Annotated in this window: 58 protein-coding genes and 1 pseudogene (1 of these 59 only partly in view); 33 read left to right on the forward strand and 26 right to left on the reverse strand. The window is 63.7% G+C overall.

Translation table 11 applies throughout. The features are described from left to right. The 5 genes from AC2FNA_RS17315 to AC2FNA_RS17335 all read right to left on the reverse strand — a co-directional run. Positions 1 to 159, reverse strand: a 159-nt coding sequence (locus AC2FNA_RS17315; RefSeq protein ID WP_496828846.1) for a 2Fe-2S iron-sulfur cluster-binding protein, incomplete at its 3' end; no start/stop codon positions are given. 78 nt (positions 160 to 237) lie between these two features. Continuing rightward, complete coding sequence (locus AC2FNA_RS17320; protein ID WP_496828660.1) at positions 238 to 1,239, reverse strand: molybdopterin-binding protein; 1,002 nt, start codon at positions 1,237 to 1,239, stop codon at positions 238 to 240. Next, positions 1,236 to 2,204 (reverse strand): XdhC family protein, encoded by a 969-nt coding sequence (locus tag AC2FNA_RS17325; RefSeq protein WP_496828662.1) that lies wholly within the window; start codon positions 2,202 to 2,204, stop codon positions 1,236 to 1,238. Before AC2FNA_RS17325 ends, AC2FNA_RS17320 begins: the two co-directional genes overlap by 4 nt. A 178-nt stretch (positions 2,205 to 2,382) precedes the next feature. Beyond that, positions 2,383 to 2,976 (reverse strand): YeeE/YedE thiosulfate transporter family protein, encoded by a 594-nt coding sequence (locus AC2FNA_RS17330; protein WP_496828664.1) that lies wholly within the window; start codon positions 2,974 to 2,976, stop codon positions 2,383 to 2,385. Between the two features lie 3 nt (positions 2,977 to 2,979). Next, on the reverse strand, positions 2,980 to 3,531 hold the full coding sequence (locus tag AC2FNA_RS17335; RefSeq protein ID WP_496828666.1) for a YeeE/YedE thiosulfate transporter family protein: 552 nt from the start codon (positions 3,529 to 3,531) through the stop codon (positions 2,980 to 2,982). Positions 3,532 to 3,783: 252 nt separating this feature from the next. On the opposite strand from AC2FNA_RS17335, the gene AC2FNA_RS17340 reads away from it, so the two are divergent. After that, positions 3,784 to 4,290: a hypothetical protein gene (locus AC2FNA_RS17340; protein ID WP_496828668.1), complete on the forward strand. Its 507-nt coding sequence runs from the start codon at positions 3,784 to 3,786 to the stop codon at positions 4,288 to 4,290. 214 nt (positions 4,291 to 4,504) lie between these two features. On the opposite strand, the gene AC2FNA_RS17345 is transcribed toward AC2FNA_RS17340, so the two are convergent. After that, positions 4,505 to 5,425: a class I SAM-dependent methyltransferase gene (locus AC2FNA_RS17345; protein WP_496828670.1), complete on the reverse strand. Its 921-nt coding sequence runs from the start codon at positions 5,423 to 5,425 to the stop codon at positions 4,505 to 4,507. A 27-nt stretch (positions 5,426 to 5,452) separates the two neighbouring features. Beyond that, positions 5,453 to 6,718, reverse strand: coding sequence for a vWA domain-containing protein (locus AC2FNA_RS17350; protein ID WP_496828672.1), 1,266 nt, complete (start codon positions 6,716 to 6,718; stop codon positions 5,453 to 5,455). 103 nt (positions 6,719 to 6,821) lie between these two features. Between AC2FNA_RS17350 and AC2FNA_RS17355 the strand changes: the two genes are divergently transcribed. Then, entirely contained in the window at positions 6,822 to 7,739 is a 918-nt protein-coding gene (locus AC2FNA_RS17355) for a trypsin-like serine peptidase (RefSeq protein WP_496828674.1), read from the forward strand. Between the two features lie 93 nt (positions 7,740 to 7,832). On the opposite strand, the gene AC2FNA_RS17360 is transcribed toward AC2FNA_RS17355, so the two are convergent. After that, positions 7,833 to 8,741, reverse strand: coding sequence for an AAA family ATPase (locus AC2FNA_RS17360; RefSeq protein ID WP_496828676.1), 909 nt, complete (start codon positions 8,739 to 8,741; stop codon positions 7,833 to 7,835). A gap of 231 nt (positions 8,742 to 8,972) precedes the next feature. On the opposite strand from AC2FNA_RS17360, the gene AC2FNA_RS17365 reads away from it, so the two are divergent. The 6 genes from AC2FNA_RS17365 (at position 8,973) to AC2FNA_RS17390 (ending at position 15,919) form a co-directional block, all read left to right on the forward strand. Next, positions 8,973 to 10,025 (forward strand): glycosyltransferase family 2 protein, encoded by a 1,053-nt coding sequence (locus tag AC2FNA_RS17365; RefSeq protein ID WP_496828848.1) that lies wholly within the window; start codon positions 8,973 to 8,975, stop codon positions 10,023 to 10,025. Continuing rightward, on the forward strand, positions 10,025 to 10,711 hold the full coding sequence (locus tag AC2FNA_RS17370) for a sulfotransferase (RefSeq protein ID WP_496828678.1): 687 nt from the start codon (positions 10,025 to 10,027) through the stop codon (positions 10,709 to 10,711). The genes AC2FNA_RS17365 and AC2FNA_RS17370 overlap by 1 nt, the downstream gene beginning before the upstream one ends. After that, complete coding sequence (locus AC2FNA_RS17375; RefSeq protein ID WP_496828680.1) at positions 10,711 to 13,086, forward strand: glycosyltransferase family 2 protein; 2,376 nt, start codon at positions 10,711 to 10,713, stop codon at positions 13,084 to 13,086. The genes AC2FNA_RS17370 and AC2FNA_RS17375 overlap by 1 nt, the downstream gene beginning before the upstream one ends. Positions 13,087 to 13,089: 3 nt before the next feature. Then, positions 13,090 to 13,788, forward strand: coding sequence for an FkbM family methyltransferase (locus AC2FNA_RS17380; RefSeq protein WP_496828682.1), 699 nt, complete (start codon positions 13,090 to 13,092; stop codon positions 13,786 to 13,788). 6 nt (positions 13,789 to 13,794) lie between these two features. Then, a complete protein-coding gene (locus AC2FNA_RS17385) occupies positions 13,795 to 14,874 on the forward strand; it encodes a glycosyltransferase family 2 protein (protein ID WP_496828684.1) in 1,080 nt (359 codons plus the stop codon). An 85-nt stretch (positions 14,875 to 14,959) separates the two neighbouring features. Then, positions 14,960 to 15,919 (forward strand): phosphoadenosine phosphosulfate reductase, encoded by a 960-nt coding sequence (locus AC2FNA_RS17390; protein ID WP_496828686.1) that lies wholly within the window; start codon positions 14,960 to 14,962, stop codon positions 15,917 to 15,919. Here AC2FNA_RS17390 and AC2FNA_RS17395 read toward each other — a convergent pair. After that, positions 15,910 to 16,350, reverse strand: coding sequence for an Rv1443c family protein (locus AC2FNA_RS17395; RefSeq protein ID WP_496828688.1), 441 nt, complete (start codon positions 16,348 to 16,350; stop codon positions 15,910 to 15,912). The two genes, AC2FNA_RS17390 and AC2FNA_RS17395, sit on opposite strands and share 10 nt — an antisense overlap. Before the next feature lie 105 nt (positions 16,351 to 16,455). On the opposite strand from AC2FNA_RS17395, the gene pyrC reads away from it, so the two are divergent. The 4 genes from pyrC (at position 16,456) to AC2FNA_RS17415 (ending at position 21,384) form a co-directional block, all read left to right on the forward strand. Further along, entirely contained in the window at positions 16,456 to 17,496 is a 1,041-nt protein-coding gene (gene pyrC / locus AC2FNA_RS17400) for a dihydroorotase (RefSeq protein WP_496828689.1), read from the forward strand. 77 nt (positions 17,497 to 17,573) lie between these two features. Then, the gene (locus tag AC2FNA_RS17405; RefSeq protein WP_496828691.1) at positions 17,574 to 18,251 is read left to right on the forward strand and encodes an orotate phosphoribosyltransferase; all 678 of its coding nucleotides are present in this window, start codon (positions 17,574 to 17,576) and stop codon (positions 18,249 to 18,251) included. Between the two features lie 195 nt (positions 18,252 to 18,446). After that, positions 18,447 to 19,937, forward strand: a complete 1,491-nt coding sequence (locus AC2FNA_RS17410) for a replicative DNA helicase (protein ID WP_496828693.1) — start codon at positions 18,447 to 18,449, stop codon at positions 19,935 to 19,937. A 193-nt stretch (positions 19,938 to 20,130) separates the two neighbouring features. Beyond that, positions 20,131 to 21,384, forward strand: a complete 1,254-nt coding sequence (locus AC2FNA_RS17415) for a tetratricopeptide repeat protein (protein ID WP_496828694.1) — start codon at positions 20,131 to 20,133, stop codon at positions 21,382 to 21,384. A gap of 16 nt (positions 21,385 to 21,400) precedes the next feature. Here AC2FNA_RS17415 and AC2FNA_RS17420 read toward each other — a convergent pair whose 3' ends face one another. Continuing rightward, positions 21,401 to 22,153 (reverse strand): sulfite exporter TauE/SafE family protein, encoded by a 753-nt coding sequence (locus AC2FNA_RS17420; RefSeq protein ID WP_496828696.1) that lies wholly within the window; start codon positions 22,151 to 22,153, stop codon positions 21,401 to 21,403. Between the two features lie 209 nt (positions 22,154 to 22,362). Between AC2FNA_RS17420 and AC2FNA_RS17425 the strand changes: the two genes are divergently transcribed. The 11 genes from AC2FNA_RS17425 to AC2FNA_RS17475 all read left to right on the forward strand — a co-directional run bounded on the left by AC2FNA_RS17425 (position 22,363) and on the right by AC2FNA_RS17475 (position 32,127). Continuing rightward, positions 22,363 to 23,316: an isopenicillin N synthase family dioxygenase gene (locus AC2FNA_RS17425; RefSeq protein ID WP_496828698.1), complete on the forward strand. Its 954-nt coding sequence runs from the start codon at positions 22,363 to 22,365 to the stop codon at positions 23,314 to 23,316. Between the two features lie 30 nt (positions 23,317 to 23,346). Continuing rightward, positions 23,347 to 24,468 carry an alanine racemase gene (alr, locus tag AC2FNA_RS17430; RefSeq protein WP_496828700.1) on the forward strand — a complete coding sequence of 374 codons (1,122 nt, stop codon included), beginning with the start codon at positions 23,347 to 23,349 and terminating at the stop codon, positions 24,466 to 24,468. Then, entirely contained in the window at positions 24,465 to 25,247 is a 783-nt protein-coding gene (locus tag AC2FNA_RS17435; protein ID WP_496828702.1) for an MlaE family ABC transporter permease, read from the forward strand. Before alr ends, AC2FNA_RS17435 begins: the two co-directional genes overlap by 4 nt. Beyond that, entirely contained in the window at positions 25,244 to 25,993 is a 750-nt protein-coding gene (locus tag AC2FNA_RS17440) for an ABC transporter ATP-binding protein (RefSeq protein ID WP_234143577.1), read from the forward strand. The genes AC2FNA_RS17435 and AC2FNA_RS17440 overlap by 4 nt, the downstream gene beginning before the upstream one ends. Positions 25,994 to 26,046: 53 nt before the next feature. After that, positions 26,047 to 26,490 carry a paraquat-inducible protein A gene (locus tag AC2FNA_RS17445; RefSeq protein WP_496828704.1) on the forward strand — a complete coding sequence of 148 codons (444 nt, stop codon included), beginning with the start codon at positions 26,047 to 26,049 and terminating at the stop codon, positions 26,488 to 26,490. Between the two features lie 169 nt (positions 26,491 to 26,659). Beyond that, complete coding sequence (radA, locus tag AC2FNA_RS17450; protein WP_496828706.1) at positions 26,660 to 28,021, forward strand: DNA repair protein RadA; 1,362 nt, start codon at positions 26,660 to 26,662, stop codon at positions 28,019 to 28,021. A gap of 42 nt (positions 28,022 to 28,063) precedes the next feature. Further along, positions 28,064 to 28,618, forward strand: a complete 555-nt coding sequence (locus tag AC2FNA_RS17455) for a CvpA family protein (protein WP_234136195.1) — start codon at positions 28,064 to 28,066, stop codon at positions 28,616 to 28,618. A gap of 246 nt (positions 28,619 to 28,864) precedes the next feature. Further along, a complete protein-coding gene (locus AC2FNA_RS17460; RefSeq protein ID WP_496828708.1) occupies positions 28,865 to 29,437 on the forward strand; it encodes a Hint domain-containing protein in 573 nt (190 codons plus the stop codon). Between the two features lie 142 nt (positions 29,438 to 29,579). Continuing rightward, positions 29,580 to 31,049 carry an amidophosphoribosyltransferase gene (gene purF / locus AC2FNA_RS17465; protein ID WP_496828710.1) on the forward strand — a complete coding sequence of 490 codons (1,470 nt, stop codon included), beginning with the start codon at positions 29,580 to 29,582 and terminating at the stop codon, positions 31,047 to 31,049. Positions 31,050 to 31,192: 143 nt separating this feature from the next. Further along, positions 31,193 to 31,441 carry a hypothetical protein gene (locus tag AC2FNA_RS17470; protein WP_496828712.1) on the forward strand — a complete coding sequence of 83 codons (249 nt, stop codon included), beginning with the start codon at positions 31,193 to 31,195 and terminating at the stop codon, positions 31,439 to 31,441. 41 nt (positions 31,442 to 31,482) lie between these two features. Beyond that, a complete protein-coding gene (locus tag AC2FNA_RS17475; protein ID WP_496828714.1) occupies positions 31,483 to 32,127 on the forward strand; it encodes an SDR family NAD(P)-dependent oxidoreductase in 645 nt (214 codons plus the stop codon). A 54-nt stretch (positions 32,128 to 32,181) separates the two neighbouring features. On the opposite strand, the gene AC2FNA_RS17480 is transcribed toward AC2FNA_RS17475, so the two are convergent. Then, positions 32,182 to 33,024, reverse strand: coding sequence for an ATP-binding protein (locus tag AC2FNA_RS17480; RefSeq protein WP_496828716.1), 843 nt, complete (start codon positions 33,022 to 33,024; stop codon positions 32,182 to 32,184). Positions 33,025 to 33,876: 852 nt separating this feature from the next. On the opposite strand from AC2FNA_RS17480, the pseudogene AC2FNA_RS17485 reads away from it, so the two are divergent. Together AC2FNA_RS17485 and AC2FNA_RS17490 are read left to right on the forward strand one after the other, a co-directional pair. Further along, a pseudogene (locus AC2FNA_RS17485) lies at positions 33,877 to 34,071 on the forward strand (HAMP domain-containing protein); the annotation flags it as partial. A gap of 214 nt (positions 34,072 to 34,285) precedes the next feature. Further along, positions 34,286 to 34,798, forward strand: a complete 513-nt coding sequence (locus AC2FNA_RS17490; RefSeq protein ID WP_496828718.1) for an adenylate/guanylate cyclase domain-containing protein — start codon at positions 34,286 to 34,288, stop codon at positions 34,796 to 34,798. Between the two features lie 63 nt (positions 34,799 to 34,861). Here the strand turns inward: AC2FNA_RS17490 and tatC are convergent, their stop codons facing one another. From tatC to AC2FNA_RS17505, 3 genes are read right to left on the reverse strand one after another with little or no spacing between them, the layout of a single operon-like run. Then, the gene (tatC, locus tag AC2FNA_RS17495) at positions 34,862 to 35,803 is read right to left on the reverse strand and encodes a twin-arginine translocase subunit TatC (RefSeq protein WP_496828720.1); all 942 of its coding nucleotides are present in this window, start codon (positions 35,801 to 35,803) and stop codon (positions 34,862 to 34,864) included. Then, a complete protein-coding gene (gene tatB, locus AC2FNA_RS17500; protein ID WP_496828722.1) occupies positions 35,800 to 36,258 on the reverse strand; it encodes a Sec-independent protein translocase protein TatB in 459 nt (152 codons plus the stop codon). The genes tatC and tatB overlap by 4 nt, the downstream gene beginning before the upstream one ends. A gap of 6 nt (positions 36,259 to 36,264) precedes the next feature. Continuing rightward, positions 36,265 to 36,480 (reverse strand): twin-arginine translocase TatA/TatE family subunit, encoded by a 216-nt coding sequence (locus AC2FNA_RS17505; RefSeq protein ID WP_496828724.1) that lies wholly within the window; start codon positions 36,478 to 36,480, stop codon positions 36,265 to 36,267. Positions 36,481 to 36,705: 225 nt separating this feature from the next. Here AC2FNA_RS17505 and AC2FNA_RS17510 point away from each other — a divergent pair, with 225 nt between their 5' ends. Together AC2FNA_RS17510 and AC2FNA_RS17515 are read left to right on the forward strand one after the other, a co-directional pair. After that, complete coding sequence (locus tag AC2FNA_RS17510) at positions 36,706 to 37,005, forward strand: hypothetical protein (protein WP_496828726.1); 300 nt, start codon at positions 36,706 to 36,708, stop codon at positions 37,003 to 37,005. A 65-nt stretch (positions 37,006 to 37,070) separates the two neighbouring features. Then, complete coding sequence (locus AC2FNA_RS17515; protein ID WP_496828728.1) at positions 37,071 to 37,736, forward strand: helix-turn-helix transcriptional regulator; 666 nt, start codon at positions 37,071 to 37,073, stop codon at positions 37,734 to 37,736. Between the two features lie 138 nt (positions 37,737 to 37,874). Here the strand turns inward: AC2FNA_RS17515 and AC2FNA_RS17520 are convergent, their stop codons facing one another. From AC2FNA_RS17520 to AC2FNA_RS17550, 7 genes are all read right to left on the reverse strand, one after another. Beyond that, positions 37,875 to 39,065 (reverse strand): peptidoglycan DD-metalloendopeptidase family protein, encoded by a 1,191-nt coding sequence (locus tag AC2FNA_RS17520; protein ID WP_496828730.1) that lies wholly within the window; start codon positions 39,063 to 39,065, stop codon positions 37,875 to 37,877. Between the two features lie 78 nt (positions 39,066 to 39,143). Next, the gene (locus AC2FNA_RS17525; protein ID WP_234136184.1) at positions 39,144 to 39,791 is read right to left on the reverse strand and encodes a protein-L-isoaspartate(D-aspartate) O-methyltransferase; all 648 of its coding nucleotides are present in this window, start codon (positions 39,789 to 39,791) and stop codon (positions 39,144 to 39,146) included. Next, a complete protein-coding gene (surE, locus tag AC2FNA_RS17530; protein ID WP_496828732.1) occupies positions 39,788 to 40,570 on the reverse strand; it encodes a 5'/3'-nucleotidase SurE in 783 nt (260 codons plus the stop codon). The genes AC2FNA_RS17525 and surE overlap by 4 nt, the downstream gene beginning before the upstream one ends. Positions 40,571 to 40,783: 213 nt before the next feature. Beyond that, the gene (locus AC2FNA_RS17535) at positions 40,784 to 41,881 is read right to left on the reverse strand and encodes an ABC transporter ATP-binding protein (RefSeq protein WP_496828734.1); all 1,098 of its coding nucleotides are present in this window, start codon (positions 41,879 to 41,881) and stop codon (positions 40,784 to 40,786) included. Between the two features lie 90 nt (positions 41,882 to 41,971). Then, positions 41,972 to 43,027, reverse strand: a complete 1,056-nt coding sequence (locus AC2FNA_RS17540) for a methyltransferase domain-containing protein (protein WP_496828736.1) — start codon at positions 43,025 to 43,027, stop codon at positions 41,972 to 41,974. A gap of 155 nt (positions 43,028 to 43,182) precedes the next feature. Then, positions 43,183 to 44,289, reverse strand: coding sequence for a YhaZ family DNA alkylation repair protein (locus AC2FNA_RS17545; protein ID WP_496828738.1), 1,107 nt, complete (start codon positions 44,287 to 44,289; stop codon positions 43,183 to 43,185). Between the two features lie 3 nt (positions 44,290 to 44,292). Next, positions 44,293 to 45,072 (reverse strand): SDR family oxidoreductase, encoded by a 780-nt coding sequence (locus tag AC2FNA_RS17550; RefSeq protein ID WP_496828740.1) that lies wholly within the window; start codon positions 45,070 to 45,072, stop codon positions 44,293 to 44,295. A 168-nt stretch (positions 45,073 to 45,240) separates the two neighbouring features. Here AC2FNA_RS17550 and AC2FNA_RS17555 point away from each other — a divergent pair, with 168 nt between their 5' ends. The 3 genes from AC2FNA_RS17555 to AC2FNA_RS17565 all read left to right on the forward strand — a co-directional run bounded on the left by AC2FNA_RS17555 (position 45,241) and on the right by AC2FNA_RS17565 (position 48,482). After that, positions 45,241 to 46,257, forward strand: a complete 1,017-nt coding sequence (locus AC2FNA_RS17555) for a Hint domain-containing protein (RefSeq protein ID WP_496828850.1) — start codon at positions 45,241 to 45,243, stop codon at positions 46,255 to 46,257. Positions 46,258 to 46,385: 128 nt separating this feature from the next. Further along, positions 46,386 to 46,829 carry a c-type cytochrome gene (locus tag AC2FNA_RS17560; RefSeq protein WP_496828742.1) on the forward strand — a complete coding sequence of 148 codons (444 nt, stop codon included), beginning with the start codon at positions 46,386 to 46,388 and terminating at the stop codon, positions 46,827 to 46,829. A 45-nt stretch (positions 46,830 to 46,874) separates the two neighbouring features. Continuing rightward, positions 46,875 to 48,482: a peptide chain release factor 3 gene (locus AC2FNA_RS17565; protein WP_496828744.1), complete on the forward strand. Its 1,608-nt coding sequence runs from the start codon at positions 46,875 to 46,877 to the stop codon at positions 48,480 to 48,482. Between the two features lie 12 nt (positions 48,483 to 48,494). Here AC2FNA_RS17565 and AC2FNA_RS17570 read toward each other — a convergent pair whose 3' ends face one another. Further along, on the reverse strand, positions 48,495 to 49,079 hold the full coding sequence (locus tag AC2FNA_RS17570; protein WP_496828746.1) for a carboxymuconolactone decarboxylase family protein: 585 nt from the start codon (positions 49,077 to 49,079) through the stop codon (positions 48,495 to 48,497). Positions 49,080 to 49,148: 69 nt separating this feature from the next. On the opposite strand from AC2FNA_RS17570, the gene AC2FNA_RS17575 reads away from it, so the two are divergent. Continuing rightward, positions 49,149 to 50,258: a hypothetical protein gene (locus AC2FNA_RS17575; protein WP_496828748.1), complete on the forward strand. Its 1,110-nt coding sequence runs from the start codon at positions 49,149 to 49,151 to the stop codon at positions 50,256 to 50,258. On the opposite strand, the gene AC2FNA_RS17580 is transcribed toward AC2FNA_RS17575, so the two are convergent. The 4 genes from AC2FNA_RS17580 to AC2FNA_RS17595 are packed head-to-tail and all read right to left on the reverse strand — an operon-like array spanning position 50,244 to position 53,111. Further along, the gene (locus AC2FNA_RS17580; RefSeq protein ID WP_496828750.1) at positions 50,244 to 51,278 is read right to left on the reverse strand and encodes an aromatic ring-hydroxylating dioxygenase subunit alpha; all 1,035 of its coding nucleotides are present in this window, start codon (positions 51,276 to 51,278) and stop codon (positions 50,244 to 50,246) included. The two genes, AC2FNA_RS17575 and AC2FNA_RS17580, sit on opposite strands and share 15 nt — an antisense overlap. Further along, positions 51,278 to 51,619 carry a carboxymuconolactone decarboxylase family protein gene (locus AC2FNA_RS17585; protein WP_496828752.1) on the reverse strand — a complete coding sequence of 114 codons (342 nt, stop codon included), beginning with the start codon at positions 51,617 to 51,619 and terminating at the stop codon, positions 51,278 to 51,280. The genes AC2FNA_RS17580 and AC2FNA_RS17585 overlap by 1 nt, the downstream gene beginning before the upstream one ends. Positions 51,620 to 51,621: 2 nt before the next feature. After that, positions 51,622 to 52,380 (reverse strand): amino acid ABC transporter permease, encoded by a 759-nt coding sequence (locus AC2FNA_RS17590; protein WP_234221509.1) that lies wholly within the window; start codon positions 52,378 to 52,380, stop codon positions 51,622 to 51,624. Further along, positions 52,380 to 53,111 (reverse strand): amino acid ABC transporter ATP-binding protein, encoded by a 732-nt coding sequence (locus AC2FNA_RS17595; RefSeq protein WP_496828754.1) that lies wholly within the window; start codon positions 53,109 to 53,111, stop codon positions 52,380 to 52,382. The genes AC2FNA_RS17590 and AC2FNA_RS17595 overlap by 1 nt, the downstream gene beginning before the upstream one ends. 117 nt (positions 53,112 to 53,228) lie before the next feature. Between AC2FNA_RS17595 and AC2FNA_RS17600 the strand changes: the two genes are divergently transcribed. Next, complete coding sequence (locus AC2FNA_RS17600) at positions 53,229 to 53,999, forward strand: transporter substrate-binding domain-containing protein (RefSeq protein ID WP_234136171.1); 771 nt, start codon at positions 53,229 to 53,231, stop codon at positions 53,997 to 53,999. An 81-nt stretch (positions 54,000 to 54,080) separates the two neighbouring features. After that, positions 54,081 to 54,759: the 5' portion of a creatininase family protein gene (locus tag AC2FNA_RS17605; protein ID WP_496828756.1), read on the forward strand. It continues 59 nt past the right edge of the window; the window shows 679 of its 738 coding nt (coding positions 1–679); the start codon lies at positions 54,081 to 54,083; its stop codon lies beyond the right edge, outside the window.

Below are 54,759 nucleotides of genomic sequence, written 5' to 3' on the forward strand. Positions count from 1 at the left end.
GTCAACATGCACCACGCACGCTCCGCACTGACCCGTGTCACACCCAACATGCGTCCCCGTCAGCGACAAACCCTCACGCAAAAAATCAACCAGCAAATCTCGGGACTCTACCGGCCCTGCAACCTCTCGGCCATTAACCTTCATCTTGAGCTCAGGCATGACATTCCTCCCCGTTAAAGCTTTCATTGTCGATGACTAAACCACGGGAGTCTCTGTTTGAGAACAGAAAATAGCCGCTCACCCCCGGCGCCCGGCGCGGGGTTGCGGGCGGGTCGGGATCTCCTTGAGAAGCCCTCCCACCCCCATCGCGGCAATGTCGCGGCCGGTAACCGTAAGCCCGCAGGCCACGCGCGACAGCACCCAGTCGGCCCCGTTCAGCGCGGGCGAGCGGGCGCAGCCCGGCAGGCCGATCACCGGACGCGCGCCGAGCGACCCCAGAAACAGCAGGTTGCCCGGATCGACCGGCATGCCGAACCGCTCGACCACGCCGCCCGCACGGCGCAGGGCGGTGGGGGCCACGTCCTCGGGGTCCGAAGTGGCCGAGCCGGTGAGGATCAAGACCATGTCGCCCCGAACCTCGGAGATCGCCGCCGCAAGCTCGGCACCGCGATGGGGCACCAGCCGCAGGTCGTCGAGCGTCAGGCCCAGCGCCTCGACCCGGCCCCGGATCGCAGCAATGCCCTTGTCATTGGGGGGACCGCCGGGAATGTCGGTGACCACCAGCCCAGCGCTGCGCAACACCGGCGCCGCCAGGCGGATCGCGCCACGCGCCGCATCTGCCGCGCGGTCTACATCGGCCTGCGGCACCGCATAGGAGATCACCTTGATCGTGGAGACCATGCCGCCCGGCCCCATCTGCTGATGTTGCGGCACCGTGGCCACGGTGATCATCGGGTGCACCATATTGAAACGCTCGATCGCGTCGACGTCGAGACAGACCACCCCTGGCCCGTCCGCCAGCAGGTTGACGCGGCCGGTAAAGGGCGCGGTCACCCGCAGCCCGGCGGCGCCCGGATCGGGCGCCAGCGCGGCGGCCAGTTGCCGGGCGGCGGCATCCTCGTGACAATCGCCGGGGTCGAGCCGCGCCACGATCACCTCGGCAATGCCCGCCTGAGACAACTGCTCCAGATGCTCAGGCTCCAGCCGCAGCCCCTTGCGCAGTTTCTTCGCCCCCACCTGCACCGAATGGGCCAGGATCGCGCCGTCGGCCCCGGCCACCGGGACGGGGCCGAACCTCATGCCCGCCCCCGCAGCACCGCCGTCATCTGCGCCAGGATCGCCACTGCGATCTCGGCCGGGCCCGCCGCCCCGATATCAAGGCCGACGGGCCCGTGAATGCGCCCGATCTGTGCCTCGGTGAACCCGGCCTCGTGCATGCGCGCAACCCGTTTCGCATGGGTCCGGGTCGAACCCAGCGCGCCGATATAGAACACATCCGCCGCCAAGGCGGCCTCAAGCGCGGGATCGTCCAGCTTGGGGTCATGGGTCAGCAGCACCAGCGCGGTGCGCGCATCAAGACCCAGTTTCGCCACAGCCTCGTCGGGCCAGTCATGCAGGATGGTCTCGCCGGGAAAGCGCGCGTCGCTGGCAAAGGCCTCGCGCGGGTCGATCAGCACCGGGTCATAGCCCGCAATGCGCGCCATCGGCACCAGCGCCTGGGCAATATGAACGGCGCCCACAACGATCAGCCGCAGGGGTGGGTTGTGCACGGCGACAAAAGTCCGCCCATCCTCTTCGAAGCCGGAGCGGTCCATCCGCATCCGCTCGGGATAGCCATCCCGTGCCAGCGCCCTTGTGCCGCGCGCAGTGTCGACCACATAGGCAAGCGCCCGACGGGAGGCACGGGCATCGACCAGCTCGGCCAGCATCGGCTCGGGCAGGACCTTGCCCACCGGCTCGACCAACACACGGATGGTACCGCCACAGGCCAGACCCACGGCAAAGGCGTCCTCGTCGCTGACCCCGAATTCCAGCAGCCGCGCCTGCCCCTCCTCCAGCGCCTCGAGCGCCTCGACGATCACCGCGCCCTCGACACAGCCGCCCGAAACCGAGCCCTCGATCCGGCCATCGCCGCCGATCGCCAGTTGCGCGCCCACCCGGCGCGGGGCGCTGCCCCAGGTTTCCACCACCGTGGCCAGCGCCGCGCCCAGCCCTTGGCGGTGCCAGGCCAGCGCAATCTCGGGCGCATTGTCAAAACGTTCCATGCATGCCTCCACCTGCGCAGTATGGCGTGCGACGCGGCCAATTCAATGGTGCGAAAGTAGGGGCGAAGCAATTGTGAGGACAAACGAAATGCGGCCCGGCGGGAACACGAACGCCGGGCCGCGGATGCATGGCCAGGGAATTTGCGCGAGAGCCATGCACCGGGATATGAAATCGCGCCTATTCTGCCGGAGCCGTGCGCAGCACGCCCGCCCCCATCAGCCGATCCGGCAGGGCAAACGCCAGCGCCACAAAGCCCAGCCCCAGCACCAGACCCAGAATGTCGCCCGGCAGCGCCGTCATGCCCTCGTATTTCGCCCCCGGTACGGTTCCCAGCGTCACCGCGCCCCCGGCGATCTTGTCAAGCAGGCCGCTGGCCTTCCAAGCCGGATAGGTCACCATATAGGCGGCGGCGCCCAGCAGACCGCCGGCAATGAAGAACAGCGCGTCCTTGCGCCCCGAAGCCGCCGCGACAACGCCGGTGCCGGGACAATAGCCCGCCGCAGCCCAGCCCGCGCCCAGCATCAGGCCCCCCAGAAAAACACCGACATAGGCCGTCTTGACCGACATATGGCCCACATCGACCAGGCCCAGCATCTGGCCGCCGAACATCAGCGCCGAACCGGTGCCGATCGCCAGCAGGATCGCCTTGGCCAGACGCAGGTCGGTCAGGTTCAGCATGCGGTTGATCACGTTCGGGTTGGCGGCGCCGACCCGGTCCAGCGCGGCGCCAAAGGCCGCCCCGATCACGATTGCGAGAATGATCGACGTCATAGCTCAGACCTCCTTGCGAAACATCAGGATGGAAACGGGAATGGCGGCGGCAAAGGCCCCGGCGGCAAAGATGTAACCGCTGAGCGCCGTCTGCATCATGCCAGACATCATGTGGCCCGAGGTGCACCCCCCGGCCAGACGCGCGCCATAGAGCACGATGAAACCGCCCAGAAAGGCCACCGCATAGCGCTTGACCGTGCTGTCGCCGAAATTGGCGCGCCAGAGCGCGGGGATTGCCCGCTCGGCCCGATCCAGTCCGCCGCGCGCCATCACCGACAGGAACCCGCCCAGCATCATCGCCAGCACGAAGACAAAGGAATAGTTAAGCGGATTTGCCACCGACTTGGCATATTTGCCGCCCGATTTGGCCAGATAGGCATTGGTTGAGGTATAGCCCTCTTCGGTCTTGGTCACGAGGTCCGGCATCACCGCGTCGGCAACGATCCCGTCGAGAATGACAAACTGGGTCGAGACCCCGATGGGCTTGACCAGCAGTACGGCGGCAAAGAAGACCAGCCCCAGAAGCAGCCCGCCGATTTTCCAGTTGAGTGTCATGGGTTTCCCCCCTTGCAGAATTCACATTCTACATCACGAATACATCACACATTCGAGTTCCGGCATGACATAGATCAAATTCATGACTTCGATCGGCCCCGATCAAAGGGGGCGCGGCCTGAACCGAGGGCTGAGCGCAGGTGAGAAACGATCCGGCGCTTGCGGGGCAGGCTCCGACGCCCTACTCTGAATCGCACACCGGGGCGCGTTGCGTCGGAGTGATCTAAATTTCTGTTCTCAAAGGAGAATATGATGCGAACGACATCCGCAACTGCCCTCGCCCTCGGCGGCATCACTCTTGCCGCCACGGCCGTTCTTGCCGACGAATTTCAACCCTATGGAAGTGTCGAGGGGTGGAACGTCTTTGTCGACACGACCAAGAAATCCTGCCTGATCGAAACCGTGGACGCCGCCGAGAACGTGGTGCAGATGGGCCTGACCAAGGACCGGGGCGTCGCCTATATCGGTGTGTTCACGAAGGCCGATACCGGCATCAAGAAGGGAGAAAAGGAAGCCGTCGCGATCCTGCTCGGCGAAAAGATCTTTATTGGTGAGGCGACCGGCATGCGGGGTAACATCACCAAGGGATATTCGGGCGGCTATGTGCTGACGGACGACCCGTCGGTGGTCGACGCCGTGGCCAAGGAATACGAGATGATCGTGTTTCCGGAAAAGGCCTATACCTTTGCCGTGAACCTCAAGGGTACCTACAAGGCCATCGAAATGGCGCGCGAGTGCAACGCCAAGCAACTGGAGTAAACGGGCGTGTTTTGACCGTTTTGTACTGGGTCCAGACGGGCGACTGACTGTTTTTACCGCTGCTGACACGCCCGTCTTTACCCGCCTCGGATACTCGGTTCCGGAACCCGAATCCGAGAACAGGGCCTCTTCGAGTGGAGAGGCCCAACTGGACCCTCCACCTACACCGGCCGAAATGACGGCCGGTTTGCGTGCATGCGAACTCGTCTCGAGCCTATTCGGATTTGCGGCAAATGATCTGAACCGGTTGGGTTCTTCGCTCCTCAATATTCCGCGCGGCGTTCTTCACGATCTGCGGCGCAAGTTCTCCCAAAAGAATATGCGTACCGAAAACCGGCGCTTCACCCTTGGCCGCGAGCGCCATGGCGGCCTTGTACCCTTGCAGGTATTTATCGCCGGTATCCGTGACGTCGATATTCACGAAACCGGTTTTGCGTAGGGCATCCACCGTGTCCGACGGGCGCATTAAATGGGCCCCGCGACCGTCTTCGGACCAAGGCACCGGATGGTGCGGTTCGCCCACTTCGCCCAGCCCGTGTTCGGTAAGTGCAAAGAAGGCTCCTGGCTTCAGGACCCGAAAGGCCTCGGCGAAAAAGACGGTCCGGTCCGGCACGTTCATCAGGACGTGCTGGCTGTATCCGCCATCGAAGGTCTCGTCCTTGTAAGGGAGGTTCTGACCATCGCCATGTTGGCATCTCACGGCGTCCTGCATCCCGACCAGTGCGCTCAGCTTGTTGGCAGCTTCGATGAAGGGGGCGGTGATGTCGATGCCCTCGACCCGACAGTCGAAACGCTTGGCCAGGTACCGGGCGGGGCCGCCAATACCGCAGCCGATGTCGACGAGCGTATCGCCCTGTTGGATCGGCAGCGCATCGGCAAGCTCGACAGTGGCCGGGAACCCCCGCGCATGGAAATGGTCCACTGGCGCGAGTTGTTCGATGGTCACAGTATTGGGATCAATCCCCGCCAGTTCCATCGTTGCGAGGATACGAGAATAGACGTCCCCCTTGCCCCAATGATCGGAAATCTCTTGTGTGTTGGTCATTTGCCCCCCTCTTTCCGACGTCACAATAGCACAGTTTATCGGGTCCTTGGAGTTCCGGGTCCGATCGGCTACCCGGTGGGAAAACGGCATCAACCCGGCGGTTTGTTGACTTCGGTGTCAACCCTCGCGGATTGCCGCCAGCAACCGCGCCTTTTCACCCATATCGTCGGGGCGCGAAATGACCTCGGCCAGTTCCTCGAGCGAAGCGATGGAGTGGCCCGCGCGGAAGCTGTCCACGTGGGGCAGCATCGCGCGGATGCCGCGCGCCTTGGGCGCGAACTCGGACCAGCGCAGGAGCGGGTTGAGCCAGATCAGCCGACGCGAGGACAAATGCAGGCGCTCCATCTCGGCGGCAAGCGCGTCCGGGTCGTCACGGTCGAGCCCGTCGGTGATCAACAGCACCACCGCGCCCTGCCCCATCACCCGGCGCGACCAGTCGCGATTGAAGGCGTGCAGGCAGGCGCCGATGCGGGTGCCGCCCTCCCAATCTTGGGCCTCGGCCCCGGCGGATTTCAGCGCGGCGTCGACATCGCGTTGGCGCAGATGCCGGGTGACATTGGTCAGCCGTGTGCCAAAGGTAAAGGCATGCACCTTGGCCCAGCCTTGCCCCTTGGCATTGGACACGGCATGGAGAAAATGCAGAACCATACGACTGTATTGACTCATCGAACCGGAAATATCGCAAAGCACGACGAGATTGGGCCAGCGTGGGCGCGGTTCGGCACGGGCGATATCGCGCAGTTCGCCGCCTTGGCGCATGGCGGCGCGCAGGGTGCGGGCGCGGTCGATACGGGGCCCCAGCACCGCCGCCTGTCTGCGTCGTGACGGGATCGGCTTTACCGGCAAGGTCAGCCGGGCCAGCATGCGTTTGGCGCGGGCGATCTCCTCGGTGCTCATCTGTTCGAAATCGAGCGTCTTGAGCTTTTCCTCGGCGGACATGGTGAGCGAGGCATCGACCTCGATCAGGGTTTCCTCGCCCTCCTTCTCGGGTTCGGGTTCCGGCAGCTCCGGCTGGTTCCCGTCGAGCAGAGCCTCGGCGGCGCGTTTCTCGGCGGCCTGCGCGCTGCGTTCCTCCTGCACGCCACGGATGGCGGGCAGCATCATCGACATCATGTGTTCCAGATAGCGCGGGTCACGCCAGTAGAGGCGGAAAACCTGGGCAAAGACGGCGCGGTGTTCGGGGCGGTTCACGAAACAGGCGTGAAGCGTCCAGTAGAAATCGCGTTTCTCGGTAAATCCGGCCGCCTCGACCGCGCGCACCGCGTCGATGACGCGGCCCGGCCCGATCGGCAATCCCGCCTTGCGCAGGGCGCGGGCGAAATGGGTGATGTTCTGGGCCAGACGCGGATTTTCCGGCAGGGCAAGCGGGGCGTATTCAGGCATGACACCCGCCTGCGCTGTTTCGAATAGCCGCTTTTCGTGCTATGATGGCACAATTCATCAAGACCAAATTTCTTTCTTTCACCCTGCATTCAAAGGACAGACCATGAGCGATCTCCTTACCACCCATGCGCTGCTGGCGCCCGAGGCGCAGCATCCCGGACACTCGGCCCTGTGTATCGAACGGTTCGGCGAAATCGCCGCGACCACCGGGTTCCGGCCCGGCCTTGAAAGCGCGGACAATCTGGCCGAAACCAGCGTCTCGGGCTTTGCCGAGGCCCGCGAGGCCAGTACCGCCGGAATGCCCGACGACGAGCTGGATGCGCTGATGCATGGCAGCGGCTTCCAGACCGAGGTGGTGATCGGCCTTGACGACCGTATCCGCATCAGCCCCGCCGATCTCTGGCCGTGGGCGGTGCATGGCCATATGGAGATGACCTTTCCCGATGGCCGCCGTTTCATCGGGTCTGGGACAATGGTGAACCGCCACCATGTGCTGACGGCGGGCCATTGCGTGTTTTCGCGCGACAGTGGCGGCTGGGCGACCGAGGTGATCTTTCAAGCCGCGCGCGACGATGGCGCGCTGCCCTTTGGCACCAGCCGCGCGGTGCGCCTGCTGTCGGTGGCGGGCTGGACCAATGGCGAGAACCCTGAATTCGACATGGGCATGCTGATCCTGGGCGACGAACTGGGCGACCGGACCGGCTGGCACGGCATCGTCACCGGACCCGAAGCGATGCTCTCGAACCACCGCGTCAACGTCTCGGGCTATCCCGGCGACAAGGGCGGGCGGACGCTGTGGACCCATAAGGACGTGATCAAGTCGGTAACCGACACCAAGGTGTTCTATGATATCGACACCGCCGGCGGCCAATCCGGTTCGGGCGTCTGGTCGGTCTGGGACGGGCACGCGGGCGAGAAGGTCTGCGCCATCCACACCACCGGGTCGCAATCCGGCAATGGCGCGGTGCGGATCAATCGCGACAAGTTCGACCGGATCACCGGCTGGATGGCGCGCCACTGACCGCGGCCCGGTCGCGGGGCCGCGCCTAGCCATGGGCGCCGCGTGGGGGCGCTGCCCCCACACCCCCGGAGTATTTCGAACCAGAAAGAAGCATCAGGCGGGTTCCAGCGAGGCCTTGGCCTGATCCAGGATGCGTTTGGCCTCGGACCCTTGCAGTTTCTGGATGTCGTCCTGGTATTTCAGGATCGCGCCCAGCGTGTCGGCGATCACCTCGGGGCTGAGGTCGATCACGTCGAGCGCCAGCAGGCACTTGGCCCAGTCGATGGTTTCCGCCACGCCCGGTTTCTTGAACAGATCCTCTGTGCGCAGGGTCTGGACAAAGGCCACCACCTGGCGGCTGAGGGTCTCGGCGGCCTCAGGCGCGCGGGCATGCAGGATTTCCATCTCGCGATCGAAATCGGGATAATCGACCCAGTGATACAGGCAGCGGCGTTTCAGCGCGTCATGCACCTCGCGCGTGCGGTTCGAGGTGAGGATGACGATGGGTGGCTCGGGCGCCTTGATGGTGCCAAGCTCGGGGATGGTGACCTGGAAATCCGAGAGCGCTTCGAGCAGGAACGCCTCGAACGGTTCGTCGGTGCGGTCGAGCTCGTCGATGAGCAATACCGGAGCGCCCGCCGGATCCGGCCGCATGGCTTGCAGAAGCGGGCGTTCGATTAGGAAGTCATCCGAAAAAAGTTCGGTCTGGAGCGCACCGCGGTCGGCGCCGCCAGCGGCCTCGGCGGTGCGGATGGCGACCATCTGAGCGGGGAAATTCCAGTCGTACACGGCCGAGGCGGCATCGAGCCCCTCGTAGCATTGCAGGCGGATCAGTCGGCGACCCAGAGCGGCGGCGATGGCCTTGGCGATCTCGGTCTTGCCCACCCCGGCCTCGCCCTCGAGAAAGAGCGGCCGCCCGAGACGCAGCGACAGGAACACGACCGTGGCCAGCGCCCGACCGCAGACATAGCCCTGTTCAGCCAGCATCTGTTGCACCGCGTCTATGGATGGCGCCTGTGTCATGTCTGTCTCCGCTTTCCGTGTTGCGCCCAATGGGGCATCACCGGCGCGCCCGCGTCAAGCGGCAGAGGGGCGGTTTTGCGACACAAAGACTGCGACGATAGTCTAACACTTAGGGGTCTGTTGACGCTTGTACGCGCAAATGTCATGACATTGGAAACAATCGGAGGGCGGGAAAACCGCCCGCAAACAGGCGATGACAGCAATCTATTCCAGGGCAACCGGGACAAGTACATGCGGATAACGGCGGTGACCTGCGTCAAGAACGAGGGGCCGTTCCTGTTGGAATGGATCGCGTTCAACCGGTTGATCGGGGTCACCGATTTCCTGTTCTATTCCAATGACTGTTCCGATGGCACCGACCGGCTGCTGGATGCGCTGGCCCTGGCTGGCCCCGATCTGGATGGCTTGTGTGGCAACGTCGTGCATCTACCCAACCCGGCAGAGGGCCGCAATTACCAGATGGAGGCGCTGAAGGATGCCGCCCATCGCACCGTGGTGCAGGCCGCCGACTGGGTCTGGATCGCCGATGTGGACGAGTTCCTGAACATCCATGTGGGCGACAACACAATCCCCGCGCTGATCGCTGCTTGCGGCGACCCGGCGGCGATCTCGGTGCATTTCCAGTTCTTCGCCAATGACGGCATCGACGGGTTCGAGGACCGGCCGGTGATCGCGCAGTTCACCCGCTCTCACAATCCCGACATCTGGTGCGGTGAGACCGCGATCGAGGTCAAATCGCTGACCCGGCGCGACTTTCCCTTGCAGTATTTCGGCGCACACCGGCCCTTTTTCAGCAAGAAGCAGGGCAAGAAGAAGGGGCTGGCCTGGGCCGATGGCTCGGGCCGTCAGGTGCCGCACAAGTTCCTGGTCGCGGCCAATCCGCGCCGCATCCGCAAGTTTCCGGCCAAGGGCGCGCGCGATTTTGCGACGCTGAACCATTACGCGCTGCGCTCGCTGGACAGCTACCTGGTCAAGAACGACCGGGGCGATGTGAACCGCGAGAACCGGGCCTTTGACGACAGTTATTGGCGCGAACGGAACGATCCGGCCTGGCAGGATACCAGCATCGCCCGCTACCTGCCGGCGCTGGAAGATGCGCTGGAGCAAATCAAGGCGCATGGCGAGATCGGCACCCTGCATGACGAGGCGGTGCGGCTGCATCGCGAAAAATGCGCCGCCCTGCTGGAACAGCCCGCCTATCGCGATATGCAGGCGCAGCTGCGCGCCGCCTCGACCCTGCCGCCGGGCGAGGAGGCCTTGTTGCAAGAATTGGGAATGATGTGATGGCACGGCTGAGAGTGGTCAATCTGGGCCTGCCCAAGTCGGGCACCACGACTTTAGGGGTGGCGTTGCGGGCATCTGGCCTGACGGTGGCGGACTGGAAGATCCGCCGCCATCAATCCACCAATCCGGCGGTGGCGCGCCATTTCGTGGGCGACCTGATGTATCGCGGCTATTTCGAAACCGGCGACCCGTTGCATCTGCTCGATGAATTCGATGCGATGACCGAGATCAACGTGGTGGGCGGCGATCTGAATCGCTGGCCGCAGACCGATTGGGGGCTGCTGTCGGCGATCATCGACCATCATCCCGACGTGAAATTCATCCTCAGCCATCGCGAACCAGAGGCGCATGCGGACAGCATGATCCGCTGGACCAATCTGGGGCGCAAGCGCCTGCGCATTTTCGACGTGCCGGGCCTGCCGGGCAAGTACGGCAGCGCGCCCGCCGATATCGTGCGCTGGATCGACGGGCACTCCCGGTTTTGCCGTCGGATTTTTGCCGGCGATCCGCGCTTTCTGGAATATGACATTCTCGACCCCGAGGCGCCGACCAAGATTGGCGCGTTTCTGGGCCTGCCGATCCAGTGGTGGGGTACCGTGAACGAGAACCCCGAAACCGGTGCCGAGACCATCACCGACGCGGTGACCGAATCTGAGACGACCCCGACCGAGGATCCGGCCAGCTGATGCGTATCGTTCTTCATATCGGGCCCGAGGCCACGGGTGCGGATCGCATCCAGTCGATCCTGTCGGACAAACGCGAAGGGCTGAAATCGCAGGGCGTACTGTTTGCCCGCAGCCCAGGCAACCGCAACCACATGCGGCTGTATATGGCGGTGACAGACCCCGACCATGTGGACCCGTTCCGCTATAATCGGGGCTATGCCGCCCCCGAGGCACAGGCGGGGCTGCGCGATGCGATGCTCGAAGGGCTACGCGCCGAGATCGCCGCCACCCGCCCTGACACGCTGATCCTGTCGGCGGCACAAATGGCCAGTTCGATCCACCGCTCGACCGAGGTGGCGCGGCTGCGCGACCTGCTTGCGCCTCTGTCCGATGACATCCAGGTGGTCGCCACGGTGAGCGACCCTGCGCATATGCTGCTTGATCACTATGCCGCGCAGGTCTCGGAAGGTCGCGCCGCGCCGCTGGAGCAGGAGCTGGAGCTGATCGGCACGCCCAGCTGGTGGCAGGCGGCCATCGCGGCGATGCCCGCCATCGACCCGATCCGGGGCATCTTCGAAGAGACCCAGGGACCGGCCTTCTGGCTCGATCTGGTCGGGCTGGTGGACCTGTGGGAGGAAGGTTTCGGCACCGGAGCGATGCGGCTGCTTTCGCACGACCCCGTCGACCTAGCCGGCCCCGGCGCAACCGAACTGGTGCGCGAGATGTTCGGTATCCCGCGCGGCATCGGGCGGGCAGAACCGGCCTTCGCCGCCCCCCTGCCCTCGGCTGCCACCCTGTCGCGCCAGCGCCGGTTCAATGAACTGCTGCTGCGCTATATGGCCAATGGCGACAAGGTTGTGACACGGCAACTGTGGCGCAGCCTGCTGGACGAGTTGGCCATAGACGGCCCGCCCCCGGCGCCGGATGGGCTGGCCGCGATCTCGGCCCGGTTCGAGGCCGCCAACAGCGCCCTGATGCTGGATCATCCGGGGCTGAACGAGGATCAGTTCACCCCGCCGCCCGCCGCCGATTGGGCCGAGGCCGATCCCGAGCGCGGCTTTCGCGCCTCGCAATACCTGCTGGCGGCGCGCTGGCGGATCGACAAGCTGAGCGCCGAACAGCTGGCCACCCGCGCCGAGCAGGTCACGGGCGAGACCGCCGGGACCACAGCCGCCATCGCCCCGCAGGTCGAGGCCGAAAGCGACAACAGCCTGAGCGAGACCGCCCGTCGGCTGATGCCGCCGCTGGCGGTGCAGAATTTCGAGAAGCTGCGCAAATCCTCCTACGCGCCGCATAACCGCATCGGCGCGGTCGACGAGGAACAGCTGGCCGCTGCCTTCTCTCCCGCCAAGCCGCGCAAGCTGGCCAAGGGCAAGACCGGCAATCTGATCGTCGGCTGCATGAAGAACGAGGCGCCTTATATCGTCGAATGGGTGGCCTATCATCGGGCCATCGGGGTCGATAATTTCCTGATCTACACCAACGATTGCTCTGACGGCACCAGCGAAATTCTCGACCGGTTGCAGGACCTTGGCGTGCTTCAGCACCGCAACAACGACAAGTGGAAAGGCAACTCTCCCCAGCAGCACGCGCTGAATCAGGCCTTGAAGGAACCGGTGCTGAAAAACAGCGACTGGATCATCCATATCGACGTCGACGAGTTCATCAATATCCGATGCGGCAACGGCACGCTGGACGATTTCTTTGCCGCCGTACCCGAGGCCACCAATGTCGCGATGACCTGGCGGCTGTTCGGACATAACGGCGTGACCGAACTGAAGGACGAGTTCGTCATCGACCAGTTCGACGCCTGCGCGCCTAAATACTGCCCCAAGCCGCATACGGTCTGGGGCTTCAAGACCATGTTCCGCAATATCGGCGCCTATGAGAAGATCAGCTGCCACCGCCCCAACAAACTGGACGAAGCCTTTGAAACCAAGGTGAAATGGGTCAATGGCTCGGGCCAGGACATGACCGGAGAGGCGCTGAAATCGGGGTGGCGCAATTCCAAGAAATCCATCGGCTACGACCTGCTCCAGCTCAATCATTACGCGCTGCGCAGCGCCGAAAGCTTCCTGGTCAAGCGTCAGCGCGGCCGGGCGCTGCATGTGGATCGCTCGATCGGGCTGAACTATTGGATCCGGATGGACTGGAACGACCACCGCGATGTCACGATCAAGCGCAACCTGCCCCGGATGCGCGCCGAATATGAACGGCTGATGCAGGATGACACCCTGCGCGACCTGCATGCGGCGGGGCTGGACTGGCACCGGGCCAAGGCCGCCGAACTGCACGGCATGCCCGAATTCGAAGACCTGTATCAGCAGGCGCTGGAGGTACAGCTGAGTGGGACCGAACGCGTCGCGTATGCGCTGGCGCTGGATATGGAGAGCTGAAGCATGGCGGACGGATCCCAGACCAATGACGGCAAGTTCCTGATCTCGCGCGGGATGCGGTTTCCGCTCGATCCCGACATCCTGCCGAAACGGGTGCGGGTGCTGTTGCGCACCGATGGTTACGAGGCCAAGGAGGCGCGTGCCGCCTATCGTCTGATCAAAGAAGGAGACGTGGTAATGGAGCTGGGCGCCGGCATCGGCTTTATGTCCACCCTGATTGCCACCAAGACCCGCGCCGCCGAGGTGCATTGTTTCGAGGCCAATCCGCGCCTGATCCCCTATATCGAGGCAGTGCATGCCGCCAATGACGTCACCAACGCCCATATCCACCACGCGCTGTTGGGGGACAAGCCCGGGCGGCGCACCTTCTACCAGCGCACCTCGATCCTGGACAGTTCGCTCGACCCGCTGCCCGAGGATGACGACACGGTGGAAAAAGTACAGGTGCCCGTGCGCGGCGGCGCCAAGGCGCTGGCCGATATCCGGCCCAGCGTGCTGGTCTGCGATATCGAGGGGGCCGAAGTGGAGCTGCTGCCGCAGCTTGACCTTTCCGGCCTGCGCGCAGTGCTGATCGAGCTGCATCCGCAGTGGGTCGGCAAGGAGGGTATCGCGCAGGTTTTCGAGGCAATGCGCCGCGCCGGTCTGGTCTTCTTCCCGCGCTGGTCCCAAGGTAAGGTTGCGGTGTTTCGCAGCGATTGGTGAGGGCGCATGCGCAGTCTGGCTGTTTTGACGGTTCGCAACGAAGCAGCGTTTCTGCTCGAATGGTTGGCCCATCACCAGGCGGTGGGGTTCACGGATTTCCTTGTCTTTTCAAATGACTGCCAGGATGGCACCGACCAGATGCTGGATCGGCTGGCCGAGATGGGCGTGCTGGTTCATCTGCGCAATGATGGCCCCTATGACAAGGGGGGCATCCAGTTCACGGCACTCAAGGCGGCCTCGAAACACCGGCTGGTGAAACAGGCCGACTGGATCCTGCCGCTGGACGTGGATGAATTCGTCAACATCCATGTGGGCGACGGCAGCCTGTCGGCCCTGTTCGAGGCCCTGCCGCGCGCCACTGCGATCACGCTGACCTGGCGGCTGTTCGGCAATTCCGACACGCCGCGCTATGTGGATGCGCCGGTAACCGGGCAGTTCACCCGCTGTGCGCCCGAGATCATGTTCTGGCCCTGGCGCGCCTCGATGTTCAAGACGCTCTACCGCAACGACGGCACCTATCGCAAACTGGGGGTGCACCGCCCGCGCAACCCGGTGCCCGAGCGGCTGGAAACCTCACACTGGTATGACGGGCATGGCCGTGCGCTGGACGAAATGTTCCGCGAGAACCGGATATTCTCCAGCTATGGCCGCCCCAATTACGGGCTGGCGCAGCTCAACCACTATCCGCTGGGCGCGATGGAAAGCTACGTGCTCAAGGCCGATCGCGGCCGCGCGGTGCATTCCGAGCACATGCTGGACGTCGATTACTGGGTCGAGCGCAATTTCAACACCGATACCGACGACTCGATCCTGCGATATGACAAGCGCAGCACTGCGTTGCGCCAGGCCCTGCTGGCCGATGCGAAACTGGCGCGGCTGCACAAGCGCGCGGTGGAATGGCGTCAGAAACGCTTTACCGACCTGATGAAGCAGGAACCCTATCGGGCGCTGTTCGCACGGTTGCTGATGACGCCACCCTCGCGCCTGATCAGCGCGGCCTCGGCCCGCACGCTAGTGGGGTTTGCCAATCTGGGCCGCATGGAAACCACTGCAGACGGTCCGGAAAACGACCCGAAACCGGCCTGAGTTTTGCCCAATTTGGCCTCAATTGCCATCTAGATCCTGTTCCCGAAACCTGCCCGCCACGAGGCCGGAGTATCGAGGACCAGTTATGCAGGACGCAAAGACGAGCATCGACGAATCCATCGCCGGGTTCCGTCGGGAGGTTTGGAAGCAGAAGCTTCTCGAACAGGCCGAGGCCGAGGGCATGGCCCAGGAACTGGGTCCGCGCCACTTTGCCACTTTCATCGACCGCGACCCCACTCTGATCGTGACCTTCGAAACCGCCGAGGGCATCCGCTCAATCTCGGAGACCCATCAACCCTTTGGCTTTGAACTGGTCAAATCCAAGGGCTGGTCGCATCTGTGCATCATTTCCGACGGCGACACATGGTTCCGCGATACCAAGGTCTATGGTTTCTTCGACCGGTTGATCGATGACGGCTTCTTTGAGGATTTCGACCGGGTCGTGTTCTATGGCGCCGGTCCTTGCGGCTATGCGGCGGCGGCGTTTTCGGTGGCCTCCCCCGGAGCGACGGTCGTGGCGGTACAGCCGCAGGCAACGCTGGATCCGCGCATGACCGAATGGGACGACCGGTTCACCGAAATGCGCCGGGTTTCGTTCAGCGACCGCTACGGCTATGCCCCCGACATGCTGGATGCGGCCGACCACGCCTTTGTTCTCTACGATCCCGCCGAATCGCTCGATGCGATGCATGCCACGCTATTTGTCCGCGACAATGTCACCCGCCTGCGCATGCGCTACATGGGGGCCGAGTTGCAGGCGCGGCTGCTGGACATGAACCTGCTTTATCGCATTGTGCTGATGGCCGGCACCGGCAAGCTGAATTCCAGGAGCTTCTTTCAGGTATATCGCGCGCGCCGGTCCTATCCGCGCTACCTCAAGGGGTTGGTGGCCGTGCTAGACCGGCAGAACCGGCCCTATCTGAACATGGTGCTTTGCCGCAACGTGATCGCCCGGATGCCCGCACGCCGCTTCCGCCGTCGGCTGGAAGAGCTGGAAGAGGACGCGCGTGCCGGAAAGTTCTCGCCGCCCCCCGGTCAGGCCTGAGCCCGCAACAGCCGCTTGCGCACATGGTGGCGCCAGGCATGGGTGATCCGGAGCCAGAACAGCAAAAAGGGCGCAGCCCAGCCCGCCTCGACCTCGATCCGGTCAACCAGCCGCGCCCCTGCACCGGCGGGCAGCACCTGCAACTCATGCACCAGCCGTCGCAACCCATGGCCCGATTCCTCGGACACCATGCGCCGGGTGGCGGCATCGAACAGCGTGACCTCCATTCTGTAGGGCTGTGAGGGCAACAGGCCCAGCATCGACAGGTCGACATCGATCACCTGGCCCTGATGCACCGGCCCCGACGGCAGATGATCCAGCCGCATCCATGGTTGAATAACCGCGTCCAGCGTATCCAGGTCGGTGACAAGCCCGAACAGCCGATCGGGGTCGGCATCGTAGATGTGATCGAGTAATAGAGTCCGGCGCATCCTGTCCCCCAGAGCCTCAAGACTGCCGCGCAGCCGGTCCCCTGAGAACCGCGCAAATTGCCTCGCCCCCTTTCCCGAATGCTGCACCTGTGCTAGCGGGTCGCCATGACCCAGAGCCTCACGATCCGCCGCCCCGACGACTGGCACCTGCATCTGCGCGACGGCGCCATGCTGGCCGCCGTCCTGCCCGAAACCGCGCGCCATTTCGCGCGCGCCATCATCATGCCGAACCTGGTGCCGCCGGTGGTGACCGGAGCACAGGCCGCCGCTTATCGCGACCGGATCCTGACGGCATTGCCTGAGGGCATGGTGTTCGAACCGCTGATGACGCTCTATCTGACCGAAGACACCGATCCCGACGATCTGGCTGCAGCACATGCAAGCAGGCTGATCACCTCGGTCAAGCTCTACCCCGCCGGCGCCACCACCAATTCCGCGAGCGGCGTGAAGGACTTTGACAAGGTGCGCCCGGTGCTCGAACGCATGGCCGAAATCGGCTGTCCGCTCTGCGTGCATGGCGAGGTTACCGATCGCGAGATCGACATATACGACCGCGAGGCGGTGTTCATCGACCGGGTGCTTGACCCGATCCGCTGCGCGACACCGGGGCTGCGCGTGATCATGGAGCATATCACCACAAAGGATGGGGCCGATTACGTAGCCGCCAATCCAGAAGATCTGGGGGCGACGATCACCGTTCAGCACCTGATGTTCGACCGCAATGACATGCTGGTGGGCGGCATGCGCCCGCATTACTACTGCCTGCCGATCCTCAAGCGCCGCCAACACCGCGAGGCGCTGGTCGCCGCCGCCACGTCGGGCGATGCGCGGTACTTCCTTGGCACCGACAGCGCGCCCCATCCGACCCACGCCAAGGAGGCCGAATGCTGCGCCGCGGGCTGTTTTACCGCGCCAATCGCGCTCTCCTGCCTTGCCCATGTATTCGAAGAAGCGGGCGCATTGGACAAGCTGGAAGGCTTCACCTCGCTGAACGGTCCCGCCTTTTATGGCCTGCCTTTCAATGCCGACATGATCACGCTCAGCAAGGCAGACCCGCTCGACATTCCCAAGACCCTGCCCGCCGGAGAGCATACCGTCACCGTGTTCGATCCCGGTGTCCCACTGCATTGGAGGGTGACGGGGTAACAAATTCTTCAACGAAGAATTTGTCCCAGAATTTTACTTAAAATTCTGGTCCCGCCCTTGAAAAACGGAACCTGACCATGATCCCTTCCGCCTACCCGACCCGCGAAGAAATCGCTCGCCTGACTGCCCGCATGCTGCTGGAAATCGGCGCGGTGAATTTCAACACCAAAGAGCCCTATATCCTGGCCTCGGGCCTGCCCTCGCCCAGCTATATCGACTGCCGCAAGCTGATCTCCTTCCCGCGTATCCGCTCCACCCTGATGGATTTCCTGACCGTCACCGTGATGCGCGACGCAGGTTTCGAGGCCTTCGACAATATCGCCGGTGGCGAGACGGCAGGCATTCCTTTTGCCGCGCTGGTGGCCGAGCGGATGGCGCTGCCGATGACCTATGTACGCAAGAAACCCAAGGGTTATGGTCGCAACGCCCGCATCGAGGGCGCCATGAGCGAGGGCCAACGGGTGCTGCTGGTCGAGGACCTGACCACCGATGGCGGCTCCAAGCTCTCTTTTGTCGACGCGATCCGCGAGACGGGCGCAAGCTGCGGCCATACGGCAGTGATCTTTTACTACGACATCTTCCCCGAGACGGAAAAGACTCTGGGCGATCACGGGGTTGCGCTGCATTACCTCTGCACCTGGTGGGACGTGCTGGCCGAGGCCCGCGCGCAAAAGGCCTTTGACGAGGTCACGCTGAGCGGGGTCGAGGCCTTCCTGAAGGATCCGCGCGCCTGGCAGGCCGCCAACAAGCGCTGACGCCCGACGCGACGGCACCCGGGCGGCTCTTGGCCGAAAGACCCTGCCGCCCCACCAGATATTGACGTACCCCCTGCTGATCCTTCAAGATACGGGGGTGCGGAGATATGCACAGCATATCCCCAGAAAACATACAACTTGGCCGACTCGCGACGCTCGGCTATGACCTCTGACCCAAGAGGCGGTAGAGCAGACATGAACGAGATCACCACAATCGGACAGGCAACTGCCGAAGTCCAAAACCCGGACACCATGCCGCATTCGGTCGAGGCCGAGCAGCAGCTGTTGGGCGCGATCCTGACCAATAACGACCTTTATGACCGGGTCGCCAATATCATCGGGTCCGAGCATTTCTATGATCCGGTGCATGCCCGGATCTGGGAGGTGGCCGCCGCCCGCATCGCCAAGAACGCGCTGGCCTCGCCCGTGACGCTGAAATCCTTCATGGCCGAGGATGCGGGCCTGGCCGAGCTGGGCGGGGCCGCCTATCTGGTCAATCTCGCCGGCGCCTCGATCAGCGCCTTTGCCGTGCGCGACTATGCGCAGATGATCTATGACCTGGCGATCCGGCGCGAGCTGATCCGGCTGGGCCGCGACATCTCGGACAAGGCGGCGCGCGTCGATGTGGCGAGCGAGCCCAAGGAGCAGATCGTCGAGGCCGAACAGAAGCTTTACAAGCTGTCCGAGCAGGGCCAGACCGACAGCGGATTCAAGAGCTTTCTCAAGGCCGTAACCGAGGCGGTCAATGTTACAAACCAGGCCTATCAGCGCGGCGGTGGCATGGCCGGCATCTCGACCGGGCTGGTCGATCTGGACAAGCAGCTGGGCGGGTTGCACCCGTCCGACCTGATCATCCTGGCCGGGCGTCCCTCGATGGGCAAGACATCTCTGGCGACCAATATCGCGTTCAACGTGGCCAAGGCCTATAAGCGCGGCCAGCGTCATGACGGCACCGAGGGCGCGGTGGATGGCGGTGTCGTGGGCTTCTTCAGCCTGGAAATGAGCGCCGAGCAGCTGGCGGGCCGGGTTCTGGCCGAGGCCTCGGAAATCTCCAGCCACAAGATCCGACAGGGTGACATGACCGAGGACGAGTTCCGTCGCTTCGTCAACGCCGCCAAGGATCTGGAAGCCTGCCCGCTGTTCATCGACGACACCCCCGCTCTGCCGATCAGCCAACTGGCGGCGCGGGCGCGGCGACTGAAGCGGACGCATGGGCTTGACCTGTTGGTGATCGATTATCTCCAGCTTTGCCGTGGCATGGCCGAGAACCGGGTGAACGAGATCGCCGAGATCTCGATGGGGATGAAGGCCATCGCCAAGGAGCTGAACATTCCGGTCATCGCGCTGTCCCAGCTTTCGCGTCAGGTGGAAAACCGCGACGACAAGCGGCCGCAGCTCAGCGACCTGCGGGAATCGGGCTCGATCGAGCAGGATGCCGACGTGGTGATGTTCGTGTTCCGCGAGGAATACTATAAGGAACGCGAAAAGCCCGGCGATCACGAGCTGGACCGGATGGAAGAGTGGAAGACCGCGATGGAGCGGCTGCATGGCAAGGCCGAGGTGATCGTTGGCAAGCAGCGCCACGGCCCGATTGGCACAGTCGAGCTGTCGTTCGAGGCGCAGTTCACCCGCTTTGGCAACCTGGTAAAGCCCTGGCAGCAGGGCGGCGAGATCGAAGGATACTGATCTGTCGCGCGTCGGCCGCTGTGGGGTGGGCAGTTCTGCACACCCTACGGACCTGCGACTGAACCCAACGCCCTGACGGTGGCCCAATTTGGTGATTGGACCAAAGGCGTTCAGCCAGACCAATACTGATTCATGTCAAAGCATCTATTCCTGGTCGCGGCCTAGCTTTCGTCGAGGAGGCAAGGAACGGCGAATGACTGCTTTGTTCGAGATATTTTTCGGCTTCGGGTGGATACCGTTGCTGATTGTGTCGCTCATCTCTTTCTTCCGCGTCATAAGGAACTGCAGTTGGCAGCGTGTGCTGGTCTCCCTGTTGTCCTATCCTTTGACCTTTTTTGTTTTTCTTGAGCCAAGTTTGGCATTCTACTGTTTTCTCATCGGCGCTTGCCATGATTGGGGTGACGTCTTTGGTGGGTACTTTGTACTGATTTGGACAACTTCGGGCCTGCCCCTCTTCGTAAACACGATCCTGTTGCCCCCGCGCATCAAAGATGGCCGCATCTCGAACAGGCCGGCCCTTTTGGTCTTTCTGATTGGCGTGGCGATCCCGATCGTTTTCTGGACGCTGGCAAGCGCCACCAGAAATCTTGAAGCCTGCTGGTCGGTTCACAAGAAGGATATGGCTGCCTGCGATCGCGTCATTGCCAGCCCATGGTCGAGCCGCAAGGAAAAGGCCTCGGCTCATGAAGGCAAGTCGTGGCTGTATCGCTGGCAATCGACCCCAAGCTACGAGAATACCACAGAAAGCCTGCTGGCTGCGCTTGCAAAGCTCCCCAAGTCTGAGCGTAGAGAGGCAAGCGGCCTGTTGATGCAACTCGCCGAGATCGAATTGAAGGAAAACGGCAATTACAAGGCCGCCATTGGCTATCTTGACCAGGCAATCGAGATACAGCCCGAAAACAGGTATTTTCGGTCCCTGCGGTCCGAAGCGCACATGTTGGCGGGAAACACTGCGGCGGCTATTGCTGACCGGGATGCTGCCAGTGCTCCTCCGGGTCAACGTGTGGCGGTTGCAGCAATGAGAGAGGCTTTCGAACTGGCGCGGGCCGGTCGGCAAGACGAAGCTATCGAGACAATCAACGAACCTCTGGTTCTGGAGTTTCTCAAGAAACACCCGGAACGAGCCTTCTTCGAAGGATGCCAGGTCTTTCGCATGGCTGGAAGAACGGAACAGGCAGTCTCAAACTTCCTCTCCTTCGTGGACACCATCAGCCCGAAGTTCGATCAATCATGGAGAGGGGATAAGCAACCCAATGCCAAGCTGAGAAAGGCTTTGGAGATGTTTGCCGAGACCGCTGATATATATGACGACGAGGGCAACCTGCGGGATGAGCCTGCGGACAGGCTGGAGCGCTGTTTTGTTGACGATCAGTGCTACGACCGAATGTTCGAGGCGTTGTCGAAGGCAGACCAGAAAGACCATCGCTCAAGGTACTTCGGGTCATAGGCGCGGAGTGGAACTCTCACCCGCGGAGCGCGTAGAACACAGTCAGGGCCACACCAAAGCCGATGACCCCGCCCCGCAACAGGGTCTGGGGAATATGCCGGGCCAGCGTGCCGCCGCCATAGCCGCCCAGCGTGGCGCCTGCCATCATCACCAGCGCCTCGGGCCAGGCAACGGCGGCGCTGAGGCCGTAGATCGCCACCGCCAGCACGCTGATCCAGCCGATGACCGCATTCTTGACCGCGTTGGCCAGGTGGAAATCCTCGTATCCGGCAAGGATCAGCGCGGCGAGCATGATCTGGCCCAGACCGGCGCCGAAATAGCCGCCATAGACGGCAAAAAGAAACAGCATCACCCAGACCGTCCCCTGTCCCAGCGATCGGGTCGCCAGCCAACGGCGCAAGCGCGGCGCAAAGGCGAAAAGCGCCGTTGCGCTCGCCATAAGCCAGGGCACCAGGCGCTCGAAGAGACCGCCACCCAGCCCCACCAGCAACAGCGCGCCCAGCACTCCGCCCGCGCCGCAGACCGCCATCAGCGGCCAGAGCGCACGGCCGATGGCGCGCAGTTCGGCCCGATAGGCAGGCAACGCGGCCAGATTTCCGGGCACCAGCGCCACGAAATTGGTGGCATTGGCGACCATCGGCGGCAGGCCCACCGCCATCAGGGCTGGAAAGGTGAAGAAGGTGGCGCCCCCCGCCACGGCATTCAACGCCCCGGCCAGCAGGGCCACGGCAAACAACACACCGGCGGTGATCGGGTCAGGCAGGGCCATCCGCCACATCTGAGCGCCAAGCCCGCGCGCTGGCAAGGGGCTTGACGCCAACCCGGCCGCTTGTCACTGATCGACATATGATGTCGCGTCTTTCCCCCTTGCCACTCCGGGTGATCCTGGCCCGGCATTTCGGCCACCGCCGCAAGCGGTTTGCAGGTTAGCGACGGGTCTCGCACGCCCGTTCCCCAGACCAGCAAAGAGAGAAAGACATGACCGAATTCACCGAAATCCCTGTCATCCGGCTGGGCCAGCGCCCAGATGCCGAAATCGCCGCCGAGTTCCGCGCCGCCTATGGCGCCACCGGCTTTGGCTATGTCACCGACCATGGCATCGACCCTGATCTGATCGAGGCGCTGTTCGAGGCATCCCGCCGGTTTCATGCTCTGCCGCTTGAGCAGAAGATGGCCATCGCGGTCGACCGCAGCCATCGCGGCTATATTCCGATCAACAGCTCGACCGACGTGAACTCGACCCTCGCCACCGTGACCAAGCCGAACCAGTCGGCCAGTTTCATGATGATGCGAGAAGACGCCGTGGCAGATCCGGACGAATATCTGTCAGGCCCAAATCGCTGGCCCAATCTGGACGGGTTCCGCGACACGCTGGAACAATACAGCGCCGCGATGAGTGCCCTAGGCAACCGATTGATGAGAATCGCACTACAAGCCGCTGGCATTACTGACACAAATATTATGAACGCGTTTGAGATCCCGACCCTGTGGCTGCGCCTGCTGCATTACCCACCGCAGCCCCCGGCCAGCCCGGACGATCTCTATGGCTCTGCTCCTCATACCGATTTCGGCTGCCTAACCCTGCTGGCGCAGGACAGTGTCGGCGGGCTTCAGGTGCGCACCCCGGCGGGCCAGTGGGTCGACGTGCCCCATCGCCCTGGCGCGCTGGTGGTCAATGTGGGTGACATGCTGCACCGGATGTCGAACGGACGGCTCAAATCAACCCCGCACCGGGTGATCAACCGTTCGGGACACGAACGGTTCAGTTGCCCGTTCTTCTACGATCCGCATGTGAATACGGTGATTGAACCGCTTCCGGGAACCGGCGCGCCGAAATTTCCGCCGCTGCTTTTTGGCGATTTCCTCAGATCCGAGCTTGAAGCCGCCTATGACGCCCACAAACCCGCGTGCGCGAACGCCAATTCCCCTTGACCCCCGCGCCCCCCATGGCATGAACGGGGCATGAGTACCGCACATCTGACCATCGACCTCGACGCGCTTGCCGACAACTGGCAGGCGCTGGATACCCGCACCGCCACCGAGACCGCCGCCGTGGTCAAGGCCGATGGCTATGGCCTTGGGGCTGGCCGTGTCGCCGCCCGCCTGGCCCGTGCCGGGGCCCGCAAGTTCTTTGTCGCCGCAGCCGAGGAAGGCGCCGCAGTGCGCAAGGCGGTCGGACCCGAACCGATGATCGGTGTCTTCTCGGGCCATATGGAAGGCGACGCCGGCATTCTTCGCGCCAACCGGCTGACCCCGATGATCAACTCGGTCGACCAGATGCTCCGCCACGTGGAGCAGTTGCCGGGCCACCGCTTTGGCATCCAGCTGGACACCGGTATGAACCGACTGGGACTGGAGCCTGAAGACTGGAGACACCTGCGCGAGATCGCGCTGCGCCAGAACCCGGTTCTGATCATGTCGCATCTGGCCTGTGCCGATGATCCAGACCATGACATGAACCGAGAGCAATTGCGCGTTTTCAAAGAGATAACAGGCGGAATTAAAGCTCCGCGCTCACTGGCGGCCACGGGTGGTATCCTGCTGGGGCCGGATTATCACTTTGACCTCTGCCGCCCCGGCGTCGGCCTCTATGGGGGCGAACCGTTCGACGAGGCCAAGGCGGTCGTCACCCTCGACCTGCCGGTGATTCAGGTGCGCGACGTGGCCGAGGGCGAGACGGTGGGCTATGGCAACAGCTGGACCGCTCCACGCGCGTGCCGCATCGCTACTGTGGCGGCGGGCTACGCGGACGGGCTGCATCGCGCCATGGGGCGCGGGATCACGCTCTATGCTGGCAAGGTCGCCTGCCCGTTGGTGGGCCGGATCTCGATGGATCTGATCACTGTCGATGTCAGCGCACTGGAACACGAACCCGCCAGCCTGCAACTGCTCAACCGGCTTCAGACCGTTGATGATCTGGCCGAGGCCGCAGGTACCATCGGCTATGAAATCCTGACTTCGATGGGCCGACGGTATCGCCGCAGCTATGTCAGCCACTCGGCCAGCGCCGAGCGCGCCGTCGAATCGATCCGCGACAAGTTGCAGCGCCGCCCCGACCTGTTGCCGCAGAGCATCGCGGAATGAGCCCGCTTGCGCTCCTGGCGCGGCTGGGCCGGCTGGTCCTGTCGGTTCTGGCCAGCTTTGGCCGGGTGACGCTGTTTGCGCTCGACGCGGTCAGCCATATCCTGCGCCCGCCCTATTACCCGCGCGAACTGGCGGTTGCGCTGCTGAATATCGGCTGGCTGTCGCTGCCGGTGGTGGGTCTGACCGCCATCTTTACTGGCGGTGCGCTGGCCTTGCAGATCTATGCAGGTGGCGCCCGTTTCAACGCCGAGGCCGTGGTGCCGCAGATCGTCGCCATCGGCATGGTACGCGAACTGGGGCCGGTGCTGGTGGGGCTGATGATCGCGGCGCGCGTCACCTCCTCGATCGCGGCCGAGATCGCCACGATGAAGGTGACCGAGCAGATCGACGCGCTGGTAACGCTGTCGACCCATCCGATGAAATACCTGACCGCGCCCCGGGTTCTGGCGGCGCTGATCACGGTGCCGATGCTGGTGGGCATCGGCGATATCATTGGCATCATGGGCGGCTATACGGTGGCGGTGCAGAATCTGGGCTTCAACGCCGCCGCCTATCTGCAAAACACCGTCGATTTCCTGGAAACCCGCGACGTTGTCTCGTCGCTGGTCAAGGGGGCGGTGTTCGGCGTCATCGCGGCGGTCATGGGCTGCTATTACGGCATGAACTCGGGCCGTGGCGCCCAAGGCGTGGGTCGCGCCACCAAGGGCTCGGTCGAGGCGGCCGCCGTGCTGATCCTGGCGGCCAACTTTGTTCTCACGGGGGTGTTCTTCTCGATATGATCCGGATGGAGAATGTCCACAAGGCCTTTGGCCCCAATCGCGTGTTGCAGGGGATGAACCTGCATGTACCGCGCGGCACCTCGATGGTGATCATCGGCGGCTCGGGCACCGGCAAGTCGGTGGCGCTGAAATGCGTGCTGGGGCTGATCAAGCCCGACAGCGGCAAGATCTATGTCGATGGCAAAGATGCCGCCGATACCAGCGACCGCGATGCGTTCCTGGCCCGGTTCGGGATGCTGTTCCAGGGCGGCGCGCTGTTCGACTCGCTGCCGGTCTGGCAGAACGTGGCCTTTCGCCTGCTGCGCGGCTCGCTGAAGCGTCCCCAGGCCGAAGCCCGAGAAATCGCCATCGAGAAACTGCGCCGTGTCGGGCTGAAACCCGACGTGGCCGACCGCTTTCCGGCGGAACTCTCCGGCGGCATGCAGAAACGCGTGGGCCTTGCGCGCGCCATCGCCGCCGAGCCCGAGATCATCTTCTTTGACGAGCCCACCACGGGCCTCGACCCGATCATGGCCGGCGTGATCAACGAGCTGATCCGAGAGATCGTGACCGAGATGGGCGCCACCGCGATGACCATCACCCATGACATGACCAGCGTGCGCGCGATTGCCGACAACGTGGCGATGCTGCATGGCGGCGTGATCCAATGGACCGGCCCGGTGGCGCAGATGGACGATAGCGGCGACCCCTATCTGGATCAGTTCATCCACGGTCGTGCGGAAGGGCCAATCGAGGCGGTGCGGTGAGCGGCCCAGCAGAAAATTCAACGAATTTTCAGGACCACCGCCTCAAATCGCCCTTGCCCCTCCGCCTCGCCACCCTCTCGCTGCTGATCCTCTATCCCATCGCCTGGTTCGCACCGCTGATGCGCGCGGGTTTGCTGCCGATCTTCGGCCTTTCCGAGATCAGCGTGATCACCGGGCTGCAAAGCCTCTGGGCCTCGGATGTGGCGCTGGCACTGATCGTCACCGCATTCGCCCTTTTCGCGCCCTATCTCAAGACCATAGGCACCGCCCTGATCCAGTGGAACCTGCTCGATCCTCGGGCACAACCCGCGCTGCATATCCTGGGCAAGCTCGCCATGGCCGATATCTTCCTGATCGCGCTCTACATCACCCTGGCCAAGGGCATCTCCTATGCCACCATCGAGGTCGCCTGGGGCCTCTATCTCTTCACCGCCTGCATCCTCGCGTCCATCACGCTGGGCCTGCTGACCGAACGCCAGCAAAAACAAACACCATAACCCCTTCCTCTTGCCCAAAATATCCCGGAGCGCGAGGCAGAGCCTCGCAAGAAACCGCCGCGACAGCGGCGCCCGGCCCAACTCCCGCAGGCGTCCCGCCAGGGGCGCCCGAGGGGGGCGGGAGCGCTCCGCTCTTGAGGTGTCGCCAAAGACAGGGCACTAAGCGCGTATGGCAAAACCCTCTTTCTCCTGCTCCGCCTGCGGAGCGTCCTTCACCAAATGGTCGGGCCGCTGCGAAGGCTGCGGCGAATGGAACACCATCTCCCAGGATGCGGGCCTGTCGGTGGGTCCGGCCAAGACATCGCTCGGCGCCAAGCGGGGCCGGGCCGTGACGCTTACCGATCTCGCCTCGGAAGAGACCCCGCCGCCCCGCGCGCTGTCGGGGATAGACGAGCTGGACCGGGTACTGGGCGGCGGGCTGGTGCCCGCCTCGGCGATCCTGGTGGGCGGCGATCCGGGTATCGGCAAATCCACCCTGCTTTTGCAGGCGGTTGCCGCCTTTGCCCGCAAGGGATTGAAAACCCTCTATGTCTCGGGCGAAGAGGCCAGCGCCCAGGTGCGCATGCGCGCGCGCCGACTGGGGCTGGCGGATGCGCCTGTGCAACTGGCCGCCGAAACCAACCTGCGCGACATCCTTACCACTCTCGAGGCCGAAAAACCGGGTCTAGTCATCATCGATTCGATCCAGACCATGTGGGCCGACAATGTAGACAGCGCACCGGGCAGCGTGTCCCAGGTGCGCGCCTCAGCCCATGAGTTGACCACATTCGCCAAGCGCACCGGCATCTCGGTGATCATGGTGGGCCATGTCACCAAGGAGGGCCAGATCGCGGGCCCCCGCGTGGTCGAACACATGGTCGACACCGTGCTCTATTTCGAGGGTGAGCGCGGCCATCAGTTCCGCATCCTGCGCAGCGTCAAGAACCGGTTCGGCGCCGCCGACGAGATCGGCGTCTTCGAGATGACCGGCGCCGGGCTCTCTGAGGTCACCAACCCTTCGGCCCTGTTCCTCAGCGAGCGCGGCGCCCCCAGCCCCGGTTCCGTGGTCTTTGCCGGGATCGAAGGCACCCGCCCCGTGCTGGTCGAGTTGCAGGCCCTTGTCGCCCCCTCGCCCCACAGCCAGCCGCGCCGCACCGTGGTGGGCTGGGATGGCGGGCGGCTGGCGATGATCCTCGCTGTGCTCGAGGCGCGCTGCGGCATCCCCTTTGCCGGGCTCGATGTCTATCTGAACGTGGCGGGCGGGCTGAAGATCTCGGAACCGGCCGCCGATCTGGCGGTGGCCGCCGCGCTTCTCAGCGCGCGCGAAGACCGGGCGCTGCCCGGCGATACGGTGATTTTCGGCGAAATTTCCCTCTCGGGCGCGCTTCGACCCGCAAGCCAGACGGAAAACAGGTTGAAAGAAGCGCAAAAACTTGGTTTCACCTCAGCCATCGCTCCGGCGGGCGGCAAGACCGGTACCCTTGAGGGGCTGGCGATGACCCGCCCCACCGATCTGGTCGGCTTTGTCGGCGAGTTCTTCGGAGCCGGATAACACCGCCCCCAAAGGGCAGCAAGGAACGGACAGGCGAGGGCCATGGAAGGTTTCACCATCATCGACGGGGTCGTTGCCCTGATCATCGTGCTTTCGGCGCTGTTGGCCTATGCGCGCGGCTTCGTGCGCGAGGCCATGGCCATCGCAGGCTGGATCGCGGCTGCGGTACTTGCCTTTCTGTTTGCGCCCAAGGCGATGCCGCTTATCCGCGAATTGCCGGTGGTGGGCGAGTTCCTGACCGACAGTTGCGAATTGTCGGTGATTGCCGCCTTTGCCGCCGTATTCGCTCTGGCGCTGGTGGTGGTCAGCTTCTTCACCCCGCTGTTCTCGTCGCTGGTACAGCGTTCCGCTCTCGGCGGGCTGGACCAAGGGTTGGGCTTCATCTTTGGCGTGGCGCGCGGCGTGCTGCTGGTGGCGATTGCCTTCTTTGTCTACGACACCGTGATGACCGGGCAGAATTTCACCATCGTCGACGAGAGCCGCTCTGCCCAGGTCTTTGCCCGGATGACCGGCAAGATCGAGCAACAGAACCCCGAGGCCGCGCTTGGCTGGGTCACCCAGCAATACGAAGGGCTGGTCGGCACCTGCGCCCAGTAACCGCTCGCCCATAGCGCGAATCACGTCCCTACGCCCGCCCGGCCCTGCCGAGCGGGCTTTCTCTTGGTTAACGGGACCTTACCCCACGTTCTCGGGAGCGGGGGAATCCCGCCGCGCGCTAGAGGACTGTCCCGGTCTGGGCAACTGTTCTCGGATTTAGCCTTAATCGTGTCGAAAATTCGGCGGAATTCGGACCCCATTCTGGCAGCAGTCCCGAACAGACCTCAATGACAGGAGGACCTACCGATGCTTCTCTCTCATGAAACCGCTTTTGCCCGCTTTACCGCCGTCACCGCCACCATGGCACCACCGGCCCCGGGCCTGCCCGCCGGCACCATGCTGGAGACCGAAGCCGGCTGGAGCCCGGTCGAGGAAATCCGCCCCGGCACGCGCGTTGCGACTATCGATGGCGGCTTTTGCCAGGTGATTGCCGCCCATGCGGTAACCCCTGCGCTGGCGCCGCTCTGGCGCATTCCCGGCGGCACGCTGGGCACCTGCTCGGACCTGTTGCTGCCCGAGGGCCATTTTCTGGCCTTGAACGGCCCCGATTGCCGCCGCCTGTTCGGCCTGCCCACGGTACTGGCCCCGGTGGCCGCGCTGGCCGGGTTCGAGGGTATCCACAGATTGCCCGCCCGCCCCCTGCCCGCCCATTCCCTGCGCTTTGCCGAAGAGGAAGTGGTCTGGGCCCAGACCGGCGCCCGCATCCTGATGCCCGGCGAGGCCCCCGGCCGTCATTTCCAGCGTCTCGATTACGGCCAGACCCGCGCCCTGCTGATGCTGCGCAGCGGCGGCAATCTGGCGCCCGACCTCGCGGCCTGAGCCGTTCGTCACCTGTCGGGGCAGTCTGGCCCCGGGTGTCACGAAAGAATTTATGATCCTTTCGTGACACCCGGAGCCAGAGGCAGTATGTGGGGCCTGACACGTAACGGAATCGGAGCTGCCCGCCGTGCATAGCCGCCAGATGCCCGCCCCTCGTTTTCCCATCGCCCATCCCTTTGATGACGACAAGCTGCGCGAGGAATGCGGGATATTCGGGGTGATCGGAGTTCAGGACGCCGCCAGTTTCGTGGCTCTTGGCCTGCATGCCCTGCAACACCGGGGACAAGAGGCGGGCGGCATCGTCACCCATGACCCCGAACAGGGGTTCAACTCGGCCCGCCGCTTTGGCTATGTCCGCGACAACTTCACCTCGCAGTCAGTCATGGAAACCCTGCCCGGCCCGCTGGGGATCGGCCATGTGCGCTATTCCACCGCCGGTTCCAAGGGTCAGACCCAGATCCGCGATGTGCAGCCCTTTTTCGGCGAGTTTGCCATGGGCGGCGCAGCGATTGCCCATAACGGCAACATCACCAATGCCAATGCCCTGCGCCGCGAACTGATCGAGCGCGGCTCGATCTTTCAAAGCTCGTCGGACAGCGAATGCATCATCCACCTGATGGCGCGCTCTCTGCAACGCACCATCCCCGAGCGGATGGAGGACGCGCTGCGCCGGGTCGAGGGCGCGTTTTCGGTCGTGGCGATGACCCGGACCAAGCTCATCGGCGTGCGCGACCCGCTGGGCGTGCGGCCGCTGGTTCTGGGCAAGGTCGGCGATGGCTGGGTTCTGTCCTCGGAAACCTGCGCGCTGGATATCATCGGCGCCGAGTTCATCCGCGAGATCGAACCGGGCGAGATGGTGGTGATCACCGACACCGGTGTCGAAAGCCATTTCCCCTTCCGCCCGCAGCCGTCCAAGTTCTGCATCTTCGAACATGTCTATTTCTCGCGCCCCGATTCGATCCTGGGCGGGCGCAGCGTGTACGAAACCCGAGAGGCGATCGGCCGCGAACTGGCCAAGGAAAGCCCGGTTGAGGCCGATCTGGTCTGTCCGGTACCCGACAGCGGCACCCCGGCGGCGATCGGTTTCTCGCTGGAAAGCGGCATTCCCTATGCGATGGGGATCATCCGCAACCAGTATATGGGCCGCACCTTCATCGAGCCCACCGAGCAGATCCGCAACATGGGCGTGCGGCTGAAGCTGAACGTGAACCGGGCGCTGATCCGCGGCAAGCGGGTGATCCTGGTCGACGATTCGGTGGTGCGCGGAACCACCAGCCGCAAGATCAAGGACATGATTCTGGATGCCGGCGCCAAGGAGGTGCATTTCCGCATCGCCAGCCCGCCGACCGCCTGGCCGTGCTTCTATGGCGTCGACACGCCCGAACGCGAGAAACTGCTGGCCGCCACGATGACCGAGGACGAAATGCGCACCCATCTGGGGGTGGACAGCCTGAAGTTCATCTCCCTCGACGGGCTTTATCGCGCCGTGGGTGAGACAAATGGCCGTGACAGCGCCTGCCCGCAATACTGCGACGCCTGTTTCTCGGGCGAATACCCGGTGCGGCCCTCGGACATGATCGAAAAGGGCTTCGCACTGAAAGCCGCCGAATAGGCCCGGCGCAACCGCCCAAGAAAATTCGACGAATTTTCTTGGCTACCGCACCGGCGGGATACTGCCGGGACGTGGATTGGTGGCTTTCGCTCAGGGCTCGCCCCTGATAGAGCGCGCTGTCGAACAAACGGGCAGAACAGATCATGGCAAACGGAATCGTCGAAGAGGCCGCCACCCAGGCGGCGAAAATCCGCGCGAACACCCTGACCGTGCTGGGCGTGTTCGGCCCCTCGGGTGATCTGCGCGCTCTGGTGCGGCTGCCGGGTGGCAAGGTTGAGGAAGTCGCGCCCGGTGACCGCACGCGCGCGGGCGAGGTGCTTGGCATCGACGCCGAGGGCGTTGTGTTGCGGCATGGTGGCCGGACCCGTCGGGTCGATATCGCCGGAGGCTGATCCCCCTTGACGCGACCGCCTGCCACCGTCAAACCGCAGCCATGACACAAGAGACCAAACTGGCCCTGATCACAGGTGCCTCGCGTGGGCTGGGCGCTGCCCTGGCCGAAGCGCTGGCGCCCACCCATCACATCATCGCCGTCGCCCGCACCTCGGGCGCGCTGGAAGAACTGGACGACCGCATCAAGGCCTGCGGTGGCAGCGCCACGCTGGCGCCGATGGACATCACCGATCCGGCCGCCATGGCAACGCTCTGTCGCGGTATTCACGACCGTTGGGGGCGGCTCGACCTGTGGCTGCACACCGCTATACATGCAGCGCCCCTGAGCCCGGCAATCTTCGTCGATCCCAAGGACTGGACCAAATCAATTGCGGTGAACGCCACCGCGACCTCGGTCCTGATCCCCTATGTGGCACCGCTGCTGGGCGAGGCCGGACAGGCGGTGTTCTTTGATGACCCCAAGGCCGGTGCCAAGTTCTATGGCGCTTATGGGGCCAGCAAGGCGGCGCAGATGTCGCTGGCCCGAAGCTGGGCAGCAGAGACCGAACGCACCGGTCCGCGCGTCACCATTGTAGAACCGGCGCCGATGGCGACCGCGCTGCGCGCCCGGTTCCATCCAGGCGAGGACCGCGCGGCGCTGACCCCGTGTGCGGACGAAGCAGCGCGAATCGTGACGTTGCTCTGAGCCCTATGGACGGGTCCGCCTCCGGCGGGAGTATTTGCGGCGGAATGAAAGGGATCAGCGCAGCGCGATGCCCTGACGGCCCGCCAGATCGGTGAAGAACTGCCACGCCACCCGGCCCGAGCGGGCGCCGCGGGTCGCCTGCCATTCGATCGCCTCGGCGCGCAGGGTGTCGGGAGCGACCTTTACCCCATAGGCGGCGCAGTACCGGTCGATCATCGCCAGGTATTCATCCTGATCGCAGGGATGGAACCCCAGCCAGAGACCGAAGCGATCGCTGAGAGAGACCTTTTCCTCGACCGCCTCGGAGGGGTTGATGGCGCTGGAACGCTCGTTCTCGATCATGTCGCGCGGCATCAGGTGGCGCCGGTTCGAAGTGGCGTAGAAGACCACGTTTTCGGGCCGCCCCTCGATGCCGCCATCCAGAACCGCCTTGAGCGATTTGTAATGCTGGTCATCATGGCTGAAGCTGAGATCGTCGCAGAACAGGATGAAACGTTGCGGCGCGGCCCGCAGGTGGTTGAGCAGGCGCGCGACCGAAGGCAGGTCCTCGCGTTGCAGTTCGACCAGTTTCAGCTCTGGGAAATCAGATTGAAGACTGCCATGCACCGCCTTGACCAGACTGGATTTTCCCATGCCACGGGCGCCCCAGAGCAGGGCATTGTTGGCGCCGTGGCCAGAGGCAAACCGACGGGTGTTGTCGAGCAGCGTATCGCGCGAGCGGTTGATACCCACCAACAGGTCGAGATCGACCCGATTGACTTGGGCCACCGGCTCCAGCCGGTCAGGGGAGACATGCCAGACAAAGGCGGTCGCGCAAGTGAAATCGGGCGCGCGCAAGGGCGCCGGCGCCATCCGTTCGAGGGCTTCGGCAATGCGGTTGAGCGCGTCGGTGTCCATGTCTCTCCTCCCTGCGGTCCGGCACAGAAACCATGTTCACGACCGCGCGGCAAGAGCCTGATCGCCCGGTTCGCAGGTTCTGACAAAGGACGAAGCGCCACCCAGACCTGCCGGGGCACAGGCGCACGAGGTTTGTCTGGATCCGCCACCTGTGCTTAGCTAGATCGGTCATGACCGTCTGGGGGAAGGGATTCGCCGCAATCGCCGCATCACGACCCGGACAAGACGGGCGCCCGGCCAAACTTCCTTGTGCGGGCAATCGCCGGCCTATCCCTCTCGATCCGGTCAAAGCTGCTGGCGGCGTTTCTGGGGGTAACATTGCTGCTGGCCGGATTGGCAGGGGTCGGGCTTGAGACGCTACGACAGGCCAATGCCCGAACGGAGAAGCTGTTATACGATCAGGACCGCATCGCCTTTTTCAACGATCAGCATGTCTATCTGAGCGATCTGGTTACCCTGGCCACGGCAATGGCCATCGACCCCAACGACGTGCAGCGTCAAAGGGCGAGCGGTTTCTTTCTCAACACCTCTTTTCTGCTCATCGAGGGGACCAACAATCTCGTGCTTCACACGGGTCAGGGGCTTCGCACATTCGGGCGGTCGGGGATGCCCGACAATCGGGAGGTTTCAGACCTGCGTGCAGATGCAAAGCGCTTGCAAGCAATCGCCCGGCGCGCGGGCGCATTGCGAGAAGACAGGGATTACAAGGCCGCGGGCGAAGTTGCCCGGCAAGAGTTCATGCCCATCGCGCTGCGCATGCAACGGGGCGCCTATTCCAAGTTGCAGGAGATCGAGGCGGAAATGGCCGAAACCGCACGAACCACGGCGCTTGCCTATGAATCCTCACGCGAAATGGTCATTGCCTCGGCCCTGGCCGTGATCGGAGCCGCCGTCCTGCTTGGCTATGCGATCTCAGGCTCGCTGGTCTGGCCTATCCGGCGGATCGGCGGCACGCTGCGGGCCATAGCAGGCGGAAATTTCGAGACCCGGGTCACGGTTGCCAATCGCGACGAACTGGAAGAACTGGCCCATAACGTGAATGCCACCAGCGAACGTCTGGGCGACCTTTATGCCAAGGTCGAGGCGCAACGGGCCGAACTGGCGACCGAGCACGCGCGTTCGGAAAGGCTGCTGGGCAATCTGCTTCCGGCGCAGATCGCCGCGCGGCTGAAACAGGATCCCGACACGACGATCGCCGACAAACTGCCGCTGGTGGCGATCCCTCGCCGATCTTGTCGCCTTCACTCCACGCGCGGCCCGGATGACACCAGAGCTGATCGTCAACTTTCTCAATGGTATCTTCTCGGAATTCGACAGCCTGGCCGAGCGACACGGGTTGGAAAAGATCAAAACCATCGGCGATTCCTACATGGTGGCCGCCGGCCTGCCGGTCGCTTGTGACGACCCTGCTCACCGGGTTGCCGGCATGGCGCTCGACATGCTTGAGGTCGCCCGTTCCTTTGCCGACGGGACCGATATCCGCATCGGCCTGCAAGCAGGTCCGGCTGTCGCGGGCGTGATTGGCCATCAAAAGCTGTTCTATGACGTCTGGGGCGAAACGGTGAATATCGCCAGCCGAATGGAAAGCCATGGAGAGCCAGGGCGCATAAAGGCCACCGGGCCAGTGCGGGACATGCTGGCAGACAGTTACGGGTTCGAACCGCGCGGACGGGTGAATATCGACGGTGTGGGGTTGGTCGAGACCTGGTGGTTGACAGGAAAACTGCCAGCGCCCCAGCATCCGGATGGCGCGACCGCGCCGGTTGGGAACTGAAAAGGCGCGCCGTCACAAGCGCGCCTTTTCATCGGTTTTCACGGTCTCGGTAAAGTGAGAGACCTACTTGCGCGCATCCTCTTCGCGCGCGTCCTGGTCGAACTCGGCCATCAACGGATCGTCGAGCGCCTCTTCGTCGTCGTAATAGCCATCGGCCCGCAACTGCGCCTCGCGTTTCTTCTCCACCCGCGCCACAAGGAAGATCGAAATCTCGTAAAGCCCATAGACCACGGTGAACAGGATGATCTGGGTGACCACATCGGGCGGGGTTACCAGCGCGGCCAGGGTCAGGATCGCCACCATGGCGTATTTGCGCACGCTGCCCAGCCCCTCGGCACTGACCAGTCCGGCCTTGCCCATCAGCGTCAACAGAACGGGCAACTGAAAGCACAGGCCAAAGGCCATGATGAATTTCAGCGTGATATCGAGCGATTCGTTGACCTTACCGAAGAAGGTAATCTTGACCCCTTCGGAGGTTTCAGGAACCACCGCCACATCCGAGGGCACCGTGCCGCCGCCCCCCGTCAGCAGGTTGGCAAAGATCGAACTGACATCGGCAAAGCCCAGAAAGAACTGCATCGCCAGCGGCGTGACCACGAATTGCGCAAACGACGCCCCCAGCAGGAACATGAAGGGCGAGGCGATCAGAAACGGCAGGAACGCACCCTTTTCGGACCGGTACAGCCCCGGCGCCACAAAGCGCCACAGCTGATAGCCGATCACAGGAAAGGACAGCGCAAAGCCGAACACCATCGAAATGCGGAACAGCGTGAACAGATATTCCTGCGGCGAGGTATATTGCAGCGTGGGCGACGGATCGCCCAAGTCGCGCAGCGTTGCCTCGATCGGCGCCAAGAGGAACTGCAGGATCGGCTCGGCCACCGTAAAGGCCAGCACGATCCCCACGATAAAGGCCAGAACCGCCCGGATCAGCCGGGTGCGCAATTCGGCCAGATGCTCGATCAGCGGGGCTGAGGAATCGTCGATCTCGTCTGTCTTGCTCATGTCTCGGGTCCGGGTTTCAACGCCGCCTCGGCCTCTTGCGCCTTTTCAAGCTCGGCCGTGGCCTCGCGCAGGCGCCGCTCGGCAGCGACGCGCGCGGTGGCGGCCTGTATCTTCTTTGCCTGCTCGGCCCGCTCCGTCGCCAGCTTGCCGGTTTCGCTGTCAGGGTCGTATTTGGTGGGGTCCAGATCGGTCTTGAAATCGGTGGCCGCCTTGCGCACCCCGTCCATCGCGGTGCTGACAGGGTTGGTCGCCGCCTTCAGCCCCTTGGAGATATCCTTGACCCCCGCCTCGTCGGCGGCATCGTTCATGGCCCGGCTGAATTCACGTGCCAGCCCGCGGGCCTTGCCGACCCAGCGCCCGATATTGCGGAACAATACCGGCAGGTCCTTTGGCCCCACGACGATCAGCGCCACGACGCCGATCACCAGAAGCTCGCTCCAGCCCAGATCGAACATGCGCGGTTATGCCTTGTCCTTGTCGGCCTCGGGGGTGACGTCCTTGGCCACCTGGGCTGCGTCGTCCTCCAACTCCTTGCTGCCGTCGCTGACGCCCTTCTTGAAGGCGGTGATGCCCTTGCCGACCTCGCCCATGAGCGAGCTGATTTTGCCGCGTCCGAACAGGACCAGCACCACAACAGCGATAAGCAGAAGGCCGGGAAGACCGATATTGTTGAACATGTGATCTCTCCTTGATCTCGTTGGGGCCTGCCGGCCCGCGCAAATGTCTCTGCCCCGGTCTACTCTTCTGATCTCGCGCGGCAAAGCTGGACAGGGTCCAGCAGGCCACGGAAAACCCGAAAAAACGACAAAGCGCCGGGACGGCGACACTCAACTGACAGGTTTATGTCAGTTGCAGGGGAATAGACCCAGCCTATCGCAACATGGACACAAGGAAAGCAGACCATGAAACAAACCGCGGAAATCGTCACCTTCGCACTGGCGCCCGGAGTGACCGAGGCCGAATTCGTCACCCTGAGCCAGGAGACCGAACGCTTTGTGCGCGGGCTGCCGGGCTTTCAGCATCGCAGGCTCAGTCTGGGCGCCGATGGCCGCTGGACCGACTATGTCGTCTGGTCCGATGCAGCGGCTGCCGCAGCCGCGGCCAAGGCGTTTGAAAGCGCCGATTATGCCGCCGCGCTCATGGTGGCAATCGCGCCAGAGAGTGTGTCCATGCGGCACGAAACAGTGCTCTGGCAGATGTAGACGCCTCGGTCAGGGCGCTCGTTTGCGCCTTGACCACCGCCCCCCGCCCGCGCGAAGGGTAGGCCATGCGCCGCACCGACCGCCTGTTCGACATCATCCAGATCCTGCGCGACGGGAAGCTGCACCGCGCGCGCGACATCGCCGATCGGCTCGAGGTCTCGGTCCGCACCATCTATCGCGACATGGACACGCTGGTTGCCTCGGGCGTGCCGGTGGAGGGCGAACGCGGCGTTGGTTATTTGGTGCGCGAACAGATCACCCTGCCGCCGCTGAACCTGACGCCCGAGGAGCTGGAGGCGCTCAATCTCGGCATGGCCATCGTGGCCGAGGCCGCCGATCCCGATCTGAAGGCCGCCGCCCAGCGCCTGGCGGAAAAGATCGACGCGGTGCTGCCCACCCAGACCGTGGCCGAGGCCGATGCCTGGAAATTCGCGGTCTACCCTTTTGCCGATGCCGCCCGCGGGCTGGCGCATATGGCGCCGATCCGCGCCGCGATCAAGGCCCGCCAGAAGCTGCGGCTGATCTATCGTCGGATCGACGGGGAGCTTACAGAGCGCACCATACGCCCGCTGCATATGGAGTATTGGGGCCGGGTCTGGACGCTCACCGCCTGGTGTGAGCTGCGCGCGGGGTTCCGCGTGTTCCGCATCGACCTGATCGAAACGCTCAGCCCCCTGCCCGAACTCTTCCGCGACGAACCGGGCAAGACCCTGGCCGACTACCAGCCCTGAGCGCGTCAGGGGGCGCTGCCCCCGTCCTGCGGACTCCCCCGGAGTATTTTCAGCGAAATGAAGGGGCGGGACTCCCTGCCGCTTCTTTCTGGTTGAAAATACTCCCGCCGGAGGCACGGGCCGCAGGGCCCGTAACCGTCATTTCAGATAAGGTTCCGGATCGAAACTGTCGAAGCCCTTGCGCACCTCGAAATGCACATAGGCGTTCTCGCCGTCGCGCAAGCGGGCGATCTTTTGCCCGCGTTTCACGGTATCGCCCTTGTTGACTTCGATCCCGTCCACATTGGCGTAGACCGTCAGCAGGTTGTCGGCATGGCGGATCACCACGATCGGTACCTGGTCGGCATCGGCCGTGATCGCGGCGACGGTGCCGCTCTCGGCGGCGCTGACCGCACTGCCAGGCGCGCCGGCGATGTCGATCCCGTCATTCTTGCCCTTGGAATAGGGGCGCACGATCTTGCCCTTGACCGGGAATCCCAGGCGCGCATTGCTGCTGGCGGTGGGCTGACCGACCGACACATCGGGTTCCGCCGGCTTGGCGGCGGGCACCTTTTCCTCGGGCAGCGGCTTGGTTGCGCTGGGAGGCGTGGGCGTGGCCGACCCGGCCCCCGGCGCGCTGACCGCCGCGGTCGTGGTGGCGGCCGCGGCCTGTTTGGCGCTGGATTTCGGGGCTGGCTGATCCTTGACCGGGATCAGCAGATACTGGCCCTCGCGGATCGCGAAATCCGGACCCAACCCGTTCCATTCGCCCAACGCCTTGACCGGCACCTGATAGAGGCGCGAGATCGTATAGGCGGTCTCGCCACGCTCGACCTTGTGGCGCACAGGCTCGGGTGCTGCCGGTTTCGGCACGGGCTGGGCCGCGGGCTTGGCCGGTTCAAGCGCGGTGGTCTGGACCGGGGTCGTATCGGGGGCCTGGTCGATGGCGCTGCCGGCAAGGCTGGCGATATCGACATTGTTGCCCTGGCCAGACGGTTCCGCGACACGGCGCGGCAGCGCCAGCACCTCGTCCTCGCGCAGTCCGTCGGTCGGCTCCAGCCCGTTGAACCGCGCCACCTCGCCCACCGGCAGGCCGACACGATCCGAAAGACTCGCCACCGTGTCGCCGCGCTTGGCCACCGCCACCTGGTAATTGGGATAGGAGATCACCCCGCGCCCATCCGGTTTCGGCCGCGCGGCGGTGCGGGCGGTCTGGGCGGCTTCAGTCGTGTTGAACGCCCCGATCTGCCCGCGCAGATCATAATCCAGCGGCGCCTCGCAGGCGGCCACCAGGGCCAACGCGGAAAGGCCCATCATCGGGCGTGACAGAGTCCGGAACAAAGCGCTCATCATACAATCCTCAATGCCGCCCCCCATGTGGTCCGGGGGTTTGCGTCGTTCAATCTCTATTGGCGCGGGATATCCCCGTCACCCATCCTTGCCCAGCCCTTCGAGCAGAGGCACGAACCGGACCGGGCGCAATTCCTCATAGTCAAAGCCCTGTTCGGTGCGGCGCACCCGGATCAGTGTTTGAACCGTATCCGACTGCCCCACGGGCAGAACCATGATACCCCCGATCTTGAGCTGCGCCAAGAGCGGGCCGGGCGCATCCTCGGCAGCGGCGGTGACAATGATGCGGTCGAATGGTGCCTGATCGGGCAGACCAAAGGATCCGTCTGCGGTCATGGTGGTGATATTGACCAGCTGCAACTGCTGGAACACCAGTTGCGCCGCGCGCACCAACCGGGCGTGACGATCCACCGTGTAGACCCGCCGTGCCAGTTTCGCCAGGATCGCAGCCTGATAGCCGGAACCGGTCCCGACCTCGAGCACCTTGTCGCGCGGCGAGACCTCCAGCGCCTGGGTCATCAGCCCCACCACAGAGGGCTGACTGATGGTCTGGCCGCAGGCGATCGGCAGAGGCATATCCTCATAAGCGCGCTCGGAAAACAGGCCGCGCACGAACAGGCCGCGATCCACCTCTTCCATCGCCGCCAGCACCCGTTTGTCCGTCACCCCCTTGGAGCGGAGCGCGAACAGGAACTGCATCTTGGTTTCGGGATCGGGTCCGCTCATAGGGTCGCCTGCAAGGCCTCCAGCGCATCGTCCGCGGTCAGGTCCGCGCGCATCGGTGTGACCGAGACATAACCGTCAAGATTGGCCGCCGCATCGGTGCCCGGCGCGGTGCGCTGCTGCTGGTCGCCGCCCTTGATCCAAAGGAACCGTTTGCCCGCGGGCGACAGATGCGGCTCGGCGGAAAACCGCGTACCCTCGCGAAAGCCCTGGCGCACCGCACGGATTCCCTTGACCTCGGCGGCGGGGACTGGGGGGAAATTGACGTTGTAGAATAGCCGGTAATCTGGCCGTTCGTCAGGCCAGGTGTCGAGGATACGCCGGATCACCTGCGCCCCATGGCTTCGGGCAATCTCGAAAGGATCGGTGCGGCCATAGTTGCGCGGACCGAAGAATTGCGAAAGCGCGATAGCGGGCAAGCCCTGCAATGCGGCCTCCATCGCGCCCCCCAGGGTACCGGAATAAAGCGCGTTCTCGGCGGCATTGTTGCCCCGGTTCACACCGGACAGGACCAGATCGGGCAACGCCTCTTTCATCACGTCATGCAGACCCGCCAGAACACAGTCAGCGGGAGAGCCTTCGGCGGCAAAGCGGCGCTCGCCCAGGCGCGCGATGAGCATCGGATGGGTATAGCTGATGCAATGGCCGACACCGGATTGCTCGAACGCAGGCGCAACGATCCAGACCTCGCCCCCTGGCCCCGCCAGTTCCTCGGCCACCTGCTCCAGCGCCGCCAGCCCCGGCGCGTTGATCCCGTCGTCATTGGTGATAAGTATGCGCATGTCGCCCCGCCCTGTTTGGCCCTTGATAGACGCCCCTCCACCGCGCGGCAAGCGCGCGCCGACGGACTGTTGCACGCCTGCGGCACCTGTGCCCTGCCTGCTATGAACACCCCTAACGAGGAAACACGTTCAGCGCGCGGCAAACGCCCAGAATTTCGCCGAAATTCTGGGACAAAAAATGGGACATTTTTTGCCACCGCTCTGGGCACGCGCTCAGCGCTTGAGATCCGCCGGAAACACGAAACAACGATCACGCCGGATGGTCAGCCACATGACCCGCCCTGTTTCCGGGATGAATACATTGGGCACTGTAGCCTTCAACAGAGAGCCATCGAAGTCCATGCGAAACTCCACAAGGCTCTCGCTGCCTAGAAACCGCGCCCGTTCGACCACCCCGCGCGCGGCGACGCCGTCGCTGGGCGTCGGCAACGGCCCCTTGCCACCCCGGTCGAAATCCAGCTTCACATGCTGCGGCCGGAACACGATATCGACCTCGGTGCGGTCCGGGATGCCCGGTGCCAGGAACTGGCCAAAAGGCGTCTGCGCCAGCGCGCCGGTGACAGTTGCCCGCAGAACGTTGATATCGCTGAAGAAGGCAACCGCCGCCCGGTCCGCGGGCCGGGTATAGACGTTATATGGCGCGCCCTGCTGGACGATCCGACCACCACGCATCAGCGCGATCTCGTCAGCCATGCGCATCGCCTCTTCCGGCTCATGCGTGACCAGCAGCACCGCCGCATCCTCTTCCTTGAGCAGCGCCAGCGTGTCGTCGCGGATGCCGTCGCGCAGCCGGTTATCGAGCCCCGAGAACGGCTCGTCCATCAACATGATGCGTGGCCGCGGCGCCAGCGCGCGCGCCAGCGCCACCCGTTGCTGTTCGCCACCCGACAGCTGATGCGGAAAGCTGTCGATATGACCGCTCAGCGATACCCGCGCCAGTAGTTCCTCGACCCGGGCGCGCTTCTCTTCGCGGCTGCCTTTCAGGCCAAAAGCGACGTTACCCGCCACGCTCAGATGGGGAAACAGCGCGAAATCCTGGAACATCAGCCCGATCGCGCGCCGCTCTGGCGGAACACGGAACACGGTGTCGCAGATCAGCTTGCCGTCCACGTAGATCTCGCCGCTGTCCTGCATCTCGACGCCGGCGATCATCCGCAGGGTGGTGGACTTGCCGCAACCCGAGGGCCCCAGCAGACAGGTCACCTGCCCCGCGCGAATGTGCAGCGACACGTCATCAACGACCCGGCGCCCGTCAAAGACGCGCACCAGATTGCGGATCTCCAATCTCGGAGGGGTCTGTCCTGCGTTCACCTGCCGGGCCTCGCTGCCTATCCCAAGCCTTTTGGTCGGGAGTTGGTCCGGGGATAACAACCCCGCCCCCGCTGCGCAAGGCGGGACGCGTCAGCAGCAGCCCCCGGATGCGGCAGGCGTCACGGGTGAAAGCCCGTTGAACGGCGACGCGCCACCGCATCCGGCAAAGATGCCGTAGTGGGTCGAGAAATCGCCAATGAACTGGAAATGCGGCGCAAACCGCGTCTCGGCCAGCATCCGCCAGGTATTGCCGCAGACCGGAAACACCTTGCCAGCCTCGATGACATGATGGTCATCCAGCACGAATTCATGCGGCGCATGCGGCACTGTGCCTTTGTAGATGACCGCCTGTCCGTAATCCTCGCAATCGGGCTCTAGCCCTGCAAGGTTGAACAGCCGATAGGTCGCCGACAGGAAACGGATCGGGCCGACACGGCGTTCCAGCTCTGGGTTCTCGATGGTCAGTAACCGGCTTTCGACCATGCGCGGATCGCCAAATCCCGCGCCGCGCGCCAAGCTCAGGAAATCGTTCCAGTAGAGCGCCCCCGACAGGCATTCGCCATAAAGCACCTCGTCGCGCGCCAGCGCCTCGGGAATCCGCCGGTCGGCGTAGACATCCGAGAAATACATCTCGCCCCCCGGTTTCAACAGCCGTTGCGCGCCACGCAGCACCGCCGCCTTGTCGGTGGCCAGGTTCAACACGCAATTCGACACGATGATGTCGAACGAGCCGGGCTCCAACGGGAGTTCGTCCAGCTTTTCGATGTAGCCCTGGTGAAACTCTGTATTGGGGGCGGCATGGCCGAATACCTCGGCGTGATAGGCGCGGTGCGCCCGTGCCACCTCTAGCTGCGCGGGCGTCATGTCGACGCCGACCACCGCGCCGCTTTCGCCCACCAGCGCCGACAGCGCATAGACATCGCGCCCGGCACCACAGCCCAGATCGAGGATGCGCGCGCCCTCCAGCGCCAGCGGTGCGATCAGCCCGCAACCGTAATAGCGCGCCATCACCTCGTCATGCAGCTTGCCCAACACCCGCTTCAGATGCGCCGGTACCGCGTCAGGGGTACAACAGGCATTGGTCTGCAAGTCGGCGCTGCTTTGCAGCACCTCTCCATAATACCTCTGCACCGCTTCATGAGTCATGTCACACCCTCCTGTCCATCCGTCCCTGACCTAACCCGCGCCGCAACCATAGACAACGGCGCCCCACCCTCTCTGAACCAAGCGTGATCGCCCTTCATTTCGCCGAAAATACTCCGGGGGAGTCCGCAGGACGGGGGCAGCGCCCCCATCCCCGCTCATCCAAGCAGGTCAAAGCTTCCGGCGGCGCGCACCCGCCCATTGACCTGCACCTCGACCCGATGCGGGCCGGGTACCAAGGTAAAGGTGCTGGCGTCTCCCTTCAGCTTGTGACGCTTGGACAGCTGTAGTCGCCCGCCGCTCAACCTGCCTTGTTTCAATTTGTGTACCTTGGCCGAGATTTTGCCGCCAGGGCGCTGGAAATGCACGATATAGTCGACCAGCACCGGCACATCCCTCGCGCCGCTCAGGGTCACGCCGATCTCGACCGCGTCGTCGATCCGGGCCTCGGCGGGCAGGTTCAGCGCCACCTCAAGCGCCACATCGGGATCATAGCCCAGCGCTGCCATGGCGCCCGGATGCCCTGCCTTGACCAGGCCGCGCAGCGCGTGGCCGGTCATCCAGTTGAGTTCCTCGGGCCGTTGCCGCCCCGCTTCGCGCCAGCCGCCAAGCCGGGTCAGCACCAGATCGGGGGCCTTCTTGGAGATATCGTTGAGGTGATTGGCCACCGAGCGGGTGACATAGCGGGCGGGATCGCCGTGCAACCGGTCAAGCAACGGTAACGCGGCCTCCAGTTCCAGCGATACGCCCAACCCCCAGGGAAGTCGTGGGCGGGTGCCCTCGCTGACCAGTCGGCGGACATGATAGCTGTCATGCGCGCACCACTCCACCATCCGTGCCAGCACCTGATCGGGCCAGCGGTTCAGGAACGGGCGGATCGCCCATTCCATCGAAAACCGCTGTGTCAGTTCCGCCAGCAGGTCGAGCGCCAGGTCGGGATGCTCTATCCCCACAGCCGCCACCCACTCCCCCAGCGGGGCAAAGATGAAATCGCCGAAATCATCATCCGACCGCGTCGAATCCAGCGGCGGCGGCAGTGCCCGCAGGATCACCGGCGCCACCTCGGGCAATTCGCCCGGCACCGTCTCGGCCAGGCAGGCCGCAATCCAGTCGATCCGCGCCTTCAACTCCAGCTCGGGCAGTCGCGCCATCACCCGCGCCTGAAACCCGGATGCGTCAAAGCCGGGACCGTCGAACAGCCCGGCGAGATAGGCCACCTTGTCCGCGTTGAACAGCTGATCCTTGAGCGAAAACCCCTGCGCCATGCCCTACATCGTCAGGTTGGTGCCGCCGCCGTCGTGCAGCAGGTTCTGGCCGACGATGAAGCCCGCATGCTGCGAGCAGAGAAAAGCGCAGGTGGCGCCGAATTCCTCGGGCGTACCGTAGCGGCGCGCGGGAATCGTGGCGGCGCGCTTGGCGCGCGCCTCGTCGAGCGAGATGCCTTTTTGCTGCGCCACCGGGCCATCCAGCGCATTGGCGCGGTCGGTGGCATGGATGCCGGGCAGCAGGTTGTTGATCGTCACGCCAAAGGGCGCGACCTGCCGCGAGGTACCCGCGACATAGCCGGTCAGCCCGGTGCGGGCGGCGTTGGATAGGCCCAGCGCCGGGATCGGCGCACGCACCGATTGCGAGGTGATGTTGACCACCCGGCCCCAGCCCTTGTCGATCATGCCGGGCAACAGCGCCTTCATGAAGGCGATGGGGGTCAGCATGTTGGCGTCGAGCGCGCGGATGAAATCGTCGCGGTCCCAATCCGACCAGAGGCCCGGCGGCGGGCCGCCTGCGTTGGTGACGAGGATGTCCACCCCCTGGGCCGCCTCGATCACCTGCGCCTGACCCGCCTCGGAGGTGACGTCGCAGGCGACGGTGGTCACAGTCACCCCATGCGCGCCGCGAATCGCCTCGGCTGCCGCCTCCAGCGCCTCGGCGCCGCGCGCGTTCATCACCAGATCGACGCCCGCCGCCGCCAGCGCCTGGGCACAGCCCAGCCCCAGCCCCTTGGACGAGGCGCAGACCAGCGCCCGCTTGCCGGAAATCCCCAAATCCATATCGCGTTCTCCCCTCATGCCCTGTTGATCGGAGCTAACATCATTTGCCCGCACTTCACCACCCGAGCGGCGGATCCGCGCCATATTTTTGGTGCATACACTGTCGAAGCGCCCAACCGGGTGCTAGACTTTCTTGCAACCGGTACCCTGTTAACCAACATCCGGACCATCTTCGTGACCCGATACGCCCCGATCCAATCCGTTCCCGTCTATCTGGCCGAGGATTTCTCGGTGACCAATGGCGCCAATCTGGGCGATGCGGTTGCCCCGATGGACGAGCTGATGCTGGACGATGTCTATGGCATGGCGATGGATGCCCGCACCTGGCGGCTGGGGATCGAGGCGATGGATGACGGTGGGTTCCGGATCGCCGGGGACACCGAGACCGGGCAGCCGGGCGCCGCGCTGCACCTGGATTGCGCGCTGAGCCTGATGAGTCCCGACGGCCATACCACCGACGCCATCCTATTGGTCGAACTCGACACGACCGGCCATATCGCCGAGCTCTACCTGTTGCCGCTGGCACCTCTGCTGCCCAAGACCGACTATACGCTGGTGGGCGTTGACCGCGACCGCGCCGGCCAGAAATTCGCCCAGGTCGCCTGTGTCTCCTTCACCCGCGGCACCCATATCACGCTGGGGTCAGGCGCACAGGTCCGCATCGAGGACCTGAAGGTCGGCGACCGGGTGCTGACCCGTGACGACGGCGTGCGAGAGGTGCGCTGGATCGGGCAGACCACGGTCCGGGCAATGGGCGAGTTCGCCCCCATCGTGATCCGCGCCGGCACGCTCAACAACGAGAACGACCTCGTGGTCAGCCCCGATCACCGGCTCTTTGTCTATCAGCGCCGCGACGAGATCGGCGTCGGCAGACCGGAACTGCTGGTCAAGGCGCGGCATCTGGTCAACGGCGATACCGTGTTCGTGCAAGAGGGCGGTTTCGTCGACTATTTCCAGCTGCTGTTCGACCGCCATCACATCATCTATGCCGAGGGGATCGCGGCCGAAACCATGCTGCTCGACCCGCGCACCCGCCCCGCCTTGCCGCAAGAGATGCTGGAGCAGGTCAGCCCGCTCCTGGACCAGCATGCAAGTGGCGAAGGACACGGGATGGATGTTGCCAAGGCGCTGCTCGACCGGCCCGATGCGATCGACCTTCTGAAACGCGCCTCGACCAAACGCTGAGCGTCACGTCGGCGTTGATCTGTCTGGCCGGATCACTCACGGCTTCGCGACCGCCACGACGACCTCTGCGTCTTGACCTGTTGCCCCCTCTGCTTATCCTGCCGCGACCCGTGAACAGGAGAAGCCTCATGCCGTTGCGCCCCATCCCTCTTTTTCTCGCCCTGTTTGCCGCAAGCGCGGCGCTGGCCCATGGCGGCGTCAGCAACCCGGCGGTCAAGGCGCGGATGCACGCGATGATGCAGATCGCCGACAATACCAAGATCCTGGGTGCCATGGCCAAGGGCGAGGCCGCGTTCGATGCAGATGAGGCCCGAGCCGCCGCCGCCGCCATTGCCGCCCATGCGGCCAGCGTTCCAACACTGTTCATGGCCGAAGAGCACGATCCGAAATCCGAGGCCCTGCCCGCGATCTGGCAGGATTTCAACACCTTCGGCCAGAGGTCCGAGGCACTGACACTGGCCGCCGCCGAGGCGGCCGCAGCAATCGAGACCGAGGCCGATCTGAAGCCGGCACTCGCGCAGATCGGCAACACCTGCAAATCCTGTCACCAGGATTTCCGCAAACCCTCGTAAACGCGCATTCTTGCAAGGGCGGCGCAACCTGCTATACGCGCCTGCATGTTGGATATCGCCTCGAACCGCCCTGCTTTGCCGCCCGAGATCGCGCGGCGCCGCACCTTTGCCATCATCTCGCATCCCGATGCGGGAAAGACCACGCTGACCGAAAAGTTTCTGCTGTTCGGCGGCGCGATCCAGATGGCCGGACAGGTGCGGGCCAAGGGCGAGGCGCGGCGCACGCGCTCGGACTTCATGCAGATGGAAAAGGACCGGGGCATCTCGGTCTCGGCCTCGGCAATGTCGTTCGATTACAAGACGTTCCGGTTCAATCTTGTCGACACGCCCGGCCACTCGGACTTTTCCGAGGACACTTATCGCACCCTGACGGCGGTGGATGCGGCGGTGATGGTGATCGACGGCGCCAAGGGCGTTGAAAGCCAGACGCAGAAACTGTTCGAAGTTTGCCGGTTGCGTGACCTGCCGATCCTGACCTTTTGCAACAAGATGGACCGCGAAAGCCGCGACACGTTCGAGATCATCGACGAGATCCAGGAGATGCTGGCCATCGACGTGACGCCCGCCAGCTGGCCCATCGGTCAGGGCCGCGATTTCATCGGCTGTTACGACATCCTGCGCGACCGGCTGGAGCTGATGGACCGCGCCGACCGTAACAAGGTGGCCGAAAGCATTGAAATCAATGGGCTTGACGACCCCAAGCTGGCCCAGCACGTGCCCGCGCATCTGCTTGAGAAGCTACACGAAGAGCTGGAGATGGCGCGCGAGCTCTTGCCCAAGCTCGACCCGCAGGCAGTGCTCGAAGGGCATATGACGCCGATCTGGTTCGGTTCGGCGATCAACTCGTTCGGGGTCAAGGAACTGATGGACGGGATCGGCAATTACGGTCCGGAACCCCAGGTGCAAAGCGCCGAGCCAAGGAAGATTTCACCCGAGGAAACAAAGGTTTCCGGGTTTGTCTTCAAGGTTCAGGCGAATATGGACCCCAAGCATCGTGACCGGGTTGCCTTTGTCCGCATGGCCTCGGGTCATTTCAAGCGCGGCATGAAGCTGACCCATGTGCGCACCAAGAAACCGATGGCGGTATCGAACCCGGTACTGTTCCTTGCCTCGGACCGCGAACTGGCGGACGAGGCCTGGGCCGGCGATATCATCGGCATCCCCAACCACGGGCAATTGCGCATCGGCGACACCCTGACCGAGGGCGAGGCGCTGCGGGTGACCGGTATCCCCTCGTTTGCGCCGGAACTGTTGCAGGGCGTACGCGCGGGCGATCCGATGAAAGCCAAGCACCTGGAAAAGGCGCTGATGCAGTTTGCCGAGGAAGGCGCCGCCAAGGTGTTCAAGCCGATGATCGGCTCGGGCTTTATCGTCGGTGTCGTGGGCGCGCTGCAATTCGAGGTTCTGGCCAGCCGGATCGAGCTGGAATACGGCCTGCCGGTGCGGTTCGACGGCTCGCAATTCACCAGCGCCCGCTGGGTCGCGGGCGACAAGGCGGCGATGGACAAGTTCATCAACGCCAACAAGCAGCATATCGCACATGACCATGACGGAGACGTTGTCTATCTGACGCGTCTGCAATGGGACATCGACCGGGTGATCCGCGATTACCCCGAGCTGAAGCTGACCGCGACCAAGGAAATGATGGTCTGACGGGCGGCGGTCTTAGCTCTCGTCGCCCTTGTAATAGCCGATGACATCCCCTTCTGTCGTGCAACCCAACCCGTTCAGCAAGCGGTTCGAATAGTTGAAATAGGCGCAGACCTGGTTCACCTCCAGGATCTCGCCATCGTCGCAGCCTGCCAGTTTCAGAGCCTCGAAATCCGATCTGACCATCCTGCCGACCCCGGTGGTCAGCTTGGCGGCATAGCGCAGCAGGGCCAGTTCCTTGCCCTCGAACGCGTCCTCAGGCCGCTGTGCCTTGAGCGCGATAAAAATGCGGTCCGATCGCGGCTGGTCCCGGAGCAGGTTGCGCACGTTCATGAAATGATGGGTCAGCGAATAGGTACAGTCGTTCAGGATCGAGGTATAGCTGGCCACGACCTCGAGAAACCAGAACGGCAGGGTGTTGTCGTCGGAATGCAGGACCGAGCGATACAAGGTGACATGACCGTTCATCGTTTCGGGGCGCAGCGAATGCACCCGCATGACGGTGTCGACCGTGCCATGGGGCGTGCGCGCCCGGTCGAGCAGTTCTTTCAGGCGCCCGTCCGCCGCGTCATCCCCGATCATCTCGATCCAAGCGCTCATCTCGTATCTCCCTTGCCGCTGTTCAACGCCAGCAGCCCTTGCTAGCATCTTCCCATGCAAGAGGCCAATATGCTTGACCATAAGGAAGACCTGCACGCCGGAGCGGTCAACCTGCTGACCCGTTGCGGCGGCTTGTCGGCAGGGGACTCGGTCTTGATCGTGCGCGAACCGCCCGGTCTGGGGTATTACCGCGAATGCATCGTGGACGGCCTGATGCATGCGGCGCAGAGCCTCGGAATCCGTGCCACGGTCGTTATGGCCCCGTTCACGGAAACCGCGACCGCGCCGGACGATGCGCTGGCCGCAGCGATGCAGGCGGCGGACCTGACCGTCTTTCTGGCGCGGTTGGGCGATCAGCTCAGGTTTCAGGACCTGCCGGGCACAATACGTGCCATCGTGTGTTATGCGCTGGACGGGGTCATGCTGGGATCGGCGTTTGGTCGACTGGACCACGCGGCCATGGTTCAACTGCGCGACCGTATCGACAGCGCGATGGGACAGGCCCGGAGCATAACGGTCACCTGCCCTGCCGGAACCGATTTCACCGGCCATGTCGCGCCGGTTGACGCAAAGCCAAAGGACACCAACACGATCCGGTTTCCTCTGTCGGTGCATTCCCCGGTGCCTGCCGTAAACTTCAGCGGTCGTATTGCACAACGCGGTTTCCTGGTCGGAACGGGATCACGCTTCTATCAGCCCTATGCCTGTGCGCTTGAGGACGTGCTGTTCGTCGAAATCGAAGGCAACCGGATCACCGGGTTTTCCGGCACCGCATCAGATGTGGCCCGCGCCGAGGCGCATTATCGCGGGATCGGTGAAAGATACGGTATCGACCCCTATTTCGTCCATTCCTGGCATTGCGGCATCCATCCCGGTTGTGCGTTCCGGGATCCGGCGCGGGACAGTTTCGAACGCTGGAGCGGCAGCGCCTTTGGCAACCCGCGGCTGCTGCACGTGCATACCTGCGGCGCCTATGCGCCGGGTGAAATCTCGCTCAACATCCTCGACCCGACAATCACCGCCGACGGTATCGCCCTGTGGCAGGCGGGTCGGCTGGTGCCCGAGGCCATGCCGGGGGCAACCGAGATCCTCGACCGTCATCCGGATCTGCGCGCCGCTTATGACGCGCCCGCGCAAGACTGCGGGCTTGGGCCTGAGGGGGCCTTAAGCTTCGCCTGAGGTCTCGGCGGCGATCACCTTGTCCACCTTGGACCGGAACCGCATCGCACCGGCATCCAACCCGAGGTTCATATACGGCGTCTTGCGGTTTTTCATGCCCTCATGCACGGCCTCCAGCACCGCCTTGTCCTCGTTGAACGCCATGGTCGCGCCTTCGAACATCCGCTTGTTGATGGCCTCGTCGCCCGGATCGGTGTTGCGGTGCTGAAACCAGAAATACAGCGAATTGTCCGCATCGACCGGGGTGATGAAATTATAGGAGATGTTCAGATAGGCGTCGTCGGGCAGGATGGCATCGGGCCCGCCGGTGCCCGCTCGGGTGTAGACGCTCATGTTGATCGCGGTGGATGGCAGGCGGCATTCGTAATGCTGCTTTCGGTCGGTATTGTCCCCAAAGGCCAGCATCGCCCGATAATAGGGCGGTGCCGGTTCCGCCATGATCCAGCGCGAGACGATGACCCCGTCGTCGAGCTCTTCGATATCCAGCGGGCGGGTGTCGGTCCCTGCCCCGGCAAAGCTGGTGACATGGACCCAGGCGACGTGGCTGGGATCAAGCAGATTGTCCATCACGTAGAGATAGTTGCAGGCGATCTGCAGCGCGCCACGCTCGGTCCGGCCCCAGGCGGGATTGTCGAAATTGGGGATGTCCATGATCGGCCCCGGTGCCCGGTCGCCCATCCAGATCCAGAGAAACCCATAGCGGTCCTCGACCGGATAGCTGCGGACCCGGGCGCGCTTCGGGATCGGGTCGCCCTGCGTCGGGGCGGATACGCACGCACCCGAGCAATCGAAGGTCAGTCCGTGATAGCCGCATTCCACAGTGTCGCCCTTGAGATTGCCCATCGACAACGGCAGCTTCCGATGCGGGCAGGCATCCTCCAGCGCGGCCGGGGTTCCATCGGTTTTCCGGTAGAATACGATCGCCTCATCCAGCAAGCGGAGCGGTTTGAGCCGGTCGCTGAAATCCTCGCTGCGCCCGGCGACATACCAGGTGTTGCGGATGAAACGGTCCGATTGCATCAGTTGCCCCCCTTGAACGTGTCATAGGCCTTGAGCGCCTTGGCGGAATAGGCATAGGACGGCCCGCCACCCATATAGGTCGCCATGGCCAGCGCCTCGCACAGTTCGGGTCGGGTCAGGCCGAGGCGGATCAGGGATTTCACATGAAACCCGATGCAACTGTCGCAGCGGGTGGCGATGGCGATGCCCAGCGCCATGATCTCCTTGGTCTTTTCGTCAAGCGCGCCGGATTTCTTGGCAGCGGCGCCCATCATTCCGAACCCCTTGACCGTCTCGGGCATCTCGGGGTTCAGGACCGCGAGATCCGCGACGATCCCGTCCATGAAGGCTTCCCAATCCATTCCTATCCCCTTTCGTCCGACCCCATGCGGCGTTCCAGCCACCGCACGCCCGCGCTGATCACAAGCACCAGAACCAGATATTCTAGGATCAGCAAGGTATAGATTTCCAGCGGCCGATACTCGGTCACCACCAGTTCATTGGCCCGCCGGGTCAGCTCCTGCATGCCGATCACCGAGGCAAAGGCCGACATCTTGACGATATAGATGAACTGGTTCGCAAGCGGCGGCAGGATGCGCCGGATCGCCTGCGGCAGGATCACATAGCGCATGGTCTGAAGATAGTTCAGCCCGATGGTCTGGGCCGCCTCGGTCTGCCCCCGCGCGATGGACTGGATCCCGGCCCGATAGATCTCGGCGGTAAACGCGCTGTCCGAGATCGCCAGCGTGATGATTGCGCCCCAGAACGGGTCGATCGGGATATCCAACCCCATCGAGCGGAAGATGATCGGCAGCCCGTAGAACACCCAGAACAGCATCGGCAACAGCGGGATCGCCCGGACGAACTCGACATAAACGCGGTTGATCAGCCGGACATACCAGCGCGACGACAGGCCGGGCAGCGCGACGAGCAAGCCCAGGACAATGGACAGCACCGCCGCGATGACCGAGATCAGGATCGTGGCCCCCATGCCGCCGATCAGGAACTTGATGTTGACCCAGCCCGACGGCGTCCAGGGGTTGATCACATACCAGCCCCATGTCGTTGACGAGGAACAGCCCGACAGCAGGGCCAGCGCGGCAAGGGAGAGAAGAAGGCGCATCAGTGGCTCAGTATCTGGCTAAGGAAGGTCTGGCAGCGGCGCGATTTCGGGTTCCCGAAAAACTCGGCCGGTGCGCCTGTTTCGACAATCTCGCCGGCGTCCATGAACACCATCTTGTCGGCGACCTTGCGGGCAAATCCCATCTCATGCGTTACAACGATCATGGTCATGCCCTCCTCGGCAAGTTTGACCATCACGTCCAGCACCTCCGAGATCATTTCAGGGTCCAAGGCCGAGGTCGGCTCGTCGAACAGCATCACCTTGGGCTCCATGCACAGGCTGCGGGCGATGGCGACGCGCTGTTGCTGGCCGCCGGACAGCTGACCGGGGCGCTTGTCGGCCTGTTCGGGAATTTTCACCCGCTCCAGATAACGGCGCGCCCGGTCCTCTGCCTCGCTGCGGCTCAACCCGCGCGCTTTCATCGGGCCAAGCGTCAGGTTCTCCAGTACGCTCAGATGCGGGAACAGGTTGAACTGCTGGAACACCATGCCGACATCACCGCGCAGATCCTCGGGGCGCTCGCTCACCTCGGATCCATAGATGCGGATGCTGCCTTTTTGATGGGTTTCTAGCCGATTGATGCACCGGACCACCGTGGATTTGCCCGATCCGCTTGGGCCGCAGATCACCACCCGCTCGCCACTCTTCACCGTCAGGTCGATATCTTTCAGCACGTGAAAATCACTGAACCATTTGTTTACACTGACCATTTCGATGGCGATATCGGTCATTTCCCCTCCCCGGCCCTCCCCTGAGGGAAGATTTTTCTTGAGGCTGAAGGGGAATGGCCACAAGTTCAAGTGTCAAAGCGTTCAAGTAAAGCAAGCGCGAGAAACAGGGAGACGACGATGAAACACTGGATGACAATCGCTGCGGCGGGCGTTCTCAGCCTTGGTCTGGCTGCTGCGGCACAGGCGCAATCCGCGCTGAACGATATCCTCGACAGCGGCGTTCTGAAATTCGGCACCACGGGGGACTGGAACCCGATGTCGGTTCGCGACCCGGCCACGAACAGCTACAAAGGGTTTGATATCGACGTTGCCAACGAACTGGCCAACGACCTCGGCGTTACCGTCGAATTCGTGCCGACGGACTGGAAAACGCTGGTCAACGGTGTCGTGGCGGGCAAGTACCACATGACCGGGTCCGCCTCGATCAGCCCGCCCCGAATGAAGGTGGCCGGGTTCTCGGAAAGCTATATCGCGGTCGAGATCATGCCCTTTACCATCCCTGCAAAGGCAGGCGACTTCGATGGCTATGACAGCATCAACCAGCCCAATGTGAAGGTGGCTACCACGCTGGGTACCACGTTCGAGGCGCTGGCCCGCGAATGGTTCCCCAATGCCGACATCAAGGTGGTCGAGGCCCCGGCCCGTGGTTTCCAGGAGGTTCTCGCTGGACGCGCGGATGTGTTCATTACTTCCAACATCGAAGGCTCGACGCTGAAGGCCAAGCATGGCGTAGTCCAGGTTCCCAATACCGAACCGCGCTCGCCCTCGCCGATCGCGATGCTGTTGCCGCAGGATGATCAGGTGTGGATCAACTACGTCAACAACTGGGTCAAGGTGAAACAGGCCAAGGGGTTTTTCGAAGCCACCAAGGCCAAGTGGGGCCTCTGAAGCGCCGCATAAGCGGTCGAGAGGTCAAGGTGACGGGGGGCATGATCCATGCCCCCCTTTTCAATCGGACAGGTGGGAAACATGCGACTGGATCAGGCGACCTGGCCCGAGGTGGATACCTATCTGGCCGATCATGACGGGATCATCTTGCCGGTCGGTTCGACCGAACAGCATGGCCCGATGGGCCTCATCGGGACGGACGCCACCTGTGCCCAGGCCATTGCCGAGGCGGCGGCAGAGATCGTCGAGACCTTTGTGGCGCCGACGCTGGCCTATACCCCTGCGCCGTTCAACACCGGGTTTCCCGGCACCGTGTCAATTTCCGAACAGCTCTTTGCCGACCTCTTCGCCGAGATCGTGCGCGGGCTTCAGGCGCAGGGGTTTCGCCGGGTCTATGTCCTGAACGCGCATGGGGCGAACCTGGCACCGATGCGCCGCGTTGCCCGGTCTCTCGATACGGTGCACATCCGCAGCTGGTGGGAGTTCGACGAGGTCAACGCCCTGCGCCAGTCGTTCTTTGGACAGTGGGAGGGCATGCACGCCACGCCTGCGGAAATCTCGATCACGCAATTCCTGGGCCGGCGAGTGGCGCCGGGTGCCGCAGCCACGCCACCCCGTCTACTGACTGCCGAGGACATCGCCAGCCGGGCCGGCGACCGGCATGGGCCACCCGACCTGCACCGGCGGGAGTTTCCCGATGGCCGGGTCGGCTCGCATTCGGCGCTTGCCACCCCGGAATACGGCGCACAGCTATTGCAGG

The sequence above is a fragment of the Ruegeria sp. YKSD163 genome (assembly GCF_059612905.1).

Bases quoted from the DNA above. Each gene is read 5' to 3' on its own strand.
- AC2FNA_RS17320 (WP_496828660.1), bottom strand. From the start codon at position 1,239: ATGAGGTTCGGCCCCGTCCCGGTGGCCGGGGCCGACGGCGCGATCCTG.
- AC2FNA_RS17325 (WP_496828662.1), bottom strand. From the start codon at position 2,204: ATGGAACGTTTTGACAATGCGCCCGAGATTGCGCTGGCCTGGCACCGC.
- AC2FNA_RS17330 (WP_496828664.1), bottom strand. From the start codon at position 2,976: ATGACGTCGATCATTCTCGCAATCGTGATCGGGGCGGCCTTTGGCGCC.
- AC2FNA_RS17335 (WP_496828666.1), bottom strand. From the start codon at position 3,531: ATGACACTCAACTGGAAAATCGGCGGGCTGCTTCTGGGGCTGGTCTTC.
- AC2FNA_RS17340 (WP_496828668.1), top strand. From the start codon at position 3,784: ATGCGAACGACATCCGCAACTGCCCTCGCCCTCGGCGGCATCACTCTT.
- AC2FNA_RS17345 (WP_496828670.1), bottom strand. From the start codon at position 5,425: ATGCCGTTTTCCCACCGGGTAGCCGATCGGACCCGGAACTCCAAGGAC.
- AC2FNA_RS17350 (WP_496828672.1), bottom strand. From the start codon at position 6,718: ATGCCTGAATACGCCCCGCTTGCCCTGCCGGAAAATCCGCGTCTGGCC.
- AC2FNA_RS17355 (WP_496828674.1), top strand. From the start codon at position 6,822: ATGAGCGATCTCCTTACCACCCATGCGCTGCTGGCGCCCGAGGCGCAG.
- AC2FNA_RS17360 (WP_496828676.1), bottom strand. From the start codon at position 8,741: ATGACACAGGCGCCATCCATAGACGCGGTGCAACAGATGCTGGCTGAA.
- AC2FNA_RS17365 (WP_496828848.1), top strand. From the start codon at position 8,973: ATGCGGATAACGGCGGTGACCTGCGTCAAGAACGAGGGGCCGTTCCTG.
- AC2FNA_RS17370 (WP_496828678.1), top strand. From the start codon at position 10,025: ATGGCACGGCTGAGAGTGGTCAATCTGGGCCTGCCCAAGTCGGGCACC.
- AC2FNA_RS17375 (WP_496828680.1), top strand. From the start codon at position 10,711: ATGCGTATCGTTCTTCATATCGGGCCCGAGGCCACGGGTGCGGATCGC.
- AC2FNA_RS17380 (WP_496828682.1), top strand. From the start codon at position 13,090: ATGGCGGACGGATCCCAGACCAATGACGGCAAGTTCCTGATCTCGCGC.
- AC2FNA_RS17385 (WP_496828684.1), top strand. From the start codon at position 13,795: ATGCGCAGTCTGGCTGTTTTGACGGTTCGCAACGAAGCAGCGTTTCTG.
- AC2FNA_RS17390 (WP_496828686.1), top strand. From the start codon at position 14,960: ATGCAGGACGCAAAGACGAGCATCGACGAATCCATCGCCGGGTTCCGT.
- AC2FNA_RS17395 (WP_496828688.1), bottom strand. From the start codon at position 16,350: ATGCGCCGGACTCTATTACTCGATCACATCTACGATGCCGACCCCGAT.
- pyrC (WP_496828689.1), top strand. From the start codon at position 16,456: ATGACCCAGAGCCTCACGATCCGCCGCCCCGACGACTGGCACCTGCAT.
- AC2FNA_RS17405 (WP_496828691.1), top strand. From the start codon at position 17,574: ATGATCCCTTCCGCCTACCCGACCCGCGAAGAAATCGCTCGCCTGACT.
- AC2FNA_RS17410 (WP_496828693.1), top strand. From the start codon at position 18,447: ATGAACGAGATCACCACAATCGGACAGGCAACTGCCGAAGTCCAAAAC.
- AC2FNA_RS17415 (WP_496828694.1), top strand. From the start codon at position 20,131: ATGACTGCTTTGTTCGAGATATTTTTCGGCTTCGGGTGGATACCGTTG.
- AC2FNA_RS17420 (WP_496828696.1), bottom strand. From the start codon at position 22,153: ATGGCCCTGCCTGACCCGATCACCGCCGGTGTGTTGTTTGCCGTGGCC.
- AC2FNA_RS17425 (WP_496828698.1), top strand. From the start codon at position 22,363: ATGACCGAATTCACCGAAATCCCTGTCATCCGGCTGGGCCAGCGCCCA.
- alr (WP_496828700.1), top strand. From the start codon at position 23,347: ATGAGTACCGCACATCTGACCATCGACCTCGACGCGCTTGCCGACAAC.
- AC2FNA_RS17435 (WP_496828702.1), top strand. From the start codon at position 24,465: ATGAGCCCGCTTGCGCTCCTGGCGCGGCTGGGCCGGCTGGTCCTGTCG.
- AC2FNA_RS17440 (WP_234143577.1), top strand. From the start codon at position 25,244: ATGATCCGGATGGAGAATGTCCACAAGGCCTTTGGCCCCAATCGCGTG.
- radA (WP_496828706.1), top strand. From the start codon at position 26,660: ATGGCAAAACCCTCTTTCTCCTGCTCCGCCTGCGGAGCGTCCTTCACC.
- AC2FNA_RS17455 (WP_234136195.1), top strand. From the start codon at position 28,064: ATGGAAGGTTTCACCATCATCGACGGGGTCGTTGCCCTGATCATCGTG.
- AC2FNA_RS17460 (WP_496828708.1), top strand. From the start codon at position 28,865: ATGCTTCTCTCTCATGAAACCGCTTTTGCCCGCTTTACCGCCGTCACC.
- purF (WP_496828710.1), top strand. From the start codon at position 29,580: ATGCCCGCCCCTCGTTTTCCCATCGCCCATCCCTTTGATGACGACAAG.
- AC2FNA_RS17470 (WP_496828712.1), top strand. From the start codon at position 31,193: ATGGCAAACGGAATCGTCGAAGAGGCCGCCACCCAGGCGGCGAAAATC.
- AC2FNA_RS17475 (WP_496828714.1), top strand. From the start codon at position 31,483: ATGACACAAGAGACCAAACTGGCCCTGATCACAGGTGCCTCGCGTGGG.
- AC2FNA_RS17480 (WP_496828716.1), bottom strand. From the start codon at position 33,024: ATGGACACCGACGCGCTCAACCGCATTGCCGAAGCCCTCGAACGGATG.
- AC2FNA_RS17490 (WP_496828718.1), top strand. From the start codon at position 34,286: ATGACACCAGAGCTGATCGTCAACTTTCTCAATGGTATCTTCTCGGAA.
- tatC (WP_496828720.1), bottom strand. From the start codon at position 35,803: ATGAGCAAGACAGACGAGATCGACGATTCCTCAGCCCCGCTGATCGAG.
- tatB (WP_496828722.1), bottom strand. From the start codon at position 36,258: ATGTTCGATCTGGGCTGGAGCGAGCTTCTGGTGATCGGCGTCGTGGCG.
- AC2FNA_RS17505 (WP_496828724.1), bottom strand. From the start codon at position 36,480: ATGTTCAACAATATCGGTCTTCCCGGCCTTCTGCTTATCGCTGTTGTG.
- AC2FNA_RS17510 (WP_496828726.1), top strand. From the start codon at position 36,706: ATGAAACAAACCGCGGAAATCGTCACCTTCGCACTGGCGCCCGGAGTG.
- AC2FNA_RS17515 (WP_496828728.1), top strand. From the start codon at position 37,071: ATGCGCCGCACCGACCGCCTGTTCGACATCATCCAGATCCTGCGCGAC.
- AC2FNA_RS17520 (WP_496828730.1), bottom strand. From the start codon at position 39,065: ATGAGCGCTTTGTTCCGGACTCTGTCACGCCCGATGATGGGCCTTTCC.
- AC2FNA_RS17525 (WP_234136184.1), bottom strand. From the start codon at position 39,791: ATGAGCGGACCCGATCCCGAAACCAAGATGCAGTTCCTGTTCGCGCTC.
- surE (WP_496828732.1), bottom strand. From the start codon at position 40,570: ATGCGCATACTTATCACCAATGACGACGGGATCAACGCGCCGGGGCTG.
- AC2FNA_RS17540 (WP_496828736.1), bottom strand. From the start codon at position 43,027: ATGACTCATGAAGCGGTGCAGAGGTATTATGGAGAGGTGCTGCAAAGC.
- AC2FNA_RS17545 (WP_496828738.1), bottom strand. From the start codon at position 44,289: ATGGCGCAGGGGTTTTCGCTCAAGGATCAGCTGTTCAACGCGGACAAG.
- AC2FNA_RS17550 (WP_496828740.1), bottom strand. From the start codon at position 45,072: ATGGATTTGGGGATTTCCGGCAAGCGGGCGCTGGTCTGCGCCTCGTCC.
- AC2FNA_RS17560 (WP_496828742.1), top strand. From the start codon at position 46,386: ATGCCGTTGCGCCCCATCCCTCTTTTTCTCGCCCTGTTTGCCGCAAGC.
- AC2FNA_RS17565 (WP_496828744.1), top strand. From the start codon at position 46,875: ATGTTGGATATCGCCTCGAACCGCCCTGCTTTGCCGCCCGAGATCGCG.
- AC2FNA_RS17570 (WP_496828746.1), bottom strand. From the start codon at position 49,079: ATGAGCGCTTGGATCGAGATGATCGGGGATGACGCGGCGGACGGGCGC.
- AC2FNA_RS17575 (WP_496828748.1), top strand. From the start codon at position 49,149: ATGCTTGACCATAAGGAAGACCTGCACGCCGGAGCGGTCAACCTGCTG.
- AC2FNA_RS17580 (WP_496828750.1), bottom strand. From the start codon at position 51,278: ATGCAATCGGACCGTTTCATCCGCAACACCTGGTATGTCGCCGGGCGC.
- AC2FNA_RS17585 (WP_496828752.1), bottom strand. From the start codon at position 51,619: ATGGATTGGGAAGCCTTCATGGACGGGATCGTCGCGGATCTCGCGGTC.
- AC2FNA_RS17590 (WP_234221509.1), bottom strand. From the start codon at position 52,380: ATGCGCCTTCTTCTCTCCCTTGCCGCGCTGGCCCTGCTGTCGGGCTGT.
- AC2FNA_RS17595 (WP_496828754.1), bottom strand. From the start codon at position 53,111: ATGACCGATATCGCCATCGAAATGGTCAGTGTAAACAAATGGTTCAGT.
- AC2FNA_RS17600 (WP_234136171.1), top strand. From the start codon at position 53,229: ATGAAACACTGGATGACAATCGCTGCGGCGGGCGTTCTCAGCCTTGGT.